This is a genomic window from Pseudomonas viridiflava (genome assembly GCF_900602065.1).
In the GTDB taxonomy this organism is placed as follows: Bacteria; Pseudomonadota; Gammaproteobacteria; order Pseudomonadales; family Pseudomonadaceae; genus Aquipseudomonas.
In genome coordinates, this window is the sequence record NZ_UWFN01000079.1 from 1 (window position 1) to 54,596 (window position 54,596).

Annotated in this window: 51 protein-coding genes and 1 pseudogene; 26 read left to right on the forward strand and 26 right to left on the reverse strand. The window is 57.1% G+C overall.

What is annotated here, in order from left to right; translation table 11 throughout:
* Positions 1 to 248: 248 nt before the first annotated feature.
* From EE949_RS01085 to EE949_RS01100, 4 genes are all read right to left on the reverse strand, one after another.
* A complete protein-coding gene (locus tag EE949_RS01085; protein WP_122662150.1) occupies positions 249 to 1,121 on the reverse strand; it encodes an efflux RND transporter periplasmic adaptor subunit in 873 nt (290 codons plus the stop codon).
* Positions 1,122 to 1,137: 16 nt separating this feature from the next.
* A complete protein-coding gene (locus EE949_RS01090) occupies positions 1,138 to 1,338 on the reverse strand; it encodes a DUF1656 domain-containing protein (protein WP_122662152.1) in 201 nt (66 codons plus the stop codon).
* A complete protein-coding gene (locus EE949_RS01095; protein WP_122662154.1) occupies positions 1,328 to 3,505 on the reverse strand; it encodes an FUSC family protein in 2,178 nt (725 codons plus the stop codon). Before EE949_RS01095 ends, EE949_RS01090 begins: the two co-directional genes overlap by 11 nt.
* A 244-nt stretch (positions 3,506 to 3,749) precedes the next feature.
* Positions 3,750 to 5,258: an efflux transporter outer membrane subunit gene (locus EE949_RS01100; protein ID WP_162874375.1), complete on the reverse strand. Its 1,509-nt coding sequence runs from the start codon at positions 5,256 to 5,258 to the stop codon at positions 3,750 to 3,752.
* Positions 5,259 to 5,440: 182 nt separating this feature from the next.
* Here EE949_RS01100 and EE949_RS01105 point away from each other — a divergent pair, with 182 nt between their 5' ends.
* Both EE949_RS01105 and EE949_RS01110 read left to right on the forward strand, forming a co-directional pair.
* Positions 5,441 to 6,388, forward strand: a complete 948-nt coding sequence (locus EE949_RS01105; RefSeq protein WP_122662158.1) for a LysR family transcriptional regulator — start codon at positions 5,441 to 5,443, stop codon at positions 6,386 to 6,388.
* Between the two features lie 192 nt (positions 6,389 to 6,580).
* The gene (locus EE949_RS01110; RefSeq protein WP_122662160.1) at positions 6,581 to 7,555 is read left to right on the forward strand and encodes a 2-hydroxyacid dehydrogenase; all 975 of its coding nucleotides are present in this window, start codon (positions 6,581 to 6,583) and stop codon (positions 7,553 to 7,555) included.
* 99 nt (positions 7,556 to 7,654) lie between these two features.
* Here EE949_RS01110 and EE949_RS01115 read toward each other — a convergent pair whose 3' ends face one another.
* Positions 7,655 to 8,554, reverse strand: coding sequence for a DMT family transporter (locus EE949_RS01115; RefSeq protein WP_122662162.1), 900 nt, complete (start codon positions 8,552 to 8,554; stop codon positions 7,655 to 7,657).
* Between the two features lie 121 nt (positions 8,555 to 8,675).
* On the opposite strand from EE949_RS01115, the gene EE949_RS01120 reads away from it, so the two are divergent.
* Positions 8,676 to 9,557 carry a helix-turn-helix domain-containing protein gene (locus EE949_RS01120; RefSeq protein ID WP_122662164.1) on the forward strand — a complete coding sequence of 294 codons (882 nt, stop codon included), beginning with the start codon at positions 8,676 to 8,678 and terminating at the stop codon, positions 9,555 to 9,557.
* Positions 9,558 to 9,642: 85 nt separating this feature from the next.
* Here EE949_RS01120 and EE949_RS01125 read toward each other — a convergent pair whose 3' ends face one another.
* The 3 genes from EE949_RS01125 to EE949_RS01135 are packed head-to-tail and all read right to left on the reverse strand — an operon-like array spanning position 9,643 to position 11,881.
* Positions 9,643 to 9,975 (reverse strand): DUF3325 domain-containing protein, encoded by a 333-nt coding sequence (locus EE949_RS01125; protein WP_122662166.1) that lies wholly within the window; start codon positions 9,973 to 9,975, stop codon positions 9,643 to 9,645.
* The gene (locus tag EE949_RS01130; RefSeq protein WP_122662168.1) at positions 9,975 to 11,555 is read right to left on the reverse strand and encodes a PepSY-associated TM helix domain-containing protein; all 1,581 of its coding nucleotides are present in this window, start codon (positions 11,553 to 11,555) and stop codon (positions 9,975 to 9,977) included. The genes EE949_RS01125 and EE949_RS01130 overlap by 1 nt, the downstream gene beginning before the upstream one ends.
* Positions 11,552 to 11,881, reverse strand: coding sequence for a DUF3649 domain-containing protein (locus tag EE949_RS01135; protein ID WP_240350558.1), 330 nt, complete (start codon positions 11,879 to 11,881; stop codon positions 11,552 to 11,554). The genes EE949_RS01130 and EE949_RS01135 overlap by 4 nt, the downstream gene beginning before the upstream one ends.
* Positions 11,882 to 12,104: 223 nt before the next feature.
* Between EE949_RS01135 and EE949_RS01140 the strand changes: the two genes are divergently transcribed.
* The 3 genes from EE949_RS01140 to fecA all read left to right on the forward strand — a co-directional run bounded on the left by EE949_RS01140 (position 12,105) and on the right by fecA (position 16,139).
* Entirely contained in the window at positions 12,105 to 12,608 is a 504-nt protein-coding gene (locus EE949_RS01140; protein ID WP_122662172.1) for a sigma-70 family RNA polymerase sigma factor, read from the forward strand.
* Positions 12,605 to 13,582, forward strand: coding sequence for a FecR domain-containing protein (locus tag EE949_RS01145; RefSeq protein ID WP_122662174.1), 978 nt, complete (start codon positions 12,605 to 12,607; stop codon positions 13,580 to 13,582). Before EE949_RS01140 ends, EE949_RS01145 begins: the two co-directional genes overlap by 4 nt.
* A gap of 202 nt (positions 13,583 to 13,784) precedes the next feature.
* Positions 13,785 to 16,139: a TonB-dependent Fe(3+) dicitrate receptor FecA gene (gene fecA / locus EE949_RS01150; RefSeq protein WP_122662176.1), complete on the forward strand. Its 2,355-nt coding sequence runs from the start codon at positions 13,785 to 13,787 to the stop codon at positions 16,137 to 16,139.
* 373 nt (positions 16,140 to 16,512) lie between these two features.
* Here the strand turns inward: fecA and EE949_RS01155 are convergent, their stop codons facing one another.
* Entirely contained in the window at positions 16,513 to 19,005 is a 2,493-nt protein-coding gene (locus EE949_RS01155) for a TonB-dependent siderophore receptor (protein WP_122662178.1), read from the reverse strand.
* 249 nt (positions 19,006 to 19,254) lie between these two features.
* Between EE949_RS01155 and EE949_RS01160 the strand changes: the two genes are divergently transcribed.
* A complete protein-coding gene (locus EE949_RS01160; RefSeq protein WP_122662180.1) occupies positions 19,255 to 19,683 on the forward strand; it encodes an HPF/RaiA family ribosome-associated protein in 429 nt (142 codons plus the stop codon).
* A 101-nt stretch (positions 19,684 to 19,784) separates the two neighbouring features.
* Here EE949_RS01160 and EE949_RS01165 read toward each other — a convergent pair whose 3' ends face one another.
* Positions 19,785 to 20,747 carry a FecR family protein gene (locus EE949_RS01165; RefSeq protein WP_122662182.1) on the reverse strand — a complete coding sequence of 321 codons (963 nt, stop codon included), beginning with the start codon at positions 20,745 to 20,747 and terminating at the stop codon, positions 19,785 to 19,787.
* A complete protein-coding gene (locus EE949_RS01170) occupies positions 20,744 to 21,289 on the reverse strand; it encodes a sigma-70 family RNA polymerase sigma factor (RefSeq protein WP_122662184.1) in 546 nt (181 codons plus the stop codon). Before EE949_RS01170 ends, EE949_RS01165 begins: the two co-directional genes overlap by 4 nt.
* A 167-nt stretch (positions 21,290 to 21,456) precedes the next feature.
* On the opposite strand from EE949_RS01170, the gene EE949_RS01175 reads away from it, so the two are divergent.
* Positions 21,457 to 21,792: a DUF3509 domain-containing protein gene (locus EE949_RS01175; RefSeq protein ID WP_122662186.1), complete on the forward strand. Its 336-nt coding sequence runs from the start codon at positions 21,457 to 21,459 to the stop codon at positions 21,790 to 21,792.
* 237 nt (positions 21,793 to 22,029) lie between these two features.
* On the opposite strand, the gene EE949_RS01180 is transcribed toward EE949_RS01175, so the two are convergent.
* Positions 22,030 to 22,479 carry a phosphate-starvation-inducible protein PsiE gene (locus EE949_RS01180; RefSeq protein ID WP_122662188.1) on the reverse strand — a complete coding sequence of 150 codons (450 nt, stop codon included), beginning with the start codon at positions 22,477 to 22,479 and terminating at the stop codon, positions 22,030 to 22,032.
* 341 nt (positions 22,480 to 22,820) lie between these two features.
* Between EE949_RS01180 and EE949_RS01185 the strand changes: the two genes are divergently transcribed.
* The 3 genes from EE949_RS01185 to EE949_RS01195 all read left to right on the forward strand — a co-directional run bounded on the left by EE949_RS01185 (position 22,821) and on the right by EE949_RS01195 (position 24,848).
* Positions 22,821 to 23,075: a YebG family protein gene (locus EE949_RS01185; protein WP_095102175.1), complete on the forward strand. Its 255-nt coding sequence runs from the start codon at positions 22,821 to 22,823 to the stop codon at positions 23,073 to 23,075.
* A gap of 272 nt (positions 23,076 to 23,347) precedes the next feature.
* Positions 23,348 to 23,923: a sigma-70 family RNA polymerase sigma factor gene (locus EE949_RS01190; RefSeq protein WP_240350557.1), complete on the forward strand. Its 576-nt coding sequence runs from the start codon at positions 23,348 to 23,350 to the stop codon at positions 23,921 to 23,923.
* Positions 23,916 to 24,848 carry a FecR family protein gene (locus tag EE949_RS01195; protein ID WP_122662190.1) on the forward strand — a complete coding sequence of 311 codons (933 nt, stop codon included), beginning with the start codon at positions 23,916 to 23,918 and terminating at the stop codon, positions 24,846 to 24,848. The genes EE949_RS01190 and EE949_RS01195 overlap by 8 nt, the downstream gene beginning before the upstream one ends.
* A gap of 251 nt (positions 24,849 to 25,099) precedes the next feature.
* Here the strand turns inward: EE949_RS01195 and EE949_RS01200 are convergent, their stop codons facing one another.
* Positions 25,100 to 26,131, reverse strand: a complete 1,032-nt coding sequence (locus tag EE949_RS01200) for a Leu/Phe/Val dehydrogenase (protein ID WP_122662192.1) — start codon at positions 26,129 to 26,131, stop codon at positions 25,100 to 25,102.
* A 173-nt stretch (positions 26,132 to 26,304) separates the two neighbouring features.
* Between EE949_RS01200 and EE949_RS01205 the strand changes: the two genes are divergently transcribed.
* Positions 26,305 to 27,108: a SirB1 family protein gene (locus tag EE949_RS01205; RefSeq protein WP_122662245.1), complete on the forward strand. Its 804-nt coding sequence runs from the start codon at positions 26,305 to 26,307 to the stop codon at positions 27,106 to 27,108.
* 349 nt (positions 27,109 to 27,457) lie between these two features.
* Here EE949_RS01205 and EE949_RS01210 read toward each other — a convergent pair whose 3' ends face one another.
* Entirely contained in the window at positions 27,458 to 28,015 is a 558-nt protein-coding gene (locus EE949_RS01210) for a hypothetical protein (RefSeq protein ID WP_122662194.1), read from the reverse strand.
* 238 nt (positions 28,016 to 28,253) lie between these two features.
* On the opposite strand from EE949_RS01210, the gene EE949_RS01215 reads away from it, so the two are divergent.
* Positions 28,254 to 28,475, forward strand: a complete 222-nt coding sequence (locus tag EE949_RS01215; RefSeq protein ID WP_122662195.1) for a hypothetical protein — start codon at positions 28,254 to 28,256, stop codon at positions 28,473 to 28,475.
* Positions 28,476 to 28,570: 95 nt separating this feature from the next.
* Here the strand turns inward: EE949_RS01215 and EE949_RS01220 are convergent, their stop codons facing one another.
* Positions 28,571 to 29,482 carry an SDR family oxidoreductase gene (locus EE949_RS01220; RefSeq protein WP_122662197.1) on the reverse strand — a complete coding sequence of 304 codons (912 nt, stop codon included), beginning with the start codon at positions 29,480 to 29,482 and terminating at the stop codon, positions 28,571 to 28,573.
* A 149-nt stretch (positions 29,483 to 29,631) separates the two neighbouring features.
* The gene (locus EE949_RS01225; protein WP_122662199.1) at positions 29,632 to 30,087 is read right to left on the reverse strand and encodes a flavodoxin; all 456 of its coding nucleotides are present in this window, start codon (positions 30,085 to 30,087) and stop codon (positions 29,632 to 29,634) included.
* Between the two features lie 99 nt (positions 30,088 to 30,186).
* Here EE949_RS01225 and EE949_RS01230 point away from each other — a divergent pair, with 99 nt between their 5' ends.
* Both EE949_RS01230 and EE949_RS01235 read left to right on the forward strand, forming a co-directional pair.
* Positions 30,187 to 30,633, forward strand: coding sequence for a PAS domain-containing protein (locus EE949_RS01230; protein ID WP_122662201.1), 447 nt, complete (start codon positions 30,187 to 30,189; stop codon positions 30,631 to 30,633).
* 69 nt (positions 30,634 to 30,702) lie between these two features.
* Positions 30,703 to 31,308 carry a hypothetical protein gene (locus EE949_RS01235; protein WP_122662203.1) on the forward strand — a complete coding sequence of 202 codons (606 nt, stop codon included), beginning with the start codon at positions 30,703 to 30,705 and terminating at the stop codon, positions 31,306 to 31,308.
* A gap of 11 nt (positions 31,309 to 31,319) precedes the next feature.
* On the opposite strand, the gene EE949_RS01240 is transcribed toward EE949_RS01235, so the two are convergent.
* Positions 31,320 to 32,270: a MerR family transcriptional regulator gene (locus EE949_RS01240; RefSeq protein ID WP_122662205.1), complete on the reverse strand. Its 951-nt coding sequence runs from the start codon at positions 32,268 to 32,270 to the stop codon at positions 31,320 to 31,322.
* 239 nt (positions 32,271 to 32,509) lie between these two features.
* Between EE949_RS01240 and EE949_RS01245 the strand changes: the two genes are divergently transcribed.
* From EE949_RS01245 to EE949_RS01260, 4 genes are all read left to right on the forward strand, one after another.
* Positions 32,510 to 33,079 (forward strand): antibiotic biosynthesis monooxygenase, encoded by a 570-nt coding sequence (locus tag EE949_RS01245; protein WP_122662207.1) that lies wholly within the window; start codon positions 32,510 to 32,512, stop codon positions 33,077 to 33,079.
* Between the two features lie 131 nt (positions 33,080 to 33,210).
* Positions 33,211 to 33,900: a dihydromonapterin reductase gene (gene folM, locus EE949_RS01250; RefSeq protein ID WP_122662209.1), complete on the forward strand. Its 690-nt coding sequence runs from the start codon at positions 33,211 to 33,213 to the stop codon at positions 33,898 to 33,900.
* A gap of 63 nt (positions 33,901 to 33,963) precedes the next feature.
* A complete protein-coding gene (locus EE949_RS01255) occupies positions 33,964 to 34,260 on the forward strand; it encodes a DUF1244 domain-containing protein (RefSeq protein ID WP_122662212.1) in 297 nt (98 codons plus the stop codon).
* Positions 34,253 to 34,594, forward strand: coding sequence for a HopJ type III effector protein (locus EE949_RS01260; protein WP_122662214.1), 342 nt, complete (start codon positions 34,253 to 34,255; stop codon positions 34,592 to 34,594). Before EE949_RS01255 ends, EE949_RS01260 begins: the two co-directional genes overlap by 8 nt.
* Before the next feature lie 142 nt (positions 34,595 to 34,736).
* On the opposite strand, the gene trxB is transcribed toward EE949_RS01260, so the two are convergent.
* Both trxB and EE949_RS01270 read right to left on the reverse strand, forming a co-directional pair.
* Positions 34,737 to 35,699, reverse strand: a complete 963-nt coding sequence (gene trxB, locus EE949_RS01265; protein ID WP_122662215.1) for a thioredoxin-disulfide reductase — start codon at positions 35,697 to 35,699, stop codon at positions 34,737 to 34,739.
* A gap of 141 nt (positions 35,700 to 35,840) precedes the next feature.
* Entirely contained in the window at positions 35,841 to 36,440 is a 600-nt protein-coding gene (locus tag EE949_RS01270; RefSeq protein WP_122662217.1) for a peroxiredoxin, read from the reverse strand.
* 260 nt (positions 36,441 to 36,700) lie between these two features.
* Here EE949_RS01270 and cysZ point away from each other — a divergent pair, with 260 nt between their 5' ends.
* The 3 genes from cysZ (at position 36,701) to EE949_RS01285 (ending at position 39,649) form a co-directional block, all read left to right on the forward strand.
* Positions 36,701 to 37,456 carry a sulfate transporter CysZ gene (gene cysZ / locus EE949_RS01275; protein ID WP_122662219.1) on the forward strand — a complete coding sequence of 252 codons (756 nt, stop codon included), beginning with the start codon at positions 36,701 to 36,703 and terminating at the stop codon, positions 37,454 to 37,456.
* Positions 37,457 to 37,805: 349 nt separating this feature from the next.
* The gene (locus tag EE949_RS01280; RefSeq protein WP_122662221.1) at positions 37,806 to 38,108 is read left to right on the forward strand and encodes a hypothetical protein; all 303 of its coding nucleotides are present in this window, start codon (positions 37,806 to 37,808) and stop codon (positions 38,106 to 38,108) included.
* A 347-nt stretch (positions 38,109 to 38,455) separates the two neighbouring features.
* Positions 38,456 to 39,649 carry a glycosyltransferase family 4 protein gene (locus EE949_RS01285; protein ID WP_122662223.1) on the forward strand — a complete coding sequence of 398 codons (1,194 nt, stop codon included), beginning with the start codon at positions 38,456 to 38,458 and terminating at the stop codon, positions 39,647 to 39,649.
* Here the strand turns inward: EE949_RS01285 and EE949_RS01290 are convergent.
* From EE949_RS01290 to EE949_RS01305, 3 genes are all read right to left on the reverse strand, one after another.
* Positions 39,646 to 40,749, reverse strand: coding sequence for an NADH:flavin oxidoreductase (locus EE949_RS01290; protein ID WP_122662225.1), 1,104 nt, complete (start codon positions 40,747 to 40,749; stop codon positions 39,646 to 39,648). The genes EE949_RS01285 and EE949_RS01290 overlap by 4 nt on opposite strands.
* A gap of 293 nt (positions 40,750 to 41,042) precedes the next feature.
* Positions 41,043 to 41,525 carry a glutathione peroxidase gene (locus EE949_RS01300; protein ID WP_122662229.1) on the reverse strand — a complete coding sequence of 161 codons (483 nt, stop codon included), beginning with the start codon at positions 41,523 to 41,525 and terminating at the stop codon, positions 41,043 to 41,045.
* A gap of 119 nt (positions 41,526 to 41,644) precedes the next feature.
* Positions 41,645 to 42,130, reverse strand: coding sequence for an FKBP-type peptidyl-prolyl cis-trans isomerase (locus EE949_RS01305; RefSeq protein WP_027899554.1), 486 nt, complete (start codon positions 42,128 to 42,130; stop codon positions 41,645 to 41,647).
* Positions 42,131 to 42,142: 12 nt separating this feature from the next.
* Between EE949_RS01305 and EE949_RS01310 the strand changes: the two are divergent.
* The 3 genes and pseudogenes from EE949_RS01310 (at position 42,143) to EE949_RS01320 (ending at position 45,619) form a co-directional block, all read left to right on the forward strand.
* Positions 42,143 to 42,449, forward strand: a pseudogene (locus EE949_RS01310) (DUF3565 domain-containing protein).
* 89 nt (positions 42,450 to 42,538) lie between these two features.
* Entirely contained in the window at positions 42,539 to 44,629 is a 2,091-nt protein-coding gene (gene pta / locus EE949_RS01315; protein ID WP_122662233.1) for a phosphate acetyltransferase, read from the forward strand.
* 78 nt (positions 44,630 to 44,707) lie between these two features.
* A complete protein-coding gene (locus tag EE949_RS01320) occupies positions 44,708 to 45,619 on the forward strand; it encodes an acyltransferase (RefSeq protein ID WP_122662235.1) in 912 nt (303 codons plus the stop codon).
* A gap of 159 nt (positions 45,620 to 45,778) precedes the next feature.
* On the opposite strand, the gene EE949_RS01325 is transcribed toward EE949_RS01320, so the two are convergent.
* The 4 genes from EE949_RS01325 to EE949_RS01340 form a co-directional block, all read right to left on the reverse strand.
* Positions 45,779 to 48,217 (reverse strand): TonB-dependent siderophore receptor, encoded by a 2,439-nt coding sequence (locus EE949_RS01325; RefSeq protein WP_122662237.1) that lies wholly within the window; start codon positions 48,215 to 48,217, stop codon positions 45,779 to 45,781.
* A 90-nt stretch (positions 48,218 to 48,307) separates the two neighbouring features.
* Positions 48,308 to 49,231 (reverse strand): FecR family protein, encoded by a 924-nt coding sequence (locus EE949_RS01330; protein ID WP_162874374.1) that lies wholly within the window; start codon positions 49,229 to 49,231, stop codon positions 48,308 to 48,310.
* Positions 49,228 to 49,740: an RNA polymerase sigma factor gene (locus tag EE949_RS01335; protein WP_122662239.1), complete on the reverse strand. Its 513-nt coding sequence runs from the start codon at positions 49,738 to 49,740 to the stop codon at positions 49,228 to 49,230. Before EE949_RS01335 ends, EE949_RS01330 begins: the two co-directional genes overlap by 4 nt.
* A gap of 157 nt (positions 49,741 to 49,897) precedes the next feature.
* On the reverse strand, positions 49,898 to 50,602 hold the full coding sequence (locus EE949_RS01340; RefSeq protein WP_122662241.1) for an OmpA family protein: 705 nt from the start codon (positions 50,600 to 50,602) through the stop codon (positions 49,898 to 49,900).
* A 423-nt stretch (positions 50,603 to 51,025) separates the two neighbouring features.
* Here EE949_RS01340 and EE949_RS29610 point away from each other — a divergent pair.
* A partial coding sequence (locus EE949_RS29610; RefSeq protein ID WP_277423361.1) for a calcium-binding protein occupies positions 51,026 to 54,596 on the forward strand: 3,571 nt, incomplete at its 3' end.

Here is a 54,596-nt window from a genome sequence, read left to right on the forward strand (position 1 = left end):
TATTCAGACAGATCCCGTTATCGTTCATCGCGAGCAAGCTCGGCTCCTACAGGGATCACCGGCATCTGTGAGAGCCGGGCTTGGTCTGGGCGGCATTCCGACGATTCAGGCGCTGCGGTTATTCAGACAGACCCCGTTATCGTTCATCGCGAGCAAGCTCGGCTCCTACAGGGATCACCGGCATCTGTGGGAGCTGAGCTTGCTCGCGATGCAGACGACTCGGTGTGCAGCCTTGAACCGAGTCATCGTTATCCGTCGGAGCGCCCAGCCTCTGGATTCACGATCACCGTACACGTAGTGCCCGCCGACAGCAGCACGTCTGCGGGCACTTCATCCAGATGGATACGCACCGGTACGCGTTGCGCCAGGCGCACCCAGTTGAAGGTCGGGTTGACGTCGGCGAGCAGCTCACGGCTCTCCGGATTGTCACGGTCATAGATGCCGCGAGCGATGCTTTCCACGTGACCTTTGAGCAACTGACCGCTCATGAGCTGCATGTCCGCAGGGTCACCGACGCGGATATGCGGCAGCTTGGTTTCTTCAAAGAAGCCGTAAACCCAGAACGAGTTCATGTCCACCACAGCCATCTTCGCCTCGCCGATGCGTGCATAGTCGCCGCGATGCACATTCAGGTTGGTGACATAGCCGTCTACCGCTGCCAGCACCCGCGTGCGGCGCAGGTTTAGCTCGGCGGCTTCAAGCCCGGCCAGTGCCAGCTGATAATCAGCCTGGGCCGACACCGCGATGTTGCTCGCGTCGTCACGGCTTTCGGTGGAGATCACCAGGTTGTCCATGTCGGCACGGCGCTTGGCGTTGACCTTGCGCATCTCCCAGGTCGCCTTGCGTGAGGCCACCAGTGCCTGCGCCTGCTTGACGGCCACCTCGTAATGCTCGGGATCAATCTGCATCAGCAGATCGCCTTTCTTCACCCGCTGGTTATCACGCACCGGCACATCAACCACCGTGCCGCTGACATCGGCGGCGACGTTGATGATATCGGCGCGCACCCGGCCATCGCGGGTCCAGGGCGTGTCCATGTAATTGACCCACAAGGTGCGGCCAATCCAGATGGCAAGGGCCAGGACCAGTAACGTGGCGATAAGACTGAAGAGCTTTTTCATCAGGGCTACTCAAGAATCAACGGTAAACAGTCAGCGCCATCGCGCCGAAAATGCAGGTAAACAGGCTCAGCCGCAGCAATGCCGGGTGCCAGAAAAACCGGTACAGATCAAAGCCCGCCAGCAGCCGGTCGAGTGCCCAGGCGATCACTACGGCGATTAGAAAAAGAACCGTCACACTGGGCATGTACAGGCCATGAAAAGCGATTTCACGAGGCATGGATCAATCCTTGCGGCTGGCCCGTGAGGGCATAGGCAGCCAGTGGTGATTGCGGGTCGAGCAATGACGAACGAATGAAGTGCAGGTAGCTTTTCACCCTGCGCAGAACAGACGTATCAAAGTGCGGGGCAAAGGGTTCGTCGCTGTTCTGCACACGGTTGATGGCGTGATCGACAGCCGCCAATGCGCGCTGCCAGTTACTGTGATCGGGCTGTATGAACAGGCGAATCAACGCCCGGCCCATGACCCGGATCGCGACACGCCAGGACTGCCACGGGGCATAGGCGGGATGCACCGGAAGCATTTCCTGCTCGCGACGCAGCTCGATAATCGCGTGGCCGATTTCCAGCACCACGAACATCCAGCGCAGCAATTCACGCTGCACCTGTGGCTTGCCGGCTGCCAGCCCGTAGGCTTGATGCATCAGATCGCGAGTTTGACTTTCAAAGCTGGAACCCAGGCGACTCAACGGCGCGCTGATGGCGAACACCACCTGGCGACGCAAATCGCCTTCCAGTTGTCGCCACATCCAGCGCGCGTTAGGCGGCAGGATAATCGCCCCCGCCGCGGCGCACAGCAACATGCCAAGGACCATGGCGATGTAGTCGTTGATGAAGGTGTAGGGGTTGTAGATCGTCAGGTTATCCGGCACCGAACCGATGCCAAAGAAGATCAGCAAGCCCAATCCGTAGCCTGACCATTGCGGCCGCGAACCCAGGAACGCGCCGAGCATGAACACCGGCGCAAGGCACAGGCAGAGCAGTGGAAAGCCGTCGATGTTCGGGAAGATGAAAAAGGTTTCGATGAAGCCCAGCACGGCGCCGAGCAAGGTGCCGCAGGCCATCTGAAATGACATGCGGCGCGGGTTGTTCGTGGTGGACGATAACGCGACCGTGGCCGCCGACACGAGAATCATGGTCGCGCCGCTGGGCCAGGCGGTCGCCACCCAATACACACTCATGATCGCCAGAATGAACGTTGCCCGAATACCTGCTGCCGCTGCCGCCATCCAGCTGGTTTTGGGCAGGAACTCTTCTTCCCACTTCTCCCTGATGTGTGTGTGATCGGCCAGTGAGGCGTGGGTCTGGGCGTAGTCGTGCATGTCGCTGACCAAGCGGTACAGCAATTCATAAGCAGTGTGGAAATCCAGCAGTTCGGCTTCGCTGGGGTGTATGTCCTCAAGAGCCGTACGCTGAGCACGCACCCGCGCTGGCAAATCAGCCTTGAACGCTTCCAGTTGCTGGACCAGTTGCGATGCATCCTCGGGAGTCAGAAATCGATTGGCGAAACCGTCGAGCAACTCGGCCAGGGCAGTGAGCCCTGGCTGCGCAGCGATGACTACCCGGCTGACGCCATCACCGCGCACGCGTTCAAGTAGCTGATGCAAGGCGTTAAAGCGCGTGGTGATGGCCATGAACTCGCTGTTCAGGCGGTTAAGCCGTCCGTTGCGACGGCGCATGTGCGGGTCTTCAAAAACCGTGACGCTGCGCAGCCCTTCCAGGCCAATCGCCTCGGCGACGAACCGCACGTTGCCGGTTTCGAAGGCATCCCGAGGGTTAACGCCACGCAGGCCATCGGCGACGAAGCGGGCGAATATGCCGAAGCGGGAATACAGTGCGTTACGCATCGCTGCGCCTGAGCTTTGCGGCAGGATCGCTGCGGTGACGGCCGTGGAGCAAACGATGCCGAGGCTGATCTCCAGCACCCGCCACACGGCCGCCATGAACGAGCCTTCCGGGTGCGCCAAGGCAGGCAGCCCGACCATCGCAGCGGTGTAGCCCGCCAACACGAAACCGTAGGCGCGAAAGTTGCGGTAACGGGCAGCGCCTGCCGAACAGAAGCCGACCCACAGCGCCAGGCTGCCGAGAAACAGTTCGGAGTTTTGCGCGAACAGAGCCATGAGCACGACCATCACCGTCGAACCGGCCAGTGTGCCGAGCAAACGATAAAAGCTTTTTGCAAATACATGACCGCTCTGCGGCTGCATGACGATGAACACGGTAATCATCGCCGTGCGCGGCTGCGGCAATTCCAGACGCAAGGCCAGCCAATAAGTGAGGAATGCCGCGATCAGGACCTTGAAGATGTAGATCCAGGTCACCCCGTCGCTGCGCGCCCAGTTATTGAACTCCCGACGCCATGGGAGTTGGGTGATTCGGTTCAAGATGTCACGGACCTTGTAGGAGCTGCCGAAGGCTGCGATTGCGGTATGCCTGAAAAAACGCTTCGCAGCCTTCGGCAGCTCCTACAGAGAGCATATCGGCTGCACGTCATATGAGCCGGACGTAGCACTTGTGGGACCGGATTTATCCGGGAAGGCGGTATTTCAGGCGATAGATCTCTGCTGGATGTACTGAACCCATCGCGAATGAATTCGCTCCCACGGGGGACCGCGTTCCGACAGGAGATATTCAACGGTCAAACACCGCCAGCGTGGCCGGAGTTTTCGGCGCCTGGGTTTTGTCTTCGGCCGGTGTATCGCTGCCCGCACCCAGCCCACCGCCCAGCGCCACGACCAGTTCGGCATGAGCCGTCAGGCGGGCGGCCTGGACTTGCTGCTGAATCTGCTGCTGATGAAACAACAAGGTCTGAGCGTTGAGCACATTGAGGTAATCCGTCAGGCCACGTTGATACGCAATCACCGCAATGTCGTACGTCTTCTGCGCGGCAGCCACCGATTCGCTGGCGAACGCTTGCTGTTTGTCCATGGACTCACGGCGGATCAACTGATCGGAAATGCTCTTGAGGGCGGTGACAAGCGTCTGGTTGTACTGCGCCACCGCCAGGTCATAACCCGCCGATGCTTCCCCCAGTTGCGACCGCAAACGCCCACCGTCGAAGATTGGCAAGCTGACAGCCGGACCTGCGCTGTAGTTGAATTTTTTGCCCGCGAGAAATTCCAGCATGCCGCCGCCAGTGGCCATGTATCCAAGATTGCCGATCAGGTCGACGTTCGGATAAAAATCTGCATGCGCCACATCAATGCCTCTCGCTTGAGCCGCGACCGCCCAGCGGCTGGCTACTACATCCGGGCGCTGACCGAGCAGCTGTGCTGGCAAGGCAGAAGGCAGTTTCAGAACAGTATTGAGCGCCAGTATTGGCCGCTGCAGGCTCGCGCCCTCCCCCGGGCCTTTACCCGCGAGTGCCGCCAGTTGATTGCGACTCAGGGCAATGGCTTCATCCAGCGCGTCGATTTGCCGATGGGTTTCCGGCAAAGGCGTTTCAGCCTGGCTGACTTCAAAGTGGGTACCAATACCGCCCTTCAAACGACGCTGCGCCAGATCGAGAATCTGTTGCTGCTGCGCAAGCGTGGCTTCAGCGATGTCGCGCTGAGCGTAATCGAGCGACAGCTGAATGTAGGCGCGCACGATGTTGTCCTGCAGTTCCAGCTGCGCCTGACGGGCCTGAGCTGCGCTCATGTGAGCCATGTCAAGCGCCTGTTCGGTCGCGTTGCTTTCACGCCCCCAGAAATCCAGCGAGTAGCTCAGCCCAAGCGACGCATTGTTGTCCCATGTGGTGGTATTGGCGAGCGCGCCGGGGCCGTAAAATTGATCCGTCGCCCAATCGTGACGTTTGAGCGACGCCTCGCCATTGATGTGCAACGACTCGGCGGATTCAGCCAGGCCCGCCATGGCTTTGGCCTGACGAACCCTCGCTGCAGCCATGGCCAGGCTCGGCGCACCGGCGGCAGCGAGGTCAATCCAGCGATTGAGCTGTGGATCGTTATAGGCGCGCCACCACTGAGCGGCTGGCCAGTGCGCATCCCGCTCAGCGTTGCTGATGGCAGCGTCGGTGGCCAGGCTGTCGACAGGCAAAGCCTTGCCTTGTGGTGCGATCCCGCCGGTTCCGATGCAGCCGCTGATGACTAACGTTAAAGCCCAGACACTGAAGGGCGCGGCCCTTCTGATGATGCGACGCACAACGGTACTTCCCGACGTAAGGTGAAAATGACCCAGGTGCCGCGATTCTAGGGTCCGCCACGAACGCCGATAAGCCGGGAGAAGTGCGATTCTTTGTTACAGAAACGGAGATAATCCTCAGGTATGCTGACATGGGTCAGTTACTTCGTGTCACAATTTGCTATCTCTCCAGAGAACTGCCCATGGATACCCTGCAAAACATGCGTGCGTTCAGTTGTGTGGCGCAAGCGGGAAGCTTCACGGCCGCGGCCGTCCAGCTCGACACAACTACCGCCAACGTTTCGCGCGCCGTCTCGAACCTCGAAGCCCATCTGCAAACCCGTTTGCTCAACCGCACCACACGCCGAATCGCGCTCACAGAAGCCGGCAAGCGTTATCTACTGCGGTGCGAACAGATTCTGGGGTATGTGGAAGAAGCCGAAGCCGAAGCCAGCGATGCCCATGCGCGGCCAGCCGGCCAGCTCAAGGTGCATTCGATGTCCAGCGTCGGTCAGCATTACGTGATCGATGCCATCGCCCGTTACCGACGCAATCATCCGGACGTGTCTTTCGACCTGACCATGGCCAATCGCGTGCCGGATCTGCTCGAAGAAGGCTATGACGTGTCCATCGTGCTGGCCAGTGAACTGCCGGATTCAGGCTTTGTGTCGCAGCGCCTGGGTATCACTTACAGCATCGCGTGTGCATCGCCGGAGTACGTCAAAAGCTTCGGCATCCCGCTCAAGCCCACTGACCTGCTCAACCATGCATGCCTGCGACTGGTCAGCCCGGTGTTCCCGCTGGAAAAATGGCTGTTCGATGGCCCTGAAGGTCAGGAAATGGTCACAATCCATACCTCGCCATTTCTGGTCAACTCGGCAGACGCCATGAAGACGGCCATCAGCAGCGGCATGGGCGTGGGCATTCTGCCGATCTATTCCGCCATCGAAGGCCTGCGCAATGGCACGCTGGTACGGGTCCTGCCCGAATACCGCTCCCAGGAGCTGAACCTGTACGCCATCTATCCGTCGCGTCAGTACCTGGATGCGAAGATCAAGACGTGGGTGGAATACCTGCGCGGCTCGCTGCCGGACATTCTGGCCGCCCACGAAGCCGACCTGCATACGCACGCCATGCGCTCCATCGCCTGATCCCTGAAATGCATTCCCTGTAGGAGCGACGAGCAGCGCGAGGCTGCGATAGCGTTTTATCTGACACAGCACCATCGCAGCCTCGCGCTGCTCGTCAGCCCCTATGGCCGGTGTTTACGGCTTGATGACGGGAATGTTAGCGTGCTACTCATCTGTAACCCTTTATAAAAAGCGTGCGAGAGTAGCTACCCCATGAAAAAGACCGTACTTGCCTTCAGCCGTGTATCCCCCGAAATGGCCGAACGGCTGGAACAGGATTTCAACGTGATCGTGCCCGACCCGAAGCTGGGCGATCTGAATGCACAGTTCAATGACGCTCTGCCCAAGTGCCACGGCATGATCGGCGCAGGTCGCCAGCTAGGGCGCGAACAGCTGGCAGCCGCCACTCAGCTGGAGGTGGTGTCGAGTATTTCGGTGGGGTACGACAACTACGACGTCAGCTACTTCAACGAACGCGGCATCATGCTCACCAACACGCCGGATGTGCTGACTGAAAGCACCGCCGACCTGGGCTTTTCCCTGATCATGAGCAGCGCCCGCCGGGTTGCTGAACTCGATGCCTGGACGAAGGCCGGTCAGTGGAAACGCAGCGTTGAAGCCGCGCAGTTCGGCACTGATGTGTATGGCAAGACGCTGGGCATCGTGGGTATGGGCAACATTGGCGCAGCGGTTGCGCGCCGTGGTCGTCTGGGTTTCAACATGCCGATCCTGTACAGCGGCAACAGCCGCAAAACCGAGCTGGAACAAGAGCTGGGCGCGCAATTCCGTAGCCTTGATCAACTCCTCGCCGAGGCGGATTTCGTCTGCCTGGTAGTGCCGTTGAGCGAAAAGACCAAACACCTGATCAGCAGCCGTGAACTGGGTTTGATGAAGTCCAGCGCAATCCTGATCAACATTGCCCGTGGCCCGATTGTCGACGAAACCGCGCTGATCGAGGCCTTGCAGAACGGCACCATTCGCGGTGCAGGGCTGGATGTCTACGAGAAAGAACCGCTCAGCGACTCGCCGCTGTTCAGCCTGAAAAACGCCGTGACCCTGCCACACATCGGCTCGGCCACTACCGAAACCCGACAGGCCATGGCGGATCTTGCCTACACCAACCTGCGCGCCGCGTTGCTCGGTGAGAAGCCGCAAAACCTGGTGAATCCGCAGGTCTGGAAAGATTGATGTAGCCCTGTAGGAGCTGCCGAAGGCTGCGATTGCGGTATACCTGAAAAACGCTTCGCAGCCTGCGGCAGCTCCTACAGATAATGCATTTCACTTACCTCAAGCCAGCTTCGCCCCCACCGGCACCACCACCTTCGGCTTCCTGAACACCAGCACATTGCCCAGCATCACCAACACCAGCCCCATCAGTGCGGGGGCGGTCCATTGGTAGCGTTCGGCGAAAGCCGAGATATTCAACGCCACCACCGGGAACAGCACCGTGCAATAGGCTGCACGCTCCGGGCCCATGCGGCCGACAAGCGTCAGGTAGGCGGTAAAGCCGATCACCGAGCCTGGAATGACTAGATACAGCAACGAACTGACATAACGGGTCGTCCACTCAAACCCGAACGGCGTGCCGCTGAGCAAGCAATACAGACTGAGCATCGCTGCGCCATAAAACATGCCCCAGGCGTTGGTAGTCATGGGCCGCAGGCCCGCTTTCTGCTGCATGCTCGACAACATATTGCCCGCCGAAAAACACATGGTGCCCAGTAAAGCGAGGCCCAGGCCCATCAGTGTCTCTTGGCTGGCGCTGTGACCGGACAGTTCAGGCCAGAACAGACACCCCAGACCAGTCAGTCCCAGAGCGCCGCCCGCCAGCACATTGCGGGCGACTTTCTGTTTGAAGAACACCCGCGCATTGAGTGCATTCCACAGGGTCGCAGTGGAGAAGACCACGGCGATCAGTCCGCTGGGGATCCACTGACTGGCGGTCAGGAAGCACATGAAGTTAATGCAGAACAGGCACAACCCTTGGGCAACGCATAGCATGTGCCCACGCTGATTGACCTTTTGCAGCTTGCCGCTGAGCAACAGCATCGCAAATAACACCAGCGCTGCGAGGCCGAATCGGTAAACGATGGAGACCGCAATTGCCACGTCGCCGAGCTGCAATTTCAGCGCGATCCAGGTGGTGCCCCAGATCAGGACGGTAAGCAAATAAAGCGAAATGTTCATGACGCGACTCCCAATGTGAAGCGTCAGTCTGCGGCGAGTATGAACCGGTCATTTGCATAATCTTGCGCATTTGCTTCGGCGGTGGCTGGCAGAGAGCTTTGTAAGGCGTAGGATGCGAGCCATGCCAGCCATCGAATCCATCCAGGTCTTTCAGGCCCTGAACAGCTCACCCCATGCTCGTCTTGAGCAGAGCGCGGTGCTGGGCGATGGTTTGGTCGCGGCCTTGTGGAACAACCGCCACGACTCGCAGGAGTATCACGGCCCCAGCCACCACACGCTGTCGTGTTACATCGACGGCGGCACAGGTACGTTTCGTCGCGACAGGCCAGACCAGAAAGGCAGCCCCGACAAACTCTGCACCCTGCCCGCCGGGCATGAATCAGCCTGGGTGATCAACGGCGAAATTCGTCTGGCGCACCTTTACATCAGCCCCGAGCAATTCGCCCTGGGCTGCATCACCCTGTTGGACCGCGAGCCTCGTGAGCTTCAACTGCGCGAAAACACGTTTCATGATGACCCTGAGCAGGCCTTGCGCTTTCGTCAGTTGATCCAGATGAACTGGAATGAGCCCGGCGAACGCTTGCTGACCAGCAGCCTGGCTCACGAAATGCTCAGCCGTGCGTTGTTTGATCAGGTCGGCATGCGTGACGGTTTACGTTTGAAAGGCGGCCTGGCAGCGCATCAGCGTCGACAGTTGGTGGAGTTCATCGAAACTCACCTCGCCGAACCGCTGAGCCTTGGGCAACTGGCCGGGCTGTGCGCTTTGTCCGAATATCACTTCGCAAGGATGTTCCGCGAAAGCTTCGGTTTGCCGCCCCATCAATACCTGCTGGCCCGACGCCTGAACCACGCTCGCCAGTTGCTGCGTACTACGCAGATGGCATTTGGGACCATTGCGCTGGAATGCGGCTTTGCCAGTGCCAGCCATTTCAACAATCGCTTTCGGCAGGCGATGGGCGCTACGCCAGGGGAATATCGACTGGCGTTTTCCGGATTCCTGTAGGAGCTGCCGAAGGCTGCGAAGCATTCAACCTGACATACCGCCATCGCAGCCTTCGGCAGCTCCTACAGTTCTAACGTTTACAGGGTCACGCCAGCATCTGATTAATAAAAATCAGCGGCCCGACCAACACCACGGCTGCGGCCAGCACCAACACCAGCCGTGGCAGAAACGGGATCAGGAACACCAGCAGCAGCGCACTGCCCATCAACGCCGCAAACCATTGCACCAGGCCCATACCCAAGGGAGTGGAAGCCAGTGCGGCCCACAGCGAGAGCGCCAGGCACAACCAGCCGAAGCCTTTGAGCAAGCGGCTGCGAGCAGGGCTGAGCTTGCTGTGCAGCAGCTCACCGTAGTGTTTGGTCATGGACAGGCAAAGCGCCGTGAAGCCCACGTAACACAGTAATGTCGCCAGCAACATCAGTGAACCTCACTTTCAAGTCGGGCTGACCGTGAATGTTGTTCAACCGCAGCCGTGGCTATCGGCCGTACCGGGCGAAATTTTCTGGCGCCCCAGGCCATGAAGAGGCCGGTACATAAAGCGGTCAGATCAAAACCCGCCAGCACCCAATCCTGTTTCTGCACTGAGGCCAGCAAGTAGTGGCCGCTGGTAACGATATCCAGCAACGGCAAACCGGCAAACAGCACCGCGCCCAACATCAACTGCTCGCGCCACGCCTGACGGCCTTTGCGCAGCAGCGCATGCAGCACCGAAAGGCCCCAGACACTGAAGAACAGGTTGATCTCCCAATCACTGCGCTCGGCAAGCCCGACCGGCAGCAAGCGATTACCCCAGAAGAATGCAGCGACGGCAAGCATCAACCCGGCCATGCCTGCGATGTTAAGCACTTCCACCAGCCGCAGCTCAAAGGGCAACACTCCGGTCTTGGCGTGTTTGACCTGACGCTTGGCCAGCCACATGACCAACCCGGTGCCAATCATGGCCGTCCCGGCGATACCAAACACAAAATACAGCCAGCGCAACAATGGCCAGGCAAACTCCCCCAGATGCAGCCCGTACATCGCACCATAGACCTGCAACGGTACGGAGCGCTGAGTCGGCAAGGTCAGCACTTCACCACTCACCCCGTTGAACACGACGTTGGCACCCGGATCATGAATGACGCTGCTGCCTGCGCCCGGAGACACCACGACTGTTGCGGCGGCGTCCCCCGGGTTATAGACCACCAGCCGGCTGACCTCTTTGTCCGGCCATTGCTGCGCACCCGCACGCACCATCGGCGCAAGAGGTGCGAGGGGCGCGGGCGTACCGGTTGCCTTGGCAGTATTGGTATTCGGAAAGATATCGGCAAAGAACGCCTGGGTGTCCTTGCCATACGAGGCGACGATACTGGCGGGCATGACCATCGACATGAAGATCACCAGGCTGCTGTAGGTAATCATCAGATGAAATGGCAGCGCCAGCACGCCAATTGCGTTATGCCCGTCCAGCCAGGAGCGCTGACCTTTGCGCGGCCTGAAGGTGAAGAACTCCTTGAAAATCTTCTTGTGGGTAATGATCCCGGTGATCAGCGCAATGAACATCAACATGGCGGCAATGGTCGACAGCCAGCGGCCCCATGGATGCGGCATTTGCAGCTGGAAGTGGAACCGATAGAAAAACTCGCCGCCCATGCTGCTGCGCGTCTGGATTTCTTCGCCGGTCTGCGGGTCCAGGTTCTTGCGGGTAAACGCGCCGCGCTTGCCCTCTTGCGCCGCGGTCTGCCACATCAGCCCCAGAGCAGGTTCGCGCTCATCGGGCAGATCGATAAACCAACGTGTAGCGTTCGCAGCGTTCTGCTGCAGGTAAGCCTGGGCCCGATCAACACTGGCCTCGGTGTTTACCACCCGCGCCGGAATTTCCGGATGGGTCCAGCGGTTAATTTCTTCCTTGAAGTAGGACAGGGTCCCGGTCAGGAAGATCGCAAACAACAGCCAGCCGAATACCAGTCCGATCCAGGTGTGCAGCCAGGCCATTGCCTGACGAAAACCTTCCTTCATGACAACCACCGTCCCAGACCGAAAACAGCCGCCAGAATGGCCGCAGGCAGCAGAATACCTGCCCATGCCCGCCACGCCGTACGGCATGCAAAGCACCAGATCACCGCCAACAGATAGGCCACAAACGACAACATCATGCCGGTGACAACCGCATCGGCGCGGGGCATCGGCAGCCATTGGGTGATGCACACGCTGCTCAGGGCTGCAATCAGATAACCGCCGAACAGTGCGGCGACAATGCGTGAAGTGACCGCCAGCCGATAAGCCAGGGAAACCACGGCAGCTTGGGCTTTACGGGTTCGTTTACGGGTTTGAGGAGCGTCCATGGTCGCGTCGTTCATCAATGAGCAATCGTCAGTAAAGGACAGCGCTCAGTGAAACATGGGCGTTGAATCGGCATGGGGATATCCTGATCGGGAGGCTATCGAGCAGGATATTCTTTGATGTCCCGCACGAACAGAACGCAATATTAATGATAAATATTCTCATACGCAAAAGAGTCTGCCAGAATCCGCGCAATTAAATGGTTCATTGCGGACTGCAGCAGTCATGCCCCTCGCCCAATACGCGCTCAACGAAACTGTCGAAGGACTGTATCACGCCCATCACAACTGGCTGACGGGCTGGTTGCGGCGTCGGCTGGGCTGCCCGCACAGCGCTGCGGACCTGGCTCAGGATACATTCGTCAAAGTCCTGCTGGCTCGCGATACGCCGCAGATTATCGAACCCAGAGCGTTCCTGACCACCATCGCCAAGCGCGTATTGTTCAACCACTACCGCCGTCAGGACCTTGAACGCGCCTATTACCAGACGCTGGCAGAAATGCCGGAGTGTGTCGCGCCTTCGGAAGAAGAGCGGGCGATCATTCTGGAAACATTGCTGGAACTGGACCAGTTGCTCGATGGCCTGCCTGTTGCGGTCAAGCAGGCGTTCCTGTTGTCGCAAGTCGACGGCCTGAGCCACGGTGAAATCGCCACACAGTTGGGCATTTCCATCGCCACGGTCAAACGGCATCTGAGCAAGGCGCTGTTGCGCTGCTACTTCGCATTATGAATCCGAACAACGAATCCCTGAACAAATCAGATATCGCGCCAGCGGTGGCCGAGCAGGCGGTGAGCTGGCTGATCGAAATGCAGAGCGGTGCCCTCGCCCCGCTACGCCAGCAGGCCTGGCAGTTGTGGTTGAACAGCAATACCGAGCACCAACGGGCCTGGGCCCATATTCAGCGGGTCAATCAGCGCTTGAGCGGGCTGTCGTCGCCACTGGCGCATGCCGCCCTTAATGCACCGAGGTCCAGTAGCCGACGCCAGGCGCTGAAATTGCTGTTGCTGCTGGGCGCGGGGTCCGCTGCAGGTTGGGGCTTGCGCGATCAGCTTTCGCTGCAACCGCTGCTCGCCGATTACCATAATGGTGTTGGCGAGCGACGCAAGATCGCACTCGACGACGGCAGCGAAATCCACCTGAACACGGCGAGCGCCATTGACCTGCGTTTCGATGCCGAACAGCGCCTTATCAAACTGCTGCAAGGCGAAATAATGCTGACAGTCGCGGACGATCCCCGGCCGCTGAAACTGACCACGGCCGAGGGCAGCGTTCACCCTATATCGGCGGCGAGCCGTTTCGACGTGCGCCAGCTCGAAGGCAAAACACAGTTGGCCGTATTCAGCGGCGCAGTGCAGTTGAACCCGACGACCTTCACTGGCCCGGGCTTGCAGTTACAGGCCGCGCAGCAGGCCGTGTTCAACCGCAATGCATGGGAGCCGGTAAAGGCGCTGGACGCCAACAGCGGCGCCTGGGCCGATGGCATGCTGGTCGCAGCGCACATGCGCCTGCAGGATTTCCTCGCCGAACTGAGCCGCTACCGTCGTGGCCACCTGCAATGCGATGCGAAAGTGGCTGACCTGCTTATTTCAGGGAGTTATCCACTGGCCAACAGCGAACGAATTCTGGACTTGCTGGAGGTGGCACTGCCGGTGCGGGTCAAGCGGTTTACCCGGTATTGGGTGAGTGTCGAAGCACGGGTTTAGCCAACACTGAACAGCTGTTGGAGCGAGGCTTGCCCGCGAAGAACGATAACGCGCAGTGCCTGATGCAACGCAGCGGCAGATTCGCGGGCAAGCCTCGCTCCAACAGAGCATTTAATTATTTTTCAAAAACGCTGAGCCGTTTTCGACTCCTCGCGTGACAGACAGGGAAAGCACCTTAATCCTCTCGCCCAAGGACTCCTGTATGTCAGTTCGCCCCAGCCGTTTGTCTCCCCTGTCTCGCTCGTTGCGGCATATCGTATTTGGTGCCGGTCTTTCCCTGTGCAGCGTGCCGCTGGTGCATGCGGCAGAGGCCGACAGCAAGACGTATCACATTGCCCCAAGCCCGCTGGAGAACGCGCTGAATCAGTTCGGTCGTGAAGCAGGCGTGCTGATTTCTTTCGGCTCGCAAGTCACCAGCGGTTTGCAAAGCCGTGGGCTGGAGGGCCAATACACGCCAGAACAGGGTTTGGCAGCGTTACTCGAAGGCACAGGCCTGCAAGCCAATCCCGATGGGCAGGACGGCTTCACCTTGCAGCCAGTGAGCGCGCAGGCCAACGGCCCGGTTGAGCTTGGGGCGTCGACCATCGTCGGTGACTGGCTGGGCGAAGCGCAACAGACTGATGTCTTCGAGCACCCTGGGGCGCGGGACGTGATCCGCCGCGAAGAAATCGAGCGGATGGGCGCCAGCACTGCACGGGAAGTACTCAATCGTATTCCTGGCGTCAACGCCCCGGAAAACAACGGCACCGGTAGCCATGACATGGCGCTGAACTTCGGCATCCGTGGCCTCAATCCACGTCTGGCATCGCGCTCGACGGTATTGATGGACGGCATCCCGGTGCCCTTCGCACCTTATGGTCAGCCGCAACTGTCCTTCGCGCCGATCAGCATGGGCAACATGGATGCGGTGGACGTGGTCCGCGGTGGCGGTGCGGTGCGTTATGGCCCGCAGAACGTCGGCGGGGTCGTCAACTTCGTGACCCGCGCCATCCCCGATGAGCCAACGCTCAAAGGCGGTTTCCAGACCGAAACCAGTCCTTCCTCCAGCCACGACGGCTTCAAGACCACGGGTAACGTGCTGGCGGGTGGCACGGCCGACAATGGTCTGGGAGGTGCGATTCTGTACACCGGCGTGCGTGGCGGCGACTGGCGCGAGCACAGCGATACCCAGATCGACGACTTGATCCTCAAGGGTAAATACCAGATCGACGACGCCAACAGTGTTAACGCCATGGCTCAGTACTACGAAGGCGAAGCGGATATGCCGGGCGGGCTGAACGTCGCCGACTACAAGGAAGATCCCTATCAGTCGACGCGTTTGAAAGACAAGTTCTGGGGCCGTCGTACTATGGTCAACTTCGGTTATCGCTACGAAGAAAATGCGCGGGTTTTCACCGCCAATACCTTCTTCACCAAGACGTTGCGCAGCGGCTACCTGGAGCAAGGAAGCTTCGTTTCACTGTCGCCTCGCGAGTACTGGGTACGTGGCCTGGAGACGCGCTTCTCTCAGGGGTTTGCGTTGGGCGAAAGCTGGCATGAAGTGGGCGTCGGTTATCGCTACATCAACGAAGCCGGGCACGAATTGCGCTATCGCGAAAACACCGTGAACAATGTGTTGCCGACCACCAGCAGCCGTTACGACCGCGATACCCGTGGCGCGACTGAAGCCAATGCAATCTACATTGATGACCGCATCGATATTGGCAAGTGGACCATCACACCGGGCATTCGCTACGAAAGGATCGACACGGCGCAGTCCGATAACTTCAACAACCTCAAATACAAGGGCGACTACAACACCGCCCTGCCCGCTTTGAACGTGCTGTATCACCTGACCGATAGCTGGAACCTGTATGCCAACACCGAGGGTTCATTCGGCAGCGTGCAGTACAGTCAGATGTCCAGTCGCATTGCCGGGGGTGAAGTCAAACCCGAGAAAGCCCGCACCTGGGAATTGGGGACGCGCTACGACAACGGCAACCTGCGTGCAGAGATCGGCGCATTCCTGATCAACTTTGATAACCAGTACGAAACAAATCAGACCGACAGCAGCGTTATTGCCCGTGGCGAAACCCGTCATCAGGGGATCGAGACCAGCGTCAACTATGCGTTGGCCGGACTGAACCCGGCGTTGGCAGGCTTCGATGTGTACGCCACCTATGCCTTTGTCGATGCGACGATTCGCGAAGACGGCCCGAACAAGGGCAACCGCGTACCGTTTGCGTCGAAACACAAAGGCACCCTTGGCGTGGCGTATACCGAAGGCCAGTGGAAGCTGAATCTGGACAGTTCGTACCAGAGCGATCAATTCGCCGACAATGCCAACACCCGCACAGAAACAGCCAACGGCGCTGCAGGCCAGATCCCCGGATATATGTTGTTCAGCACCCGTGCCGCTTACGATTTTGGCCCGCAGCTATCCGACTTGAACATCGCGGTCGGGGTGAAGAACATCTTCAACCACGAGTACTTCACCCGCTCGTTTGACGACAACAACCGAGGCAAATACGTCGGAGAACCACGCACGGTGTATGTGCAGACTTCTGTGGCGTTTTGATACACCGCGTCGCCTGCATCGTCGGAATGCCGCCCAGACCAAGCCTCGCTCCCACAGTGATCGCATTCCCCTGTAGGAGCCGAGCTTGCTCGCGATGAACGATGACGCGGTGTGGCTACTGGCTGCATCGCGGGCAAGCCCGGCTCCCACAATGATCGCATTCCCCTGTAGGAGCCGAGCTTGCTCGCGATGAACGATAACGCGGTGTGGCTACTGGCTGCATCGCGGGCAAGCCCGGCTCCCACAGTGATCGCATTACCCTGTAGGAGCCGAGCTTGCTCGCGATGAACGATAACGCGGTGTGGCTTGTGGCCGCGTCTCATGCATCGTCGGAATGCCGCCCAGACCAAGCCCGGCTCCCACAATGATGGTCTTACCAGCGATACGTCGCACTGGCCTGCACGGTGCGTTGCGAGCCATACCAGCACCAGCCATAACCGCTGCAGGACGCGACGTATTCCTTGTCGGCCAGGTTGGTGACGTTCAGCGCCAGCCGCAGGTTGTCCATCGGGTTGTAGAGGCTTGGAATATCGTAGTGCGCTGATGCGTCGAATAAAGTGTAGCCAGGCACCTTCAGCGAGTTGGCTGTGTCACCCCAGGTCGAGCCGACATAACGCGTGCCACCGCCAACCCCGAAGCCTTTCATCTGGCCATCACGGAAGGTGTAATCAACCCAGGCGGAGGCGGTATGACGGGGAATCGCCACCGACGTCTTGCCCTCAGCCGACTCGACAGGGCCATTGGCGATGCCACTTCCTGGTGACACCCTGACGGTGTTGTTAGATTGGGTAGTCTTGTTATCCAGATACGCATAGGCCGCCGTGATGTCCAGGTTATCACTCAAGCTAGCCTTGCCTTCCAGCTCGAAACCCCGCGACTGCACCTCACCGGATTGCACCTGACACCTTGCACCGTTACACCGAGGCGCTGGATCCGGGTCAGGGGTCAGCACATTGGTTCTACGCAGATCAAAAATCGAGGCGGTAATGAAGCTGTTGCTTCCAGGCGGCTGATACTTGATACCCAATTCGTACTGCGTGCCTTCGGTTGGATCAAACGGTTTGTCACCTAGACCGGTGCCCGATTGCGGCTCAAAGGATTCGGAATAGCTGATGTAGGGCGCCAAGCCGTTATCGAATAGATAGACCAGCCCGAGCCGTCCGGTAAACGCCTCGGCTTCAGTTGAGCTTTTGGTTTTAACTTTGGTGGCGATGTTCTGCGAACTGTTGGTGCTGTCAGCCCAGTCGTAACGGCCACCGGCCAGGAACACCCACTTGTCCCACTTCATCTGCTCTTGCAGATAGAGGCCCTTTTGCTGGCTGCGGCCTGTGGCGTCGGAGACGTAAGGGGGCAGTGTCACGGGGTTGCCATAGACCGGATTGAAGATATCCAGCGATAACGTGTCTGGAAAATTGGACGCCTTGGTATCGGTACTGGTGTTCTGATAATCGGCACCAAACAGTACGGTGTGCTGCAACGGCCCGGTGGCGAATTTCGCCTGAACTTGATTATCAATTGTGTAGGAATCGATGTTCACATCTGTCGCGATGACGCTGCGATCCAAGGTGCGGAAATCGTCCTGCAGCGACTTGTTGTACACGCTGCGATAGAGCCCCTCGCTGCGCATGTACCGAGTGTTCTGACGGATCGTCCAGACATCATTCAGATGATGCTCGAACAGATATCCAAGCGCGTAATAATTACGGTCGCTTTTCTCGAAATCCTTCTCGCCATCATAAAAATCGACGTCAATGTCCCGACCTGTCGGGCTTCTCAACACCGACCCAAACGCAGGAACGGCCCCATACGACGCCCCCTTCGGATCAGCCTGATAATTGGCCAGCAGCGTCAGCGAAGTATCCTCACTCGGACGCCAGGTAAACGCACCGGCGATGGACTGGCGACGGGTTTCAGTGTGCTCGACCTGCCCGTCGGCATCGTCGTACAAACCGGAAAGACGATACGAATAAACCCCTTGATCATCGATCGGCCCCCCGAAATCGAAGGTCGTACGTTTTTTGTTGAAGGTGCCGTAGGTCAAGCCGATTTCATGAAACGGTGTCTCGGTCGGCAGTTTGCTGACCATGTTCACTACACCGCTAGGGCTGGCCTGCCCGTACAGCACTGAAGATGGGCCACGCAGAACTTCAACGCGCTCAAGGTCGAAGGCGTCTTTCTGCGGGGAAGCATCGCGGCTGCCCGGCATGCGCAAACCGTCCAGGTAAGTCGCGGGCGAGAAGCCTCGGATACTCAATTGGTCCAGGCGTGAAGCAGTCGCACCGCGCGTTTCGGGCACAACCGCTGCCGTGTAGCGCAGGATCTGGTTCAGGCTCTGGGCGCCTTGCGCAGTCATCTGGTCCTTGGTCACCACCGAAATCGATTGCGGGGTTTCAATCAACGCCGTGTCGGTCTTGGTCCCGGTACGACCACGGGTAGCCACGTAACCAGACACCGGCCCCGAGGCCGTTTCGCCCCGCCAGGCCCCCTGGATATCTGTAGCGCCCAGCTCCATTGCACCCGCAACCGACTCGGGCGCAGCCTCGATGCGATAGCGACTGGACGACAACGCCGTGGCCCGCAAACCACTGCCGGCAAGCACACGCGCCAGCGCGACTTGGGTATCGAATTCACCCTGCAGGCCAGCGCTGTGCTTGCCCCGGGTCAGCGCCGGGTCGAAGGCTAGTACCAGATTCGCCTGCTCGGCCAGGCTATTGAGCGCCTGGCTTAAATCACCGGCCGGTATCGAGAAATTTCGTACGGAGGCCTGCGAGGCCGAAACGGTTTCAGCAGCATGGAGCGGCGCAATGGCAAACGCCATGACGACGGCCAAAGCCAGTGGTTGCAGAGAATGGACAGCGCGTGACATGGACAATCCTTGGCATGGAAGTTAGGTACTCCTAGCCATGACGCACACCGGCGAAAAACAGACAGTGAATGAGATGGATTTTCATTCAAATAATCGGGACTTATTTTTTTGCCGCGAAATATTTCTTTCACGCCGGGGTTGAATTGTTCCTCGATAAGCGCCAACACTGTGATTGAGGCCAGACAAAATGAACCTCCTGAAAAGGAGCTCGTCCGATCTCACAAGAGCAAGCCTTAGAAGGGAACAACTATGCAAATCCAGGTCAATTGCGATAACCACATCGAAAGCAGTATCCGACTGGAGGAGTGGGTCCGTACCACTGTAGAAAGCACGCTCGAACGTTACGAAGAGGATCTGACTCGCATTGAAGTCCACATCCGCGATGAAAACGGCGACAAACCGGGCCCGCATGACATGCGCTGCCAGATGGAAGCCCGACCAAAGGGTCACCAGCCTATCTCGGTAACCCACAAGGCAGACACCCTGGATCAGGCAGTGGATGGTGCCGCAGTCAAACTTGATCATGCTCTTGAACATCTATTCGGCAAGTTGCGCAAAAAACGCGCAGGTGCCCCAATCGTTGACGACACAACGATTGAATCGGAAAACCCCGACGCTCTGTTGCAGGAAGAGTTTCTGGAAAAGGAACAGGAAAAAAGCGTTGCTCAACTGGGTTGAACCACGCTGAACTCAGTTGATTGACTATATGTTGAACAAAGGGCGGGCCTGAAAAACAGGCCCGCCCTTTTTCGTTCCAGCGCCTGAAGCATGTGCCACGCTTAATTGGCTGGCTTTATCCTGACGAACAGCGGGGTAAAGCGCTCAACCTTGATGGGCAGGTTGTCAGCCAGCGTGGCAAGGGCCGCATCGGTATCGTCCAGACGGAACACGCCGGAAACCCGAATCCCTTGCAGCGCCTGCTCATCGAACTGCAAGACGCCACGCCGGTAGGCTCCGAGCGCTTGCAGCACTTCGCCGAGTGGTCGGTCATCCGCTTTGAGCAAGCCACGAGTCCAGGCAGCCGGGTCATCGTTACCCATCGCGTCAGGTGCCTGTACAACGCCATCCTTGAGCGTGGCTCGCTGGCCCGTGTTAACCCGAACGTCAGTCAAACGATCAGCATTGGCGGCAACTGCCGATTCAAGCACGCTGACCTGAACCGAACCGTCCTGCCCTTTACGCACCACAAAGCGCGTCCCCAGCGCCGTTATGGTGCCTTGACTGGTCTTGACCACGAACGGCCGCTGCGGATCTTTTGCCACCTGCACCCACATTTCGCCGCGATACAGCTCAATCACACGCCGCCGTTCGTCGAATTCCACGTCCAGCGCAGAGCCGCTATTGAGCTTCAACTCGCTACCGTCGGTCAGCAATATGTCTCGCCTCTGTCCGGTATCTGTGCGCTCATCGGCCAGCCATACCGGCGCCTCATTAACACTCAACCAGCCAAAAAACAGCACGCCCAACAAGGCAATAGCTTGCAACGGGCGCGGCGAAATCCTGCTTTTTGCGGGAGGAAAAACCTTGCCCAATGCCTTTCTGGCGGGCTTGGCTGGCAACTTTTCGAAACTGCCCATCACCGCCTGCATGCGGGTGACGGCCAGTGCGTGCCTTGGATCGGCGTGGCGCCAGGCGTTGAATGCCTGCCGATCAGCGTTGCTGACGGCGTCATCATGCAGCAACGCCAGCCAATGCGCGGCCTGCCCGATCATCGACTCCGACGGTTCGTGCTCCGCGTTCATGACAAGTGGCCCGAACCGTGCAGAGTTTTATAGCAATGCACTAACACGCTGGCCATGTACTGCTTGACCATGCTGGCGGACACACCCAACACCGTGGCGATTTCGTTGTAACTCAAGCCGTCCAGACGGTTGAGCAAAAACGCTTCACGTGGCTTGGCGGGCAGCCCTTCCAACATCCGGGAGATTTTTTCGAGTATCTGCAATGCGCTGTGAATCGCTTCGGGGCTGGGAATATTGGCTTCGTCAGCACCCAGCGCGAGGGCGTCCAGGTAAGCCTGTTCGATCTTGCGACGTCGGGCACCATCGATGAGCAGACGCGTGGCAGTGGTCGTCAAAAATGCACGAGGCTCTTTGAGGTTCTGCGGCTCGGCAAGCGTCAACACACGGATGAAAGCGTCATGGGCAAGATCGGCCGCTCGCTGCGAGCAACCCAGTTTTTTACGCAGCCATCCATGCAACCAGGAATGGTGGTCGCTGTAGAGCTCAGTAAATTGCCGATGACGATGGATCAAGTCGTCATCGGATGCAGGAATGTCGCGCATGCGGCAATGCTTCTTAAACACGAAAAATTATCATTAACGCGAAAGATGCCATCATTCTGTAACAACGGCAAGCGCAGGATCTTTTTCAGATTAATCACTTAATTGTCGAGAACTAAAGGGACAAACCCCCAGTCAATTTATGCAGACCCAACTGGCAGGTACCGAAAATGGATAATCCTTTTCAGCAGATTACCGATGCTTTCCATCCTGACTATCGGGTGAACCTGAGCATTCAAGGCCTCGACGGCAGCATCATGCTGACGTTGTCCAACGAGACTGGCGTGGTCGCCAAACGCTTGATCAGCGCCGCCCAGCGCAATGATCCCAAGCGCTTGCAACGGCTGATAGAAAGCGTGCAATTCGGCATCGCGATCGAAGAAGGTCACAGCGCAATCAAGATTCTGGCGGCGATGACCGACGGCGACGTGAAACGCCTCGCGCCCCCGCCCTCGAAGCTAGCCAACCTGATGGCCACCCGCCCGACCGTGTCGGTGGGGATTTGATGCCGAGTCACCGCGGTTTCGATGGCGGCGACCTTCACTTCAACAGAGCTTAAGGCCCTACTGTCGAGACCCGCCAGCGGGCCTGAATAATCTCGTACTTTTCTATAGAACCCTGTGGGAGCGAATTTATTCGCGAGGGGGTCTTCTCATACGACACACCTCTTTAGCCTGCTCTGGCCCAATCGCGAATGAATTCGCTCCCACCGTAGAGTCATCGATACACACCCCACCGAATGCTCAGCTTTCCGTCTTTTCCTTCACCGACGGAAAGCGTGACGAAGCAAATCGCACCACCAGAATCGCAAACGCCAGCAGCAGAATCCCGCCACACAAGTAGATGATCCCCAGATCCGGCGGAGCATGGTGGGAAACATCGCTGATCAACAACCGCGTCAGCGCCGTGATTGCCACGTAGATCAAGAACCTGATGGGCATGTGGTTGGTCTTGAAATAGATACCTACCATCGCCCCGAGTTCGAGGTAGATAAATAGCAGCAGAATGTCATCAACGCTGACGCTGCCTTTGCCGATCATCTCTATGAAGGCCAGAATTGCGCCGTATGCGGTGATCGCCCCAATCCCGAAAAGAGCCAGGTAATGGAAAGCCTCTACGCACAGATTGCCAAGCGAATCCGCTTGATCGTGCAGGGTCTTGCGTAGCTTTTCAGCCCATTTCAGTTCTGACATCTCTAACTCATCCTGTACAAAAATTGAGCAACACTACCAGGTCAACATAATGCCGCTTTGTGCGTGAAGCATTGCCGCGCGTGATTCTCAAGCAGGAACGAGGCCATTTGCCAGACTTAAGAGCGCGGCGGGTTGTCGCAAGGCACACAAGAAGAGTAAAAAAGATGCGGGTTAGCCACTATTCAATCCAGAGCGATTGGCTTATGCTTTGCACTGTATAAACAACCAGTGGTATTTTCACCAATTATGCAGCAGCGCAGATCGGCTGATTCATTTGCTCTGCTTCACACGCACACCGGGGGCGTTCCCCTCCAATACTGCACCTGATTACGAGGCCTGACATGGCTGTTGAAACCCTATATCGCAGTACCCGCGACTTGGAGACTACATTCGTGGATCGTAAACTCGCCGATGCACACGACCAGATGCTCGAACTGGCAGAGTCGCTGACCGAGATTCTGATGAAGAACGTGCCGGGCCTCACCGAAAAACAAGCTGAAGACACCAGCATCTTCATGGCCAAGAACCGTGTCGTCTTTGCCGCTGCGTTCAAGAACAACGCAGGCGCACTGGCTGAGTTGGGTCAGGAAGGCTGATCAGCGTGCAGCAAACACTGGATCTGTAGGAGCTGCCGAAGGCTGCGATAGCGGTATGTCAGGATAAATGCTTCGCAGCCTCCGGCAGCTCCTACAGAAAGCGCATTTCAATTAGTGATTTGCATTGTTTGATAAGCGCTCACGAGTAATGCCAGGTAGCGATAGCGGTTTCTCTAAAAGACTTTGTTCGATTAGATGGCGCGTCAACATCAAAGCAATTGAGAAGCAGTCTCATTCATGCTAGCCTCGCCAACACATTATTGGTGGCTGCCATGGGCGGCGAACTTTGCTTTTCAGAGCGTTTTGCCGTGCCCGATCAAGCCGCCAGGCTTAGCCTCTATCTCGCCCATCGTCCTGCGCTGATCAACTATGCCAAAGGCGTGTTGGGTGATCGCGCGAGCGCCGAGGATGTGGTGCAGGATGCCTTCCTGCGTTTCAGCGAGCCCACCAGCACAGCACTGGAACAGCCAGCGGCTTATCTCTATCGCATTGTGCGCAATCTGGCTCTGGATGCCATGCGCCGACAGAATAGTGAAAGTCGTCAGCAACAAAGCCCGCCACAATGGATGCAACCCGGGCAACTGCACTCCCCCGAGCAACAGTTTTTGCACCAGGCTGATATCAGTCGGGTTGCTGAGACCTTTGCTGACTTGCCCGAACAAATGCGCATCGCCGTCGAGATGCACCGGCTGGGTGGTTATACTCTGCAGCAAATCGCCAGCCACCTGAACATCTCGCTGTCCATGACCCACCGTCTGGTGCGTGACGCTGTGGTTCAGTTGGCCTCCAGTATCGAAGTTGAACCGTCAGCGCAGATGGCTCAACGCAAGGAGCGCCCACGTGCATGAGTTGACGCCTTCCACAGCCAGCCTGGAACAGGCCAGTGACTGGTTACTGGATCTGCAGGCTGAGCCCGAGCGCTTCGAGGAGTTCGATAACTGGCTGAACGCCAGCCCGGAGCACCTTACCGCCTGGGCTCAAGTCAATCGCGCCTGGTCAGCCATCGAGCAGCCTTCTACCACTGCACACTGGCCGAAACCAACCGAGGTCACGCGACTCAAACCGTCACGCCGCAACCGGTCGATGCTTGCGGCCGCCTGTGTCTGTTTCATCGCGCTGGGCGCCGCATGGCTGAACAATCCGGACTGGCAGGCGGACTATCACACCGGTACAGGCGAAACCCGTGTCGTGCAATTGGCGGATGGCAGCCAGTTGACGCTGGCTGCGCGCAGTGCAGTGGATGTGAACTACAGCGGTGACACCCGACGGATCACCTTGCGCAGCGGCGAAGCGCTGTTTGATGTGGTGCATGACGCAAAACGGCCGTTTCAGGTCGATGCCGATAACGTAGTCATCCGGGTGCTGGGCACCTCGTTCGATGTTGCACGCAGTGATGCCGGCATTAAAGTCGAGGTCCGGGAAGGTGCCGTCGGGGTCAACTCCAGGGGCACACCATACCGCCTTGGCGCAGGTCAACGACTGTGGCTTGATGGCGCCCAAGGTAGCGCTCAGCAACGCACAATCGCCCCCGACGAAGTGGCCACCTGGGTCAGCGGCCAGCAGTTTTTCGAGAACGCCACGGTGCTCGAAGTCGTTGAGCAATTACGCAAATATCAGCGTGGCTGGATAGTGATCGGCGACGACGCGCTGGGGCAGAAGCGTGTAACCGGGCTTTATGATTTGCGCGATACGCAGCGGGCGCTGCAGGCTTTATCAAAACCGGTTGGCGCGCAAGTTAAACAGTATTCGCCGTTGCTTACGGTGTTGAAGTAGGCCTTACGATCATCCCTCGCACAGTAACGTGGGCCCGAATTTATCCGGGGAGGCGGTATAGCTAACGATGCAAATTGTTGAATGTACAGTCACCTTACCGGTGTTCACGGCGCCTTGATGTAGCGCTGCAAACACTGAACCTGTAGGAGCTGCCGAAGGCTGCGATGGCGGCGTGTCAGCACTGAATGCTTCGCAGCCTTCGGCAGCGCCTACAGAAATGCGCATGAGGGCCATGCTTCGTGGCATACAAATCAGACTCCCTCCCCCACCTTCAACAACTGTTCAGCCAACATGTCTGCCACGCGCGCGGGTGAACGCTTTTCTGCCTGAGCGTGCGCGTACACTTCAGTCAGTCGTTGGCCAATGCGCGAAAGATGTCCCGTGATGGTGCCGGGACTTTCTCCGGTGTGCTGCAGGGCAACGTAAATGAGCCCGCCAGAATTGATCACGTAATCGGGAGCATAAAGAATGCCGCGCGCTTCCAGTTGATCAGCCACCTGCAAACTGCTGAGCTGGTTGCTGGCCCCGCCAGCCACGGCGGCACAGCGCAGTTGGGCTACCGTCTGACTGTTGAGCACACTGCCGATCCCACAGGGCGCGAGAATATCGCACGGTGTGCTGAGCAACGCTTCACACGCAATCGGATGAGCGCCGAACTGCTCCATGGCCAGTTGCACACGCCCTTGGTCAAGATCGCTGACCAACAGGTCGGCACCGGCAGCATGCAGTTGCTCAGCCAGCGCATAGCCCACATTGCCCAAGCCCTGTATCGCCACGCGCAAACCTTCAAGGTTATCGCTCCCCAACCGGGCCATCGCCGTGGTTCGAATCCCGGCATAAACGCCCATAGCCGTGTGCGATGAAGGATCACCTGATTCGCTGGTGCTGGTGACGTGTCGGGTATGCAGCGCGATGCAGTCCATATCGGCGCTGGAGGTGCCACTGTCCAAGGCTGTGATATAGCGCCCGTTGAGACTTTCGATAAAACGCCCGAACGCTTCAAACAAAGCCGCACGGCTTGGGAGGTGCGCAGGCCGCATGATGACCGCTTTTCCACCCCCTAACGGCAAGCCGGCAAGCACGGCTTTGTAGCTCATGGTTCTGGCCAGGCGGATAGCATCCTCGATCGCACTCTCTTCATCCGGATAGGAGAGATAGCGACAGCCCCCCATCGCCGGCCCCCGCCGACAATTATCAATCGCGATCACTGCCTTGAGGCCGGTTTCCCGGTCGACGACCAGATGCAGCGACTCGACGCGTGATGTATGCATGAGTGCGAACATCAACGGTGCTCCGGTATGTTTTTTCTAAAGCGAGTATAGGCGCTGCGAAAAAAAATGATGGACCGCTCGGGACATAGCCCGGAAACACTGTGGCAGCCCTATTTGTAGCTGGACGAATGGCACCAGTGGGTCTAAAACAGGTCATGACTGCCAAGGTCTGCTCGGAGAGCTACATGACACCACGTCAACACTGCCTGGCCTGCCTGCAACAAGAACCGTGCGATGTTTTCCAAGCCGCGCTGTGGATATCCGCCGAGCATGATCAGCCGTTCACACCCGAACTGATACAAGGTCTCATGGATGATCTGTTGCGCCAGACAAGGGCAGCTCTACCGGCTTTACCCGTACCCGAACTGGCACAGCCATTACTGCGGCAACTCAATACGCTGGGCTTCGCTCAGGACGACTGGAACCCGCCAAAGCCCCAGTCAGCACTGCTGCATAAAGTTGTGGAACGGCGTCGAGGTCAGCCGTTAGGCCTGGCGTTAGTCGCCATGGAGTTGGCCAGGCGTCTGGACATCCAACTTGAAGGCGTGAACTTCCCCGGTCACTTTCTGGTGCGTGTCCCGGGTGCTGACCACCTGCTGGACCCCTGCGGCGGGCGCAGGCTATACCCCAAGGACTGTCGTGAGCTGTTGGCCCGGCAATTCGGGCCTGAGATGCAATTGCGCGCCGAACACATGACGCGAGCAACCCCTATCAATATTCTGCAACGCATGTCACGCAACCTGCGCCATCTGCATCAAATCAACGATGACTTTCTCGCCGCCCTCAAGGACGCCAATCGAGTGATGGAACTGGGCCCGGCAACCACCGCTGATTATCTGGCCCGCGCCAGCCTGTACCGAAGTCTGGAATGCCCGCAGGCCGAGCGTTACGACCTGGAGCACGCGTTGATGCTGAGTGACGACGCGGTTCAGCGCTTACGACTCACCGAACGGCTGGGCCAGTTACCTCACGGTCGGGCTATTCATTAGGAAAATCCGGGATGTGATTTGCGCATAGCCAAGCGCGGAGTCCTCAACCCTAAGCCTGTGCACGTCACGAACCCTGTCATTTGTAATAAGGGTCAGCAGCTTTAATGCCTGCTGGGGGGTTCTCGTCAGTACAGAAAAGAACGTGCCTATAGCGGGTTGGCTCTTATAAGTGACCCGGTTGTAATAAGAGGTATCCATCCCCGACAATTACGCTTGCTGTAACACTCCATCTCGCAAACCCCTCTTTTTCTGCGATCTGCCAATCACTATCATCCCGGCCACGTTGATTTTGAAGCTCCTGGATCTGCGTATTATTTAGCCGCTGCCGTGCAGCGGCTTTTTTTTGCCATCACATAATGGGCTTCAGTGGTTTTTGTTTGGGGATGTCACCATTAGCCTCCATGCGTTTGCGCGCGATGCTGTCGAAGCCTTCTCCCGAGGCGCCAAAGTGTTGCAGACACTTGAGAACATGCACCGCTCTTATGTAATCGGGTAGCAACATCTTTGCGTACCGATCGCCCGTATAAGACCTGGTTTTCATCTCATCGATTTGCCTCGCAAAAAACTCCAGCGAGTTCATCTCGTCATCGGGCTTCACGGCCTTGCCATATTTATCAAACTCAACCGCTGCTCTCCCGAGCAAGTCGGCAGTCAGGTTATCAATCAATCCATAGGAATAAAGTGTCTTGCCTACCTTGGCGAGATTCGTCGGGCTTATTTTCTCGGGATTGAAGTCCTTGAACAGCGGCTTCAACTGACCTATGCCCATTCTTGTCGTGTTTAGCGCGGTACCATTCTCGCCAATTTCATTCAGCATGCGCGTGACATCGACAGGCCGATCAGCGACTGGCTTCCGGGTAAATACTTCTTTGATTGTGAAGGGCGCGAGGTCTCCCCAAATTTTCATGATCAATGCTCCTGCAATAAAGTTCCTGTGCCAACCTAACTATCGGGGCCAGCACTACAAACTTTATGGGCAACAGAAGCATTCTAAAAAATCAAGACAGGGGCTACGCAACGAATAGAAAGCGCCTACAAAACTCAAAGATCCGGCCCTACAAGGAAGTGTATTTAAACGAAGTATCCGAATACGCAAAGCCCCCTGCGCTGTCACAGAAAAAACTTTAAATCACAGGAGTCATGTTATGAAAAACAAACTATTGAAGTTGATAATGCTTGCCACCCTGCTACCACTGGCTGGCACTTCACTTGCTCAGGAGTGGCAGCCCCAACCCGCCTCAAACCTGTGCTTCAGGAATAGCCTGAATCTCTCGCCCGGCACCGCTGCGGCGGGGGAGTACAAGGTGATCCATGGAATGTATTTTCTTGATTTAAAACAGTCAACGCCCACAATTTTTTGCGAATAATTAGACGAGGCCTACATATTGAACGGTGACAATCCTACAAATAAAGCCGGTCACACAAAGGTGCCCGGCTTTAATTCCCACACAGTTCAATGGCATTACGCAGTATATTTTTGCAGATTGGCCATCATTTCCTTGAGCGCTTCGACGTTGTCCTTCGGATGAACTGCGTCAGTGAAATCGTTAATCGCTTGCCACTGACTCGCGACATCTTCAGGGCTGAAGCCTGCGCGTGGGTCAAAGTCTGCGCCGAGGCTTCGCTCCCAACGGACCTTACCGATCCAGCCACCACCGACTTCGAACAAACCGGCCGTTTCATCACATTGTTCGCTGCCCAGGTACACCACCAAAGGGCTGACCAGTTCCGGCTTGAGCAACTCGAACACCTGTGGTGGCAGCAGCCCTTCGGTCATACGGGTGCCGCCGGTTGGTGCGATGGCATTGACCAGAATATTGTTCTTTCGCCCCTCCAGCGCCAGGGTGCGCGTCAGCCCGTACAGGCCGAGTTTTGCCATCGCATAGTTCGCCTGACCAAAGTTGCCATAAATACCGGACGTGGAGGACGTGAAAATCACCCTGCCATAGTTTTGCTCCCGCAGATGCGGCCAGGCGGCATGGGTGACTTTATAGGCACCTTCGACATGCACCCGGTAAACCAGATCCCAATCGGCGTCGTCCATTTTGGCGAAGGATTTGTCACGCAGGATCCCGGCGTTATTCACCAAAACATCGACACGTCCGAAGGCATCCAGAGCATGCTGGACGATTTTGTCGCCATCGGTCACTGAATCGTGGTTAGCGATAGCAGTGCCACCGGCTTCACGAATTTCAGCCACGACGCGGTCAGCTGCCGAAACATTGGCACCCTCGCCGTGAGCTGAACCGCCGAGGTCGTTAACCACCACCCGGGCACCATGGCGGGCAAACAGCAGCGCGTGAGCACGTCCAAGGCCGCCACCGGCCCCCGTGACGATGACTACCTTGTCTTCAAAACGTATCGCATGACTCATGATCGACTCCGGCAAAGGTTGCGGGCCGTCAGTGTCATCCTCCCTCACGCCGGTCACAATCAACACAGCCGATGCTGAATAGTGCGCGATAACGTAGCGGGATGATTTGCCGCAATGCGGCCAGTTGTGCGCCGGGGATGCTTACGGGATCAGGCGCGCAAAAGCTCGATGAACGCTGCAAGCCAAGGCTCCGCGTCGGTTTCCGGAGTAACACTCTCGCTACCGTCCAGACGCAGCATCTCCAGGACTTCAGTCACACCCAGCTCGGCAAACAGCTCGCGGATCAACTCTCCGCCACCACAGAAAGTGTCCCCGTAACTGGCATCTCCCAAGGCGATAACCCCACCCGGCAGGCCGCGCCAGGCGGCAGGCAATACATCGCGAATCTGCGAATAGATGGCCTGAATGTTATCGGGCAATTCGCCCATTCCAGTGGTCGATGTCACACCCAACAGGGCTTGGGGCTCGAATGCCTGCAGCTCGGCAAGGCTTACACGGGGATTGTGCAGGACCTCAAAACCGGCATCACGCAGGATTTTCCCGGCATGGCGGGCAACTTCTTCAGCCGATCCATAAACAGAACCGGAAATAATGGCGACTTTCATGAATCATCCTGTAGCAACGTAAAAAACGTTTGGCATTATGCCCCAAGTGGCCGCATGACCTAGAATGATGGCTTTGCTTCTTTGCTCCGGATACCTTTCATGATCAACGCAAAACTGCTGCAACTAGTAGTTGATGCCTCCAATGACGGCATTGTCGTCGCCGAGCAGGAAGGCGAGGACAATATCCTCATTTATGCCAATAAGGCATTCGAGACGCTGACGGGTTACGCAGTGGACGATATCCTGTATCAGGACTGCCGTTTCATGCAGGGCGATGATCGCCAGCAAGCAGCGCTGGACCTGATCCGCGAAGCGCTGATCAACAAACAGCCGTGCCGCCAGATCCTGCGCAACTATCGCAAGGACGGCAGCCTGTTCTGGAATGAGTTATCGATCACTCCCGTGTTCAACGAAGCGGATCAACTGACTTATTTCATTGGTATCCAGAAGAACGTCACGCAACAGGTCGAGGCTGAACAGCGTGTGATAGAGCTGGAGGCAGAGCTGAAACAGGCGCGAGAAGAAATAGCGTCATTGAAAAAGTGACGAATGGGCGAAACAAATTGTTGAATTTATGGTCTGCTTTTTCAATAACGGGTTCCTTCGAGCTCCATCATGTCCCATGAATCTTTACTGACTCAGGCTGAGCTGGATTTCATCCAGAACATGCAGCACAACCCCAAGCTGAACGTGCGAGATGCGACACGTAGCTTGACTGTGAACGGCGGAAGGCAAATCCAGGATTTGCTGACACGCCTTGCGGCGCATGAGCAGGTTACGATTCAGGCTCAATTCGACAACCAGCAGATGACCTTTCCACTGCACCTGGTTGAAGATGAATTCCACGCTCTCCATCTGGAACTGGGCGCGCCTTCCATCTTTGAAGAAGGCCCGCGGATTCGTCCGTGGCGTCTGACATTGCCCGAGCCGGTACCTCTGGAAACAGAGAAAGGTGCGATGACCGCGCTGTGGGTGCATGAGGTTTCATTCAAGGGTGTGCTGCTGGAACATCGCAAAACCACCCGCCCCCCGAAGCTTTTCACCGCCTGGTTCGCGCCAGTAGGGCATGCACCGATCGCCATGCGGGGCACTTTCGAGCGCCTCACCGAATCGGGACTGGCAGCCTACCGTCTGAACGACCAGAACAAGGAAGACACTGAGCGCTTGCGCCAGTACATCCTCCAGCAGCATCGCAAGATCTACCCGACGATGCATCGCTGAGCTCGACAGGCTCAGCTGTCCAGACGCCCCTTCAGAAACAGCTGTAGCCCACGCTGCATGGAACGCCCCTCGCTACCGAGACACGCGACGGGCGAGCCCTCCAGCAGCTCACGGGCAAGATCAGCACCTTCGCCCGCAAGCAACAGCGGGCAATCCAGTGCCAGAGCAAGACGCTTCAAACGACGGGAAAAATCGACGGCAGGCGGATGGTTGCTGTAGAGCACCACTGCCAGCGGCTCGACTTTGCCGCACACCAGTGTCAGCTCTTCCAGCGGCTGGCCCAGAGCAAGCACTTGGATATCCAGATCCGGGCTGCCAATCAACAAGCCAGCAACCCACAATTCCAGCTCTCGGCACTGCCCAGGCACCGCAGCAACGAGAACCTTGTGCGTAGATGCGTTGCGGCTGAAGTGCAGACGCTGCAACGCGCGCGCCCGCAGGAAGCTGTCCAGAAACAGCCATTCGCTGACCTGACCGAACTGATCATGGTGAAGCAATAATTCACGCCAGACGGGCAGAAAAATCTCTTCAAACACCACGGTCATCGGGTAGCTGGCAAACACCCGCCCATAAAGCTGCTCCAGCCGAGACTCGTCGAACGTCCCTACCGCCTGTTTGATCTGCTGCTGAAGCTGCGCCCAATCGCCCGGCAGAACATCGCTGTCGAGTGCCGATGCCTGCAGCCGAACGTCATTGGTCTTCGCCAGAATCTTGCCGACCTTACTGACTGCTACGCCGCGCTCGATCCAGCCAAGGATGCTGCGCACATCATCAATGTCGGCTTGTGAATACAGGCGATGGCCGCTTTCGGTGCGGGTGGGCTGAATCAAACCGTAGCGGCGCTCCCAGGCACGCAACGTGACCGGGTTGATACCCGTGATGCGCGCCACTTCACGAATGGGGAAGAGCTCTTCTTGCTTGAGGCCGGTAGACGACTCCAGGCTGATAGGGGATTCAGTCATGACAAGGATCGCGTGGAAACAATCGGCGCATTGTACGCCTGCGAAGGGGGTATTTCGTCAAAAACCACGACCACTACCGGCTATTCATCAGTGATTTGCAGATGGCCTATGGCTTATTTACCGATTTCAGGAATAATCCTTGCTTGCTTTAACAACGAAGCTGACGCCGCCCAACACCCCGGTGCTGCGTCATGTGACTTCCTTACCCGGGAATCTCACTCGTTTATCGGAGATACATAATGTCTACCACCCCTGTCACCTTGCTGGTTGCGCGTCGCGTCGCCCATGGCCGCTATCAGGAACTGATCGCCTGGCTGCATGAAGGCGAACGATTGGCCACAGACTTCCCCGGTTATCTGGGTTCAGGCGTGCTCGCCCCGCCACCCGGAGACGATGAATTCCAGATTATTTTCCGTTTCGCCAACGCTGAAACCATGCACGCCTGGGAGCATTCCGAGTCGCGAAGCTCCTGGTTGGTGCGTGGCAGCGGTTTATTCGCACAACCTTCGGAACACCGCGTCAGTGGTATCGATGGCTGGTTTGGCTCTGTCGGCCAACGTCCGCCGCGCTGGAAACAGGCGGTTGCGATCTGGCTCGCCTTCTTCCCGGTCTCGCTGCTGTTCAACTTCGTGCTCGGCCCGCTGCTCAACGATCTGCAGTTGGTTCCACGCATCATGATCAGCACGCTGATACTCACGCCACTGATGGTTTTCTGGTTTATCCCGTTGTCGACCCATTTGTTGGCAGGCTGGCTAAACCCGGCACCGGCACCAGAACAGCCGCAACCCGAGTCTGTACGCAGCAACTGATCAGTCAGCGACCGGGCCGCCACAGGCTGCCTGGTCCGGAATGCCCCTGCCGCGACAAACTTCGGTATGCTATGCGTTCTCGTGAGGACATCCCCGAACGCATGCATCCAGCAAAGCTGAACAGTCGCTAAATGAATAATCCAATCCTGATTACCGGGGCCAGTCAGCGCGTCGGGCTTGAGCTGGCGATCGAGTTGGCCAAAGCGGGCCATTTCGTTGTCAACGCCAGCCGTAGCATTGCGCACACCCCCGAACATCCAAATATTGTTTCCTTTCAGACGGATCTGTTGCGCGCAGAAGACCGCATGGCGCTTGTCGAGCACCTGAAATCCAACTATTCAGGGCTTAGAGCCGTCATTCATAACGCCTCGCTGTGGCTTGATGACAGCGTCGACAACTTGAACACCATGTTCAAACTCCATGTAGAAGCGCCCTATCACTTGAACCACGAGTTGGCGGCACTTCTGGCAAAGAGTAAAAAGTCGGACATCATCCATATCTGCGATGAAACCTCATCGCGCGGCAGCAAGAGCCACATCGCCTACGCGGCCACCAAAGTCGCGCTGCAGAACATGGTGCTGTCCTTCGCAGAAAAGTTCGCGCCGGATATTCGCGTAAATGCCATCCTGCCCGGCTTGCTGATCCTCAAGGAAAACAGCGACGAGGCTTATCGTAATCAGGCTCTCAAGAAGGCCCTGCTGGAATTCGAGCCGGGATCACAACCGTTGATCGATGCAGTGTTCTATCTGCTGAATACGCAATACAGCACTGGAAGCAGCGTGGTCGTTAACGGCGGCCGGCACCTCAAAAAAGGGATCTGAAGATCACTCAGGTAGCCGCTGCTACCCTGTATCGTCTCCCCCATTCAACATGGCAGGAATAACATGACTGACCAAGAACGCCTTGAACTCGAAGCCGCTGCTTTTCGCAGACTGGTCGCCCATCTGGACAGCCGCAAGGATGTGCAGAATATCGACTTGATGAACCTGTCCGGCTTCTGCCGTAACTGCCTGTCCAAATGGTACAAGGCAGCCGCAGACGAAAAACACATTGAGATCAGCCTCGATGACGCTCGCGAAGTCGTTTACGGCATGCCGTACAGCGAGTGGAAAGCCCAATACCAGAAAGAAGCCAGCGTCGAGCAGCAAGCGGCGTTTGCCAAGGAAACCAAGCATGAATGATCTGAACACCCTGCGCGCCAGCCTCGACAGCGGCGAACATCTCTTCGCTGACACCTTGGCATTCATTGCCGCTGGCTATGACTACCAGCCCCAGGCGTTCACCAACGGCGGCGTGGAAAATGCTGCTGGCCAGAACGAAGGCTCCTGCAAGACGCTGGGCCTGGCGTTGCTGGAAGGCCTGAGTGACGAACACGCGCTGTTGGCTTTTGGCGAGCACTACCGTTCGGTAGTTGCCACACCGGAAGGCAGCGACCACGGTAATATCCGCGCGCTGATCGCCCATGGGCTGGCGGGTGTGAAGTTTGCGGGTGAACCGCTTAAGCGCAAGGCCTGACCGACACACATTTTGTAGGAACTGCCGAGGGCTGCGAATGACGGAGACCGTCTCGCAGCCCTCGGCAGCTCCTACAGATAGGTACACAGCCCCCATAAAAAAACCGGCCTGAGCCGGTTTTTTTATGGCCATGCAACCGCTGTCAGAACGACGCGTTCGCAAGGCCATCCAGATAGCGCTCGGCATCCAGTGCAGCCATGCAGCCTGCGCCAGCAGACGTGATCGCCTGACGATAAACGTGGTCAGCCACGTCGCCCGCCGCAAACACACCTTCAACGCTGGTTGCAGTGGCATTGCCTTCACGGCCGCCCTGCACAACCATGTAACCGTCTTTCAGCGCCAGTTGGCCTTCGAACAGCGAAGTGTTCGGGGTGTGGCCGATCGCAATGAACACGCCATCCACTTTCAGCTCTGAAGTGCTGCCGTCGTTGTTCTTCAAACGTGCGCCCGTCACGCCCATGTTGTCACCCAGGACTTCATCCAGCGTGGCGTTCAGCTTGAGTTCGATCTTGCCTTCGGCAACCCGCGCATGCAGCTTGTCGATCAGGATCTTTTCGGCGCGGAACGTCTCGCGACGGTGAACCAGGGTCACCTTGCTGGCGATGTTCGCCAGGTACAGAGCCTCTTCAACGGCAGTGTTACCACCGCCAACCACGGCAACTGGCTTGTTGCGATAGAAGAAGCCGTCGCACGTCGCGCAGGCCGACACGCCTTTGCCCATGAACGCTTCTTCAGATGGCAGGCCCAGGTAACGAGCGCTGGCACCGGTAGCGATGATCAACGCATCACAGGTGTACGTGCCGCTGTCGCCCTTGAGGCTGAACGGCTTGCCAGCCAGATCTACAGCATTGATGTGGTCGAAGACGATTTCGGTTTCAAAACGCTCGGCGTGTTCGCGCATACGCTCCATCAACACCGGGCCGGTCAGGCCGTGCACATCACCGGGCCAGTTATCGACCTCGGTGGTGGTGGTCAACTGACCGCCAGCCTGCATGCCGGTGATCAGCAAAGGCTTGAGGTTGGCACGTGCGGCATATACCGCAGCGCTATAACCGGCAGGGCCGGAGCCGAGAATGATTACTCGGGAATGACGTACATCAGACATGACAGACTCCTATCGACCGACCATTGACGCCGTGGTCGCACCGGCTGGAATAAAAAGGATCATCGATAAGCACTTGGGGAAGGCTCAGAAACACGACAATCCTGAAAAATGTGAAGCTGCGACCGAAGCCGCAGCAACGGGTTACAGACTAGTAGCGTTTTCGGCCAGGTAATCAGCAACGCCTTTAGCGTCAGCTTTCATGCCTTTCTGGCCTGGACGCCAGCCGGCTGGGCAAACTTCGCCGTTCTCTTCGGTGAACTGCAGCGCTTCAACCAGACGGATCATGTCTTCAACGTCACGACCCAGCGGCAGGTTGTTAACGACCTGGTGCTGAACAACGCCTTCGCGGTCGATCAGGAACGATGCACGCAGTGCAACGCCAGCATCGTGCTCGATGCCGTAAGCGCGGGTGATTTCGTGCTTCACGTCAGCGACCATGGTGAACTCGACTTCGCCGATGCCACCCTTCTCTACCGGGGTGCTGCGCCATGCGTAGTGAGTGAACTGCGAGTCGATGGAAACGCCAACCACTTCAACACCCAGCTCGCGGAATTTAACGATGCGGTTGTTGTGGGCGATGATTTCCGAAGGGCATACGAAGGTGAAATCCAGAGGCCAGAAAAACAGCACAACGTATTTACCGCGCAGCGAGGACAGTTTGAAGCTGTCGACGATGGAGCCGTCGCCCAGCACTGCTGCTGAATCGAAATCCGGAGCCTGTTTGTTTACCAGTACGCTCATGATGTCTCCCTGAAAAATAAAAATTGAAAAGGATAGGTTGAGAAATTGGTGGCCAGCCTATCGGGGCTGCAAAGATTAAGGAAATATCGTTTCACAATCCACCTCATAGGTAATCCCTATTCCGATAAGCCCCGGACTTCAGCCTGTCCGCAGACTTTACGCTCATGGGATTGTTACTGCGAATGTCTGCTGTCACGCCACTTTCACCGATCACGCAAAGCCGGTAAGGTCGGCCCGTTTTCCATCATTCGGAGGCTGCCATGCCTGCTCCCGCTCTCTCGGGTCCGCAATACCTGCGCGAAGGCCTGAAACTGGTGCTAAGCCCAGGCCTGCGTCTATTTGTGCTGCTACCGCTGACCATTAATCTGCTGCTGTTTGCCGGCCTGATTTATCTGGCTATGCATCAGTTCGGCATGTGGGTTGATACGTTCATGCCTGAATTGCCGAGCTGGTTGAGCTTCCTCAGCTATATCCTCTGGCCGCTGTTCGTCGCACTGGTAATCTTCATGGTGTTCTTCACGTTCACCATGCTCGCCAACATCATCGCGGCCCCCTTCAATGGCTTTCTGGCAGAAAAAGTCGAAGTGGTGGTGCGTGGAACCGATGATTTCCCGCCGTTCAGTTGGGGTGAGCTGATCGCCATGGTGCCACGCACCTTCGGCCGGGAGATGCGCAAGCTTGGCTACTTTCTGCCTCGTGCATTAGCCTTGTTCATTCTGTCGTTCATCCCCGTCGTCAACCTGATCGCTGCGCCGCTATGGCTGCTATTCGGCGTCTGGATGATGGCCATCCAGTACATCGACTATCCGGCGGACAACCACAAGCTGGGCTGGAACGAAATGCTCGCCTGGCTGCGCGCCAAACGCTGGCAGAGCCTGAGCTTCGGCGGCATTGTTTATGTGGCGTTGCTAATCCCGGTGGTCAACATCCTGATGATGCCAGCCGCTGTCGCCGGGGCAACTTTATTCTGGGTGCGGGAGCGAGGCGAAGAAGCGTTACTGACGCAGAAAGTCTGAAATTATAAAAAGGCCCTCAACAGGGCCTTTTTATCCTCGCCCACCCATAAATAAATATTAAGCCAGTTAACTGATTAATAATTTAAAAAGAAAAAACCTACAGCACAATTAAACACTTCTCACCCACCTGAAAAAGCAAGCTTTAAACTTGCCCGGCAACCATTGCCCCTTGATGGCAATGACCTGCAGGCGTCCTACAAAACGCTTTCCGTAGGACGTTTATGTAGGAGCATAATTCCGTTTTCTATCTCGTCCTGTTTTATTGATGCTAAAACCTGACCAGTTCCTACACGGAAGATTCTGGCCCTCCTGTTGCTATTACAGCTATACAACAAGGAGTGAGCAAAACATGGAAATCAAGCCAACTACCATTCACCCGAATACTAAGACCGGGCAGAAAAAAACCTCAACAGCAGACTCCGGAGGGTTCGCGCAGATCCTGAACGGTGTAACCAAATCGACATCTGCTCAAAAGATCGAAGCGCAGCCCGCCGCGTTGTGTCGCCTGACGAAACCACGATCACATCTGCAACTCACCAGCCTCAATCCAATCAGCGGCCCGCCCAAGCCCAAGCCCAAGCCCAAGCCAGCGGCACTGGAAACAATTGGCGAATCGCGGATTTTGCCGTTTGTTTTGTCTACTACGCGCTGAAGGCGAACTTTTTATCGAGTCATGCAATATCTGTAAGAGGTTGGCACAGAACTATCGCGTAGCAAGCATTTGACCTGTAGGAGCTGCCGAAGGCTGCGATAGCGGTGCATCAGGGAAATCTGATCGCAGCCTTCGGCAGCTCCTACAGACTATGCATCTCATCAGCGGTTTGAATATTGTTTGATGAAACCAGACTTATTGACGAAGCATTAGGGTTGATTACTTATAACCAGAGCCTCGCCAACACGCTGGCTACTAGAGAAGTAAATTTCAATTCATACACCCTGTCACAAATCCATCACCCCACCGCCACATAAATGAAATCATTGCGGCCGACACTGGCTGTCATGAGCCAAATTCTTCACATCACCTTAATTACCGAAACCTTCGCTCCCGAGATCAATGGCGTTGCCAATACCCTGGGCCGTTTGTGCGACGGGCTGCGGCTGCGCGGGCATCGGGTTGAACTGGTGCGGCCGCGTCAGGCTGACGATGCAGCGCTGGCCGCCGATGATCTGATGCTCTGTCGAGGCTGGCCGATCCCGGGTTATCCGGGCCTGCAATGGGGGCAGTCGTCGATGCACAAGCTGCTGCGCCGTTGGCAGCGGCAGCGACCGGACGTGCTGTACATCGCCACTGAAGGTCCGCTGGGGCTCTCGGCGTTGCGCGCGGCGCGACGGTTGGGAATTACGGTGATCAGCGGCTTCCACACCAACTTTGCGCAGTACACACAGCAATACGGCATGGGTTTCATGAACCGTTTGTTGACTCATTACCTGCGCTGGTTCCACAACCGCTCGAAAGTGACGCTGGTCCCCAGCATCAGCCAGAAAATCGCCCTTGAGAGAAGAGGCTTCGAGCGTATCGAACTGCTTTCACGAGGCGTAGACAGCGGGTTGTTTCATCCGTCGAAACGCTCGCAGACGCTACGCGACTGTTGGGGAGTGGGGGCTGGGGATATCGCCGTGCTACACGTCGGCAGGCTCGCGCCGGAAAAAAACCTGAGTCTGCTCAAGTCGAGTTTTGAAGCTTTGCGCAGCAAGTATCCGCAGCGCCAGTTGAAACTGGTGATCGTGGGCGACGGCCCGCAACGCGCAGCGCTGCAACAACAGCTCCCGGACGCTATCTTCTGTGGCACTCAGCGCGGTGACGCGCTGGCCGAGCACTACGCATCAGGGGATGTATTTCTGTTTCCAAGCCTGACCGAGACCTTTGGTAATGTCGTGCTGGAAGCTCTGGCGTCGGGGCTGGGCGTGGTGGCTTATGACGAGGCTGCGGCAGGGCAACATATTCGCCACGGCCATAACGGCGCGCTGGCCATGCCAGGCGACGAGGCGGCCTTTATTGATGCGGCCTGCTGGCTGCTGGAAGACAGCGAAACCTTGAGGCGTGTGCGTCTCAATGCCCGGCAGCACGCGAGCCGTCAGGGCTGGGGCGCGATTATTGATCTGTTCGAACGGAAAATGCTCAGTGCCTGCCCTGCGCCCGAACCGGCGAAAGCTCAACCGCTTCGGGGTGCCGAGTTGAAACTCAAACGCTAGACCAGCGTGCTCAGAGCCTCGCGACTGAACGGCAGAATGTCTTGCTCGCGTCCTTCGCGGACTTTTACAGCCCAATCCGGATCCACCAGCAACGCACGTCCCACGGCCACCAGATCAAATTCATCAGCGTCCAGACGCTTGAGCAGATTTTCCAGGCTGGCGGGCTGAGCAACCTTGTCGGTGTTGACCATGAACTGCAAGAACTCACCATCCAGCCCGACACTGCCTACGGTAATAGTCGGCTTGCCGGTCAGTTTGCGCGTCCAGCCTGCCAGGTTCAGGTCAGAGCCTTCGAACTCCGGCTCCCAGAAACGCCGCGTCGAGCAGTGGAAAATGTCTACTCCGGCGTCCGAGAGCGGCTTGAGAAACTCTCCAAGCGCTTCTGGCGTCTGCACCAATCGGGCGCTGTAATCCTGCTGCTTCCACTGTGAAAACCGGAAAATAATCGGGTAGTCCTGCCCCACTGCAGCCCGCACCGCTTTGACCAGCTCGATAGCAAACCGCGACCTGTTGGCCAGGCTGCCACCGTACTCATCACTGCGCTGATTGCTGCCCTCCCAGAAGAACTGATCGACCAGATAGCCATGAGCACCATGGATTTCTACCCCGTCCATGCCAATGGTTTGCGCATCTTTCGCGGCCTGGGCAAACGCGGCGATAACATCATCGATGTCCTGCTTGCTCATGCCATGAACAACGACCTGCCCCTCCTTGAGCTTTTCCATAGGCCCATAGGCAGGCACGCTGGCATCCGGCTCGGTGCCCAAACGACGTACTGCACCGACATGCCACAGTTGCGGAACGATCTTGCCGCCCTCGGCATGCACCGCATCGACGACTTTCTTCCAGCCGGCCAGCGGCGCCTCACCAAAGAACTGGGGGACGTTGGGGTAACCGTTGGAGGCGTGGTGATTGACGGTCGTGCCTTCGGTGACGATCAGACCAACACCCGCCGCAGCACGGCGACGGTAATACTCGATCACTTTCGAGTTGGGGACATGACCGGGGGAAAAAGAGCGCGTCATCGGCGCCATGACAACACGCGACGACAGTTCAAGACTGCCTAGACGGAAGGGTTTGAACAGGGCTTTAACCGGCATGCGAGGCTCCTTGGGATCGTTACGAATCGCCAAGAATAGGGCGCGGCATCAAGCGAGTGACAGCACTATTGATTTGGGTGATCTGGATTGAGAAGCGGCTCAGCGATGCCCATCCCTTTCGGGAGCTCGCTGCCTCGCGGCAAACACTGACCTCGCGTCAAACCGGTAGGAGCGAACTTGTTCGCGAAAGGGCCGGTACGCTCCCTGCATCTGCTTGCTCTGGAATACCGCCTTCCCGGCTAAAGCCAGTCCCACAGATGCAGCATCAAAGCCCAGACAGAAGCCCCGCGGCATCAGCCCAACGCTTTCTCAATGGCCTGAATGACAGCCGGATCATCGGGCGTTGTGCGCGGCGAGAATCGTGCGAGTACTGCACCATTTTTACCGACCAGAAACTTTTCGAAATTCCAGGTGATATCCCCGGGAAACTCGGCACCTTCGCCCGCCAACAAGCGGTAAAGCTGATGACGATGAGGATCATTCACCTCAAGCTTCTCGCCCAACGGGAACGTCACGCCATAGTTGAGACTGCAGAACTCCTGGATTTCCTGCGCAGAACCTGGCTCCTGTCCGGCAAATTGGTTGCACGGCAGGCCCAGCACGCTGAAACCTTTGTCCTTGTATTGCTGATAGAGATTCTCGAGCGCCGCGTACTGAGGCGTCAGCCCGCACTTTGAAGCGACATTGACGACCAGAACCACTCGTCCCTTGAAGGTCGCCAGAGAAAGCTCCTGACCATCCAGATCCTTCAATTTAATGTCGTGAAACGCACTCATGACCCACTCCCCCTCAAATCCAGCGGACAAAAAAGGCGCCTACCAGGCTGCGTGAACCAAGTTGTTCGCGCAGAACCTGCCTGGGCGCCTTTTCAGCTACCTGAGCTTAGCAGCTCAAATCAATGGTGGTGACCACCTTCGCCATGCACGTGACCGTGGGCGATTTCTTCCTGGCTGGCATCACGGATATCAACGATCTTGACTTCGAAGTTCAAGCGCTGACCGGCCAGTGGGTGGTTGCCGTCAACGGTGACGTCGTCGCCGTCCAGGTCGCGAATGGTGACGATCTGCATGCTGCCGTCAGGGCCGGAAGCGTGGAATTGCATACCGACTTCCAGTTCGTCGACACCTTCGAACATGCTGCGGCTCAAGGTGCTGACCAGTTCTGCGGAGTATTCGCCGTAGGCGTCTTCCGGCTCGATAGCGACTTTCAGTTCGTCACCGACGTTCTTGCCGTCCAGTGCCTTTTCCAGGCCAGGAATGATATTGCCTGCGCCTTGCAGGTAAACCAGCGGCGCGCCGCCAGCGGAACTGTCGATGACCTCACCAGCGTCATTGGTCAGGGTATAGTCAATGGAGACAGCCTTATTGGCGGCGATCGGCATGGGGCAAGACCTTTGCTTAAGATTGAAGAACGATCAAGTTTAACCAAGCCATCGCCCGAAAGCGAACGCAACTCTGACAGACGGAGGCAGAAGGCCCATATTGAATAACGTGACGGTGTCTGATTTCCGGCAGGACGAAGAGGGCCATTGGGTGGCGGTGTTGTCGTGCGGACACACACAACACCTGCGCCATCAACCGCCCTGGCAATCACGTGCCTGGGTGCTCGATCCCGTCCAGCGCCTGCAAAAAATAGGTCAAGGCTTTCGCTGTGGCTGGTGTGCGCAGGCCTCGGATAACGATAACCTTAGCCACCGTTGAGACGCTGCGAAACGACAGCGCCCTGTTTACCGGTCAATGGCGTGTTTACGTCCGCCATGGCCCTTGTACTGCTCAAGCGAGAACCCTGAATGCAGACTTTCTTTATTGCCCCCACAGACTTTGGTGTGGGTCTGACATCCATCAGCCTGGGTCTGGTTCGCACCCTTGAGCGCGCCGGGTTGAAAGTCGGCTTTTTCAAACCTATCGCTCAACCGCACCCTGGTGATCTTGGCCCGGAGCGCTCCACTGAACTGGTTGCCCGTACGCACGGCCTTAATCCGCCACGACCGCTGGCCCTTTCTCATGTGGAGCGGATGCTCGGTGACGGTCAACTGGATGAGCTGCTCGAAGAGATCATCAGCCTCTATCAGCAGGCCGCGGTCGGCAAAGACGTCTTGATTGTCGAAGGTATGGTGCCGACCCGGCACGCCAGCTATGCGGCCCGGGTCAATTTGCACCTGGCCAAGAGCCTGGATGCGGATGTGATTCTGGTCTCGGCACCGGAAAACGAAGTGCTGGCTGAACTCTCGGGCCGCGTCGAACTGCAGGCTCAGCTGTTTGGCGGTCCCAAGGACCCGAAAGTCCTGGGGGTGATTCTCAATAAAGTCCGCACTGACGAAAGCATGGAAGCGTTCGCCGCACGGCTCAAAGAGCATTCGCCACTGTTGCGCAGCGGCGACTTCCGTTTGCTGGGCTGCATTCCCTATCAGGCCGAGCTGAACGCGCCACGTACCCGCGATGTAGCAGAACTGCTCGGCGCACAGGTGATCAATGCCGGTGACTACGATCAGCGCCGCATGTCGAAAATCATTATCTGCGCCCGCACCGTGCTCAATACCGTGGAATTACTCAAACCCGGCGTGCTGGTCGTGACGCCCGGCGATCGTGATGACATCATTCTTGCCGTCAGCCTTGCGGCCATGAACGGCGTGCCACTCGCAGGCTTGCTGCTGACCAGCGACACCGTGCCTGACCCGCGCATCATGGAACTGTGTCGCGGGGCTTTGCAGGCGGGCCTGCCGGTTCTGTCGGTGAGCACCGGTTCCTATGACACGGCCACTCAGCTCAATCAGCTGAACAAGGAAATCCCCATTGATGACCGCGAGCGAGCCGAGATCATTACCGATTTCGTCGCCAGTCATCTGGACGCCAACTGGCTGCACCAGCGCTGTGGGACCCCGCGAGAACTGCGACTGTCGCCAGCCGTATTCCGCTATCAACTGATCCAGCGCGCCCAGACTGCCAACAAACGTATTGTGCTGCCCGAAGGCAGTGAGCCGCTGACCATTCAGGCCGCCGCGATCTGTCACGCACGCGGTATCGCCCGTTGTGTGTTGCTGGCCAAGCCGGAAGAAGTACATTCGGTGGCCAAGGCGCAAGGCATCGAACTGCCACCGGGCCTGGAAATTCTTGATCCGGATCTGATTCGCGAGCGTTACATAGCACCGATGGTCGAGTTGCGTAAAAGCAAAAGCCTCAATGCGCCGATGGCTGAGCAGCAACTGGAAGACACGGTGGTGATCGGCACCATGATGCTGGCGCTGGACGAGGTCGACGGGCTGGTTTCCGGTGTCATCCACTCCACCGCCAATACCATTCGCCCGGCCCTGCAACTGATCAAGACCGCACCGGGCTGCACGCTGGTGTCATCGGTGTTTTTCATGCTGTTCCCGGATCAGGTGCTGGTCTATGGCGACTGCATCATGAACCCGCACCCAAGCGCCACCGAGCTAGCGGAAATCGCCTTGCAAAGCGCTAACTCGGCAGTCGCCTTCGGGATTACACCGCGGGTCGCGATGATCAGCTATTCCAGCGGCAACTCGGCCAGCGGCGAAGAAGTCGAGAAGGTCCGCGAGGCCACCCAACTCGCGCAGGAGACTCAGCGCGACCTGCTGATCGACGGCCCGCTGCAATACGACGCGGCTGCCAACGAGAACGTCGCCCGGCAATTAGCACCCGACAGCGCCGTAGCCGGTCGCGCCAATGTGTTCGTGTTCCCCGACCTGAACACCGGCAATACCACCTACAAAGCCGTACAGCGCAGTGCCGACTGCGTCAGTATCGGGCCGATGCTGCAAGGCCTGCGCAAACCGGTGAACGATCTGCCCCGCGGCGCACAGGTGGATGACATCGTCTACACCATCGCGTTGACGGCAATTCAGGCCGACACCCTTTCCTGACACACTGCTGCCTCACACTCACGGTGCTGTCGCCTGCCAGGCGACAGCATCCGAATAATCTTCTGGAGCCCTTCCGGTATGGATTTTCTGCCTGCCCCATTGCGCGGCGTCATCGCCTCGCTGCTGTTGGCGCTCAACACCATTGTTTGTTGTACGCCGCTGTTTGTCGTCGCCATCTTCAAACTTTGCCTGCCCTTCCCCGCCGCTCAACGCGTGACAGACTGGCTGATGAGCCATATTCATGAAGCGTGGATCGCCAATAACAATCGCTGGATGAACCTGATCGGGCACACTCGCTGGCAGTTGAGCGGGCTGGAAGGCCTGGATTACGAACACTCGTATCTGGTGACCAGCAACCACCAGAGCTGGGTCGACATCATGGTGTTGCAGTACGTCCTGAACCGCAGGATTCGCCCGCTGAAGTTTTTCCTCAAGCAGGAGTTGATCTGGGTGCCGGTGATTGGTCTGGCATGGTGGGCGCTGGGCTTCCCGTTCATGAAGCGCTACTCCAAAGCCTACCTGGCCAAACACCCGGAGAAGCAAGGCAAGGACCTGGCAACCACCCGCCGCACCTGCGCCAAATTTCGCAATAACCCGGTAGGCATCTTCAATTTCGCTGAAGGCACCCGCTTCACCAGCGGCAAACACGCCGCGCAGTCATCGCCGTTCCGCTATCTGCTCAAACCCAAGGCAGGCGGAATCGCGTTTGTACTGGATGCGATGGGTGAACAGCTGGAGTCGATCATTAACGTCACGATTCACTACCCGCAGGGTCGGCCAGGCTACTGGGATCTGCTATGCGGCAATGTTCGGGAAGTAGTCGCGCATTTCGAAGAGATCAAGATCCCGCCGCACTTCATTGGCAAGAACTACGATCAGGACGGCGAATACCGTCTGGAATTCCAGCAGTGGATTAATAAGCTGTGGGAGGAGAAGGATCAGTTGTTGGCGCGGTTGCACAGCGAGTATCCGGGTGACGCGAAACCATAACACCCTGTAGGAGTGAGCTTGCTCGCGATAGCGGACTGTCAGTCATTGGATGGCCGCTATCGCGAGCAAAGTGGACCGCCCCCCCGGTCACTACAAGTCCATTAGCGCCGCGAGACAGCGCGGATAAAACGTCGATCCAGATAAGTATTCCTACTTCTATTACCAGAACGTGCCACGCAACGTCAGCATGTGGTTGCGCGGTTCGCCGTACCAGTTGGTGGCGGACGTCGATCCAACGGTCGCATAGTAGTTTTTGTCGAAGATGTTGTTGGCGTTGTAGGTCACCGTCCAGTGCTCGTCGACACGGTACTCGGCCAACGCGTTCCACACGGCGTAGCCCGGCTGACTGAAATCGTAGGCATTCTTCGCACCATTAGACGTAACCTCGCCACTGAAGTAATTGGAGCTTTGCAGGTTTACACCACCCCCCACCTTGAAATCTGAAAAAACGCCGGGCAAGCGATAGGTCGAGAACATCTTGAACAGGTGCTTGGGCGTCATGGTACTGAGTGGCGCATCTGCATCTTTATTGCGGTTCATGTTGAAGGTGTAGCCAGCCATCAACATCCAGTCCGGCATGACTTCACCCGATACCTCCATATCGATGCCCTTGCTCACCACCTTGCCATTGCTGACGTAGCAGCAACTGCCTGCAAAATCGAAATCATCTTGTGGATAGCCTGGGTCACGGACGCCCTGATTTTCTCGAGTGGTGTAATACAACGCGACGTTGGTGTTGACGCTTCCTCCAAACAATTCGCCTTTCAGGCCTGTCTCGTATGTTTTGCCCTGCATGGCCTCCAGTACGTTGCCCTGACCGTCTCGCAAGCTGGCCTGTGGCTTGTAGATTTCAGAATAACTGCCGTACACCGACCACTCGTCATTGAGGTCATACACCAGACCGCCGTAAGGCGTGACCTTGGTGGGTTCGCGCAAGGGAATATCCGACTGGGTTGTCCAGGTGTTTCCCGCTCGAGTCTGATAAATCTGATTAAATTTAAAGCGCTGCACGCGGGCGCCGAGAATCAAGTGCAACGGCTCTGCCAACTGCAAGCGCAAGCTGCCATACACACCATATTGCTTCTGATCGTTGGGATTGTAGTCACGGCTGTAATTGGTGTTGTCCGCTGGCTCCGGGAACGGTGTGCTATCAGGATCCAGGGGATTCAAAGCACCGCCTGAAACGCGAGCAGCACCGAGCCACCGACTGTTGATTTCTTGGTAATCGCCACCCACCACTACGTCGTGTTCAAGGCCGAACAGCTCGAATTTGCCCGCCAGATTGACATCCCACATCCGCTGCTGGTTTTCCTGTTTGGAGGTCGTGCTGTTCCAGCTCAAACCTGCGCCCGTCGCAGGATTGACACCTACCCCAAGCACTGTCGAGGTTTTGAAATAACCGACATCCCAAAGGTCGGTATAGGAGATATTGACCTTCCAGTCGTCCGAAAGCTTGTGGTCAATCTTGGCAAACACCTCACGGCCCGTGACATCGGTATAACCCCATTTTGTGCCGAGGCTGGCGCTGCGAGACAAGCCAATATCGGAACCGTCCAGATACCGGGGCACCGATGTTTGCGTGCCATTTTCGTGAGACTTGTTGTAGCGGAATCCGGCAGTGAGCATCGTGTCCTCGGTGACATCAGCTTCCATCACCCCGTAAACAAGAGGTTTTTCCGTGCTGCGGTTATCGATGAAGTACTGTCGATCCGTATTGGCAACCACCATACGGCCACGCAACTTCCCGTCGAAGGCAATGGGGCCGGTGACATCCAGTTCCTGACGGTAATTGTCCCAACTGCCTGCGGATGCGGTCAGCTTCAGCTGGAATGCATCCAGCGGGCGCTTGCGCACCATGTTGACGATGCCGCCCGGATCACCGGTTCCGCCGAACAGGGCAGCCGAGCCACGTAAAACTTCAATGTGGTCGAACTCAGCCAGGTCATAGATGTTGGAGGAATAGAAACTTCCCACCGAACTGCCCTGCGCCATGGGAGCAGCACCATCCAGCTGGAAGTTTTCCAGCTTGAAACCACGGGACAGAATATACGAGGTCCGGTAGGTGTCGTTCTGCAAAGTAATGCCCGGTGTCGCCCGCATCGCATCGTTGATATCCGTCATCTGCTGATCGGCCATCAGCTGCTGGCTGACAATCGAAATCGACTGCGGTGTCTGACGCAGACTGGTCGGCGTCTTGGAGCCAACGCTGGTCAGGCCGGTGGTGTACGAACCCGAGTTCTCGGTTGCCTCCCCCATGCCCTGCCCCTGAATGCTGGTCGCGCCCAGCTCAATGGCTGCATCGTTACGCGGCGAGATGATCAGCGTCGAACCCTGCTGTTGATAGGTCAGGCCACTGCCGTCGAGCAAACGCTGGAGTGCATCAAGGGGCTCAAGATTACCCTTGATAGCAGGTGCATTGCGCTGGGCGACAATACTGTCATCGACCGCAATGGTCAGGCCCGCACTTTCTCCCAACTGCCTGAGCGATGTCGCCAGAGGTTGCGAAGGCAGATCAAGGGAAACCGGCGAAGCCATTGCGTGGCCAGCCAAGGCCAGAGACATGGCAACCGCAAGATTCTTCAGGGGATGACAAAACATGAGGTTTCTCGTTATAGGCAGCAGATACCTAATGACGCGGTAACGGCTAAAAATCCTGATGTGCAAACGAGAATTATTTTCGGCCTTCCCTTATCGTGCACGTAGCTGGGTAACGCCGTTACTCTGCTCAACCTCGACGGCCGCGATTATCGGCAATGCCGACAGGAAGCTGTCGATGTCGGAAAGCTGCACGACTGCCGTGATCAACGGTGATTTCTTGCCCGCGATACTGCGTACCGGCTGTTCGCGATAGCGAGAAATGCTTTCAGCGATCTCGGCCAGATCCGCCTGCGTGAAGATCAATCGGCCACGCTCGAATGCAAACGCATTGGTCGCGGGAATGACCAGGCGTTGCAGTGGCTGGTCGCGCCGAATTTCGGCCACTTGATCCTGAGTCAGTTGCAGACTCGCTGCGTTACCGTCGACCTGGACCTTGCCCCGCTCGACGCTGACCCGCAGACGATCATCAAGCCTGTTGACCACAAAACGCGTGCCCAGCACCGTTACCCGCGCCAGCCCTGCGTCTACGATAAACGGCCGGTCGGCAGCATGGGCCACGTCAAAAATCACTTCGCCCTGCATCAGGAAAACCTGCCGCTGCAGCCCTTCGTAGCGCACCTGCACACGAGTATTGGCCCCCAGAACAATCTCGCTGCCATCGGGTAAACGCTGTTTGAGTTGCTCGCCACGGCGCGTAAAAAACTGTTGTTCGTAAGCCCCGCTGCGACTGCCGTACCGCCACGCCAGACCGGCGACGAGTAAACCGCTCAGCCCCAGCAAGCCGGTGCGCATGAAGCTGCGGCGACTTCTGCGCTTTTCCATGGACTGGGCCAGCGACTGGGTTTTACGGGTTGAGGTGAAATCGCCCCACAACTCGCAGAAGGCCTGATATTCAACCCGGTGCTGGGAATCCGCACGCAGCCATACTTCGAAGCGTGCGCGATCAGGATGATCTTCAGGGACGTCGAGCAAACGGGTAAACCAGCGCGCCGCCTGCTCCCGGGGCGAACTCACGGGCAAAGTGCTTCGCGGGCGGCTCGCAGGTCGAGCAAGGCACGCATCAGGTGCCGCTCAACCATGCTCAGGCTTATATTGAGCAGGCTGGCAATATGCGCCTGGCGGTGACCCTCGATACGGGCCAGCCAGAACACTTCACGGCAACGCGGCGGCAGGCAATCCAGAATGCGTTGCAAGGCTTCCAGACGCTGCTGCAAATCAGCGAGGTGCTCGGCTGATGGCGCGAACTCTTCGTTTACGTTGTCATGCGTCAGGCATGCACCGTCATCATCGTAAAGGGGCAGGTACCGAGAGGCGTCGCGGTAGTGATCGATCAGCACGGTATGCGCAACACGGCGCAAGTAGGCGTTGGGCTGCTCGATAGTGATTCGCTGGCTGGCCAGCATGTAGCGGATGAAGGCGTCGTGAAGAATATCGTAGGCGCTGTGCACGCAACGCGTCTGCCGGCTCAGGCTGAGCAACAGATCGGTATAAGCCCACCGCAAGTTGATACCGTTCCAGTTCATCCGTTTCATCCATGCTGCTGGCGGCTGGACCTACCTGTCAGTGACAAGGCGTCAGCCGCTCGGAGCGCAAGGATAAAAGCTTTAATGAAATAGCGCAAATAGGAAGCATTACTATTTGCGCTATGAGGGTCAAACGGTCATCAATACCCGCTTTGGATTACTGCTGGTATTGCTCATATTGCTGACCCGGAATCGGCTTGAGGTTGACCTCAACGCGACGGTTCTGGGCACGGCCATTGACGTCGGCGTTGCTGGCAATCGGTTGATCAGGGCCCGCACCACGCACCGACAGACGGGCAGGATCAACGCCCTGCGACGTCAGGTATGTACTCACGCTTTGAGCGCGTTGCTGGGATAAGTCCATGTTGTGCTGACGAGAACCGGTACTGTCGGTGTAACCGACAATCTCGATGTTGTTCTGGTTGAACTGCTTCAGTGACCCGGCCAGATTGTTCAGCGGCGAATAGAAGCTGCTGGCGATGGCCGAAGAGTCGGTTGCGAACGTGATGTTGCCAGGCATGATCAGCTTGATTTGATCACCTTGACGCTGAACCTCGACACCCGTGTTGGCCATGCTTTCGCGCAGTGCCTTTTCCTGCTTGTCAGCGTAGTAACCGTAACCGGCTGACGCGGCACCCACTACGGCGGCACCGATCAAGGCCCCCTTGCCGCGATTATTGTGATCGATGGCCGCCCCCGCTACCGCGCCCGCCAATGCGCCCAGACCACCGTATTTCGCAGTCTTGCTGACTCCGCCAGAGCTTTGCGCCTGGCCCTGATTGTCATACGGATTCTGCGACGCACACCCGGAGAGCATGGCCACAGCAGTGGCGACAACGATCAAACGACGCGAGATAAACATGGAGAAGCTCCTGAATTCTATGAACAGCAAGTCCGCGGACCTGTGACGGGATTAGAGCATGGTAGCCCTTGAAAATTCCTTAACACGGGCTGAACGTGGCTCAAGGTGTCGCTGGTGCCGCGCTGCTCTGCAAAAACCTGGCGATCAATGAGCCAAATACGCTGGCGCAGCCCCCAACAAGAGCCGCCCCCCTGTGTAAAAATATAACCCTCTGATATGCAACTGATAACACGCGTCCTGAGGAGCTCTCACCCCTGTCAGGATGGCGTATTGCCATGCGGAATCCAGATTGATATAAAGCCGTAAGTTTTTGATACAAATGCCGCCTTCCACGTCTAGCAAGACTGCTGCTCGGCAACCTTCCCCCTTTTTCACATCATCACGGTCACTGGCCGCGCCTTCTATGCTTCAGGGAAATGGATCATGAGCACAACGACGACAGTTGCAGGGAATCAAGCAAATTACGTATTCAGCAATGATGGTGAGAGCATTGTCATAACTGCTCAGGGAGGATCGGTCGTCGCAGCAGATGATGGGGATTACAGCCAACGCGTCACACAATTCAACGATGGCACCGTAACGGCTACCCGTGAAATCGACACAACATTAGCCAAGGGCAACCTGGAGAGCCCCAATTCAACCTCACTAAGCGATGGTGGTTACGTCATCGCATGGTCCGTCGATGACGACAGCTTTGAAGGCATAGTGGTCAAGCGGTACGCGGCCAACGGCGATGTTATGCAGAGCACCAATATCTTCACGCCTAACGCGGACGATCCGTCCGTGACTGCCTTGGCCGACGGTCAGTTCATCCTGTCGTGGACATCTGAAAACGACGCCACGGATACATCAACGGTTTTCACCCAACTGTTCAATGCCAGCGGCACCAGCAGCGGAGCCGCGATAAAAGTCGCCAGCGCCGGGTTTGAACTGGAAGATGCGCAGGTCACCGTATTGGCCGATAACAAATATATCGTGACGTGGGGCGAGACCCACGAAGATCAATCAGGCGCTGAAGAGCGGGACTTGTCTGTTATCAAGGCAGTGGTTTACACCAATGGCAAGCCGGGTGCCGTACAAACATTAGTCAACAGCGACAAAAATCTGGGTGAGGCAGACGATATAACCGTCCTTCCAAGAGGCGATGGCGGTTACTGGCTGACGTACACAACCCAGCATTACAACGATGGGATCAATGGTAATCAGCCTACCTATACCGCCAGGTTCCAGATCAGCCAGGTGGACGCCAACGGCAAAACGGTTGCTGGCTCTGCCCAGACTTTGGAGACGCTGACCAGCACCTTCGGCAACGCTTCTTATTTCGACATAACGCCAGTGACCGGTGGCTACGTTTTCAGCCAGGTCACTCAAGGCACGAGCACACCGAACCGGGTCATCGTGACCCAACTCTACGACACTGAATTCAAACCTGTCGGTGCGCCTGTAGAAATCGTTGGCACCCTGTCCATCAACGGCTCCACGATTGCATCCTTGCCTGATAACGACGGCTATGTCGTTGCATGGAATGAATTCGCACAAGGCGGTGCCGGTGTATTTATTCAGCGCTTCGACGCCAACGGCAACAAAATAGATCTATCGCCGGTACAAATCGGCGCAGCAACTGCCAACGAGCAATTGCAGGACACGCCGGTGATCAGCGTAACGGCCAATGGCACTGTAGTTGTCAGTTGGGACACGTATAACCCCAGTACTGGCGGCAAAGAGATTCACGTCCAGAAGGTTAGCCCGGATAACGTGCCAGTGGGCTCCGCTACTACTGTGATCACAGGCGACGACACCGACAATACCCTGAACTGGAATGGTACTGATGACGTTACTCTAGATGGTGCCGCAGGGACGGACACGGCAGGGTTGATCAACACATCCGGCTACACGTTTACAAAGGATGGCCAAGGCAATGTGGTCGTCCAGGCTACACAGAACACCACTTTGGTAAGCATCGAAAAAGTGGTGTTTGGCGATGGTGCGACCATCACCGTCAGTGATGGCAAGAATGACAACGAAACCGGCGCAGTCGTCTCGATGGAGCCCAACTCGACCTCATTGAGTGACGGAGGCTATGTAGTGGTCTGGGAACAGGCCGGGCAGATTCATCTTCAGCAATACGATAAAGACCATGATTTGCTCAACAATCGCCTGTTGCTTGATTCCAACTCAAACAATGTTCTGGGTATCAATCCGACCGTAGCCGCGACCGACAGCGGCGGTTACGTGGTTGGATGGACGACGTCTGGCAAGACATTGACCGTGCAGCAATTCGACAATGACAGCGTGGAAATTGGAACGCAGATCACAATCGTGCCGACCGATGACAGTTCAAACGTGAACTTCGAGGACGTAGCACTGGATGTTCTGGCTAACGGCAACATTGTCGTGTCCTGGGCAGAAGAGCTGACGCAGAACGGTTTCGAGACCATCGGCTCCGAGCTTTTCATGCAGATATTCGATTCAGTTACTCACCTGCCACTGAGCCAACCGATACCCGTCGATACGCAAACCAAAGACAACGCGATTTATGCTGAAGAACCCAGCATTACCAACCTCGCCAATGGTGGCTTCGTAATCGCGTGGGAACGGGAAACCGAATCCACCGGCAATATCGACATTTACTTGCAACGCTACACGGCCACAGGCGCGCTGGACGGCAAAACCGTTCTGGTCAACACCTCAACGGCTGGCGAGCAGTATGGCGCCGACATCACCACCCTCAACGACGGGTCTATGGTGGTGACGTGGGTCAGCGTCATTTATAAAAATGGCGAAGCCGTAACCGGTAATGTTTACATGCAGCGCTACAACGACAAAGGCGTGAAGCTGGGCGGCGAAACACTGGTCAATACCGCGACCAAAGAGATCCAGGGCGAGCCTGCGATTACGGCTCTAAAAGGTGGCGGTTACGTGATTACCTGGGCTACCTCAGACGAGGTGAGCCGCACGGGCGATGCCAATCTGTATGCGCAAATCTACGATAAGAACGGCGTCAAAGTCGGTGCGCAAATGCTGGTCACCAGTGATGATGACGACTTGTTCCCAGTAGTAAACGCCACTGATGACGGCGGCTTCGTGATTACCTGGGAAGAGTTATCTTCAGAGCGCGACGGTAATAACAATAATATTTCTGGCGACATCCACAGTCAGCGTTTCGACGCCAATGGCAACTCCACCTCCCTGACTGGCGACATTAACGACAACACCGTCATCTGGACAGGCGCGAGCCCGATAATAATCAGTGGTGAAGAAGGTAATGACACGCTCACAGGTGGCACAGGCAGCGACACCCTCGACGGTGGTGCAGGCAATGACATTCTGGATGGAGGTATCGGTGCTGATGTACTCGTGGGCGGTGCAGGGAACGACATTTACATCGTCGACAATCCCAAAGATCAGGTCATCGAAGGAGTTGACTCAGGGAATGACACCGTCAGATCTTCAATGAACTGGACCCTGGGTGCCAATCTGGAAAACCTGACGTTGACCGGCACTGCCGCAATCAACGGCAGTGGCAACGAGCTAGACAACGTGCTGCTGGGCAATAGCGCCAATAATATCCTGACTGCAGGCGCAGGTGACGACACGCTAAACGGCGGCGCTGGCATCGACACACTGATCGGCGGCAAAGGCAACGACACTTACATTGTCGACCTGCTGGCCAAAGGTATTGGCAGTAAAGCGACACTGGTACTGGAAGACGTTATTACCGAAAAAGCCGGTGAAGGTGATCACGACCTGCTCAAACTGAGTGCTGATCGGCTGGTTAATTTCACCGGTACTGCCGCAGTGACACTGGGCGCCAACCTGGAAGATCTGGACGCATCTGCTACGGGAAATCTGGCGATCAGCCTCACGGGCAACGCCGCCAACAACGTCATTACCGGCAATGACGGGGATAACCTTCTCGACGGTAAAACCGGCATCGACACACTCGTGGGCGGCAAAGGCGACGACACTTACCTGCTCGACAATGCAGCGGAAC

Coding starts and splice junctions, on each gene's coding strand:
- EE949_RS01280 (WP_122662221.1), top strand. CDS start 37,806: ATGGAAATCAAGCCAACTACCATTCACCCGAATACTAAGACCGGGCAG.
- EE949_RS01215 (WP_122662195.1), top strand. CDS start 28,254: ATGAAAAACAAACTATTGAAGTTGATAATGCTTGCCACCCTGCTACCA.
- EE949_RS01120 (WP_122662164.1), top strand. CDS start 8,676: ATGCCAGCCATCGAATCCATCCAGGTCTTTCAGGCCCTGAACAGCTCA.
- EE949_RS01140 (WP_122662172.1), top strand. CDS start 12,105: ATGCCCCTCGCCCAATACGCGCTCAACGAAACTGTCGAAGGACTGTAT.
- EE949_RS01270 (WP_122662217.1), bottom strand. CDS start 36,440: ATGAGCGTACTGGTAAACAAACAGGCTCCGGATTTCGATTCAGCAGCA.
- EE949_RS01115 (WP_122662162.1), bottom strand. CDS start 8,554: ATGAACATTTCGCTTTATTTGCTTACCGTCCTGATCTGGGGCACCACC.
- EE949_RS01145 (WP_122662174.1), top strand. CDS start 12,605: ATGAATCCGAACAACGAATCCCTGAACAAATCAGATATCGCGCCAGCG.
- EE949_RS01300 (WP_122662229.1), bottom strand. CDS start 41,525: ATGAGTGCGTTTCACGACATTAAATTGAAGGATCTGGATGGTCAGGAG.
- fecA (WP_122662176.1), top strand. CDS start 13,785: ATGTCAGTTCGCCCCAGCCGTTTGTCTCCCCTGTCTCGCTCGTTGCGG.
- EE949_RS01160 (WP_122662180.1), top strand. CDS start 19,255: ATGCAAATCCAGGTCAATTGCGATAACCACATCGAAAGCAGTATCCGA.
- EE949_RS01110 (WP_122662160.1), top strand. CDS start 6,581: ATGAAAAAGACCGTACTTGCCTTCAGCCGTGTATCCCCCGAAATGGCC.
- EE949_RS01320 (WP_122662235.1), top strand. CDS start 44,708: ATGGATTTTCTGCCTGCCCCATTGCGCGGCGTCATCGCCTCGCTGCTG.
- EE949_RS01125 (WP_122662166.1), bottom strand. CDS start 9,975: ATGTTGCTGGCGACATTACTGTGTTACGTGGGCTTCACGGCGCTTTGC.
- EE949_RS01190 (WP_240350557.1), top strand. CDS start 23,348: ATGGGCGGCGAACTTTGCTTTTCAGAGCGTTTTGCCGTGCCCGATCAA.
- EE949_RS01340 (WP_122662241.1), bottom strand. CDS start 50,602: ATGTTTATCTCGCGTCGTTTGATCGTTGTCGCCACTGCTGTGGCCATG.
- EE949_RS01170 (WP_122662184.1), bottom strand. CDS start 21,289: ATGCGCGACATTCCTGCATCCGATGACGACTTGATCCATCGTCATCGG.
- trxB (WP_122662215.1), bottom strand. CDS start 35,699: ATGTCTGATGTACGTCATTCCCGAGTAATCATTCTCGGCTCCGGCCCT.
- cysZ (WP_122662219.1), top strand. CDS start 36,701: ATGCCTGCTCCCGCTCTCTCGGGTCCGCAATACCTGCGCGAAGGCCTG.
- EE949_RS01130 (WP_122662168.1), bottom strand. CDS start 11,555: ATGAAGGAAGGTTTTCGTCAGGCAATGGCCTGGCTGCACACCTGGATC.
- pta (WP_122662233.1), top strand. CDS start 42,539: ATGCAGACTTTCTTTATTGCCCCCACAGACTTTGGTGTGGGTCTGACA.
- EE949_RS01285 (WP_122662223.1), top strand. CDS start 38,456: ATGAGCCAAATTCTTCACATCACCTTAATTACCGAAACCTTCGCTCCC.
- EE949_RS01235 (WP_122662203.1), top strand. CDS start 30,703: ATGTCCCATGAATCTTTACTGACTCAGGCTGAGCTGGATTTCATCCAG.
- EE949_RS01105 (WP_122662158.1), top strand. CDS start 5,441: ATGGATACCCTGCAAAACATGCGTGCGTTCAGTTGTGTGGCGCAAGCG.
- EE949_RS01180 (WP_122662188.1), bottom strand. CDS start 22,479: ATGTCAGAACTGAAATGGGCTGAAAAGCTACGCAAGACCCTGCACGAT.
- EE949_RS01335 (WP_122662239.1), bottom strand. CDS start 49,740: ATGAACTGGAACGGTATCAACTTGCGGTGGGCTTATACCGATCTGTTG.
- EE949_RS01240 (WP_122662205.1), bottom strand. CDS start 32,270: ATGACTGAATCCCCTATCAGCCTGGAGTCGTCTACCGGCCTCAAGCAA.
- EE949_RS01165 (WP_122662182.1), bottom strand. CDS start 20,747: ATGAACGCGGAGCACGAACCGTCGGAGTCGATGATCGGGCAGGCCGCG.
- EE949_RS01200 (WP_122662192.1), bottom strand. CDS start 26,131: ATGTTCGCACTCATGCATACATCACGCGTCGAGTCGCTGCATCTGGTC.
- EE949_RS01175 (WP_122662186.1), top strand. CDS start 21,457: ATGGATAATCCTTTTCAGCAGATTACCGATGCTTTCCATCCTGACTAT.
- EE949_RS01255 (WP_122662212.1), top strand. CDS start 33,964: ATGACTGACCAAGAACGCCTTGAACTCGAAGCCGCTGCTTTTCGCAGA.
- EE949_RS01325 (WP_122662237.1), bottom strand. CDS start 48,217: ATGTTTTGTCATCCCCTGAAGAATCTTGCGGTTGCCATGTCTCTGGCC.
- EE949_RS01260 (WP_122662214.1), top strand. CDS start 34,253: ATGAATGATCTGAACACCCTGCGCGCCAGCCTCGACAGCGGCGAACAT.
- folM (WP_122662209.1), top strand. CDS start 33,211: ATGAATAATCCAATCCTGATTACCGGGGCCAGTCAGCGCGTCGGGCTT.
- EE949_RS01085 (WP_122662150.1), bottom strand. CDS start 1,121: ATGAAAAAGCTCTTCAGTCTTATCGCCACGTTACTGGTCCTGGCCCTT.
- EE949_RS01220 (WP_122662197.1), bottom strand. CDS start 29,482: ATGAGTCATGCGATACGTTTTGAAGACAAGGTAGTCATCGTCACGGGG.
- EE949_RS01155 (WP_122662178.1), bottom strand. CDS start 19,005: ATGTCACGCGCTGTCCATTCTCTGCAACCACTGGCTTTGGCCGTCGTC.
- EE949_RS01290 (WP_122662225.1), bottom strand. CDS start 40,749: ATGCCGGTTAAAGCCCTGTTCAAACCCTTCCGTCTAGGCAGTCTTGAA.
- EE949_RS01090 (WP_122662152.1), bottom strand. CDS start 1,338: ATGCCTCGTGAAATCGCTTTTCATGGCCTGTACATGCCCAGTGTGACG.
- EE949_RS01225 (WP_122662199.1), bottom strand. CDS start 30,087: ATGAAAGTCGCCATTATTTCCGGTTCTGTTTATGGATCGGCTGAAGAA.
- EE949_RS01135 (WP_240350558.1), bottom strand. CDS start 11,881: ATGGACGCTCCTCAAACCCGTAAACGAACCCGTAAAGCCCAAGCTGCC.
- EE949_RS01230 (WP_122662201.1), top strand. CDS start 30,187: ATGATCAACGCAAAACTGCTGCAACTAGTAGTTGATGCCTCCAATGAC.
- EE949_RS01210 (WP_122662194.1), bottom strand. CDS start 28,015: ATGAAAATTTGGGGAGACCTCGCGCCCTTCACAATCAAAGAAGTATTT.
- EE949_RS01245 (WP_122662207.1), top strand. CDS start 32,510: ATGTCTACCACCCCTGTCACCTTGCTGGTTGCGCGTCGCGTCGCCCAT.
- EE949_RS01305 (WP_027899554.1), bottom strand. CDS start 42,130: ATGCCGATCGCCGCCAATAAGGCTGTCTCCATTGACTATACCCTGACC.
- EE949_RS01205 (WP_122662245.1), top strand. CDS start 26,305: ATGACACCACGTCAACACTGCCTGGCCTGCCTGCAACAAGAACCGTGC.
- EE949_RS01185 (WP_095102175.1), top strand. CDS start 22,821: ATGGCTGTTGAAACCCTATATCGCAGTACCCGCGACTTGGAGACTACA.